Annotated in this window: 61 protein-coding genes (1 of these 61 running past the window's edge); 24 read left to right on the top strand and 37 right to left on the bottom strand. The window is 70.4% G+C overall.

Annotated features, from left to right (window positions below):
* The 12 genes from rimP to JUB11_RS02200 form a co-directional block, all read right to left on the bottom strand.
* Nucleotides 1-133 carry the beginning of a ribosome maturation factor RimP gene (gene rimP, locus JUB11_RS02255; RefSeq protein ID WP_207455816.1) on the bottom strand. 422 nt of this gene lie to the left of the window's left edge, so the window shows 133 of its 555 coding nt (coding positions 1-133); its start codon is at nt 131-133; the stop codon falls past the left edge of the window.
* A gap of 247 nt (nt 134-380) precedes the next feature.
* A complete protein-coding gene (locus tag JUB11_RS02250; RefSeq protein ID WP_207455813.1) occupies nt 381-1,166 on the bottom strand; it encodes a tRNA (guanine(46)-N(7))-methyltransferase TrmB in 786 nt (261 codons plus the stop codon).
* Nucleotides 1,167-1,275: 109 nt separating this feature from the next.
* Nucleotides 1,276-2,442: a methionine adenosyltransferase gene (gene metK / locus JUB11_RS02245; protein ID WP_207455812.1), complete on the bottom strand. Its 1,167-nt coding sequence runs from the start codon at nt 2,440-2,442 to the stop codon at nt 1,276-1,278.
* A gap of 263 nt (nt 2,443-2,705) precedes the next feature.
* Nucleotides 2,706-3,200, bottom strand: a complete 495-nt coding sequence (locus JUB11_RS02240; protein WP_207455811.1) for a helix-turn-helix domain-containing protein — start codon at nt 3,198-3,200, stop codon at nt 2,706-2,708.
* A gap of 110 nt (nt 3,201-3,310) precedes the next feature.
* Entirely contained in the window at nt 3,311-4,882 is a 1,572-nt protein-coding gene (lnt, locus tag JUB11_RS02235) for an apolipoprotein N-acyltransferase (protein ID WP_348771338.1), read from the bottom strand.
* 169 nt (nt 4,883-5,051) lie between these two features.
* Nucleotides 5,052-5,972 (bottom strand): hemolysin family protein, encoded by a 921-nt coding sequence (locus JUB11_RS02230; RefSeq protein ID WP_207455810.1) that lies wholly within the window; start codon nt 5,970-5,972, stop codon nt 5,052-5,054.
* Nucleotides 5,969-6,496 (bottom strand): rRNA maturation RNase YbeY, encoded by a 528-nt coding sequence (gene ybeY / locus JUB11_RS02225; protein ID WP_207456009.1) that lies wholly within the window; start codon nt 6,494-6,496, stop codon nt 5,969-5,971. The genes JUB11_RS02230 and ybeY overlap by 4 nt, the downstream gene beginning before the upstream one ends.
* On the bottom strand, nt 6,496-7,488 hold the full coding sequence (locus tag JUB11_RS02220) for a PhoH family protein (RefSeq protein ID WP_247886800.1): 993 nt from the start codon (nt 7,486-7,488) through the stop codon (nt 6,496-6,498). The genes ybeY and JUB11_RS02220 overlap by 1 nt, the downstream gene beginning before the upstream one ends.
* Before the next feature lie 56 nt (nt 7,489-7,544).
* Nucleotides 7,545-8,978: a tRNA (N6-isopentenyl adenosine(37)-C2)-methylthiotransferase MiaB gene (miaB, locus tag JUB11_RS02215; protein ID WP_282188984.1), complete on the bottom strand. Its 1,434-nt coding sequence runs from the start codon at nt 8,976-8,978 to the stop codon at nt 7,545-7,547.
* A 118-nt stretch (nt 8,979-9,096) separates the two neighbouring features.
* Nucleotides 9,097-10,074 (bottom strand): lysophospholipid acyltransferase family protein, encoded by a 978-nt coding sequence (locus JUB11_RS02210; protein ID WP_207455805.1) that lies wholly within the window; start codon nt 10,072-10,074, stop codon nt 9,097-9,099.
* A 14-nt stretch (nt 10,075-10,088) separates the two neighbouring features.
* A complete protein-coding gene (locus JUB11_RS02205; RefSeq protein WP_207455803.1) occupies nt 10,089-10,928 on the bottom strand; it encodes a GNAT family N-acyltransferase in 840 nt (279 codons plus the stop codon).
* 278 nt (nt 10,929-11,206) lie between these two features.
* Nucleotides 11,207-11,623 carry a MucR family transcriptional regulator gene (locus JUB11_RS02200; protein WP_207455801.1) on the bottom strand — a complete coding sequence of 139 codons (417 nt, stop codon included), beginning with the start codon at nt 11,621-11,623 and terminating at the stop codon, nt 11,207-11,209.
* Nucleotides 11,624-11,745: 122 nt separating this feature from the next.
* Here JUB11_RS02200 and JUB11_RS02195 point away from each other — a divergent pair, with 122 nt between their 5' ends.
* Nucleotides 11,746-11,970, top strand: coding sequence for a sulfurtransferase TusA family protein (locus JUB11_RS02195; protein WP_348771337.1), 225 nt, complete (start codon nt 11,746-11,748; stop codon nt 11,968-11,970).
* A 17-nt stretch (nt 11,971-11,987) separates the two neighbouring features.
* Here JUB11_RS02195 and JUB11_RS02190 read toward each other — a convergent pair whose 3' ends face one another.
* Nucleotides 11,988-12,497 carry a GNAT family N-acetyltransferase gene (locus tag JUB11_RS02190; RefSeq protein WP_247886783.1) on the bottom strand — a complete coding sequence of 170 codons (510 nt, stop codon included), beginning with the start codon at nt 12,495-12,497 and terminating at the stop codon, nt 11,988-11,990.
* An 11-nt stretch (nt 12,498-12,508) separates the two neighbouring features.
* Nucleotides 12,509-13,171, bottom strand: coding sequence for a tRNA (adenosine(37)-N6)-threonylcarbamoyltransferase complex dimerization subunit type 1 TsaB (gene tsaB / locus JUB11_RS02185; protein WP_207455795.1), 663 nt, complete (start codon nt 13,169-13,171; stop codon nt 12,509-12,511).
* A gap of 113 nt (nt 13,172-13,284) precedes the next feature.
* Between tsaB and ddpX the strand changes: the two genes are divergently transcribed.
* Nucleotides 13,285-13,836, top strand: a complete 552-nt coding sequence (gene ddpX, locus JUB11_RS02180; RefSeq protein ID WP_207455792.1) for a D-alanyl-D-alanine dipeptidase — start codon at nt 13,285-13,287, stop codon at nt 13,834-13,836.
* Nucleotides 13,837-13,997: 161 nt separating this feature from the next.
* On the top strand, nt 13,998-15,041 hold the full coding sequence (locus JUB11_RS02175) for a polysaccharide deacetylase family protein (RefSeq protein WP_207455790.1): 1,044 nt from the start codon (nt 13,998-14,000) through the stop codon (nt 15,039-15,041).
* Between the two features lie 76 nt (nt 15,042-15,117).
* Here the strand turns inward: JUB11_RS02175 and JUB11_RS02170 are convergent, their stop codons facing one another.
* Entirely contained in the window at nt 15,118-15,675 is a 558-nt protein-coding gene (locus JUB11_RS02170; protein WP_207455788.1) for a NifU family protein, read from the bottom strand.
* A gap of 272 nt (nt 15,676-15,947) precedes the next feature.
* Here JUB11_RS02170 and JUB11_RS02165 point away from each other — a divergent pair, with 272 nt between their 5' ends.
* Together JUB11_RS02165 and JUB11_RS02160 are read left to right on the top strand one after the other, a co-directional pair.
* Nucleotides 15,948-17,207, top strand: coding sequence for an adenylate/guanylate cyclase domain-containing protein (locus JUB11_RS02165; RefSeq protein ID WP_207455786.1), 1,260 nt, complete (start codon nt 15,948-15,950; stop codon nt 17,205-17,207).
* Between the two features lie 53 nt (nt 17,208-17,260).
* Nucleotides 17,261-18,712, top strand: a complete 1,452-nt coding sequence (locus JUB11_RS02160) for a fused MFS/spermidine synthase (RefSeq protein ID WP_207455784.1) — start codon at nt 17,261-17,263, stop codon at nt 18,710-18,712.
* Between the two features lie 224 nt (nt 18,713-18,936).
* Here the strand turns inward: JUB11_RS02160 and JUB11_RS02155 are convergent, their stop codons facing one another.
* The 4 genes from JUB11_RS02155 to JUB11_RS02140 form a co-directional block, all read right to left on the bottom strand.
* A complete protein-coding gene (locus tag JUB11_RS02155; protein ID WP_207455783.1) occupies nt 18,937-19,446 on the bottom strand; it encodes a universal stress protein in 510 nt (169 codons plus the stop codon).
* A gap of 1 nt (nt 19,447) precedes the next feature.
* Complete coding sequence (locus JUB11_RS02150) at nt 19,448-20,230, bottom strand: TIGR02186 family protein (RefSeq protein WP_207455782.1); 783 nt, start codon at nt 20,228-20,230, stop codon at nt 19,448-19,450.
* Nucleotides 20,230-21,147 (bottom strand): sulfite exporter TauE/SafE family protein, encoded by a 918-nt coding sequence (locus JUB11_RS02145; protein WP_207455781.1) that lies wholly within the window; start codon nt 21,145-21,147, stop codon nt 20,230-20,232. The genes JUB11_RS02150 and JUB11_RS02145 overlap by 1 nt, the downstream gene beginning before the upstream one ends.
* A 161-nt stretch (nt 21,148-21,308) precedes the next feature.
* A complete protein-coding gene (locus JUB11_RS02140; RefSeq protein WP_207455780.1) occupies nt 21,309-22,307 on the bottom strand; it encodes an adenosine kinase in 999 nt (332 codons plus the stop codon).
* 160 nt (nt 22,308-22,467) lie between these two features.
* On the opposite strand from JUB11_RS02140, the gene JUB11_RS02135 reads away from it, so the two are divergent.
* Both JUB11_RS02135 and JUB11_RS02130 read left to right on the top strand, forming a co-directional pair.
* Nucleotides 22,468-23,145, top strand: coding sequence for an EI24 domain-containing protein (locus JUB11_RS02135; protein ID WP_247886782.1), 678 nt, complete (start codon nt 22,468-22,470; stop codon nt 23,143-23,145).
* A gap of 274 nt (nt 23,146-23,419) precedes the next feature.
* On the top strand, nt 23,420-24,025 hold the full coding sequence (locus tag JUB11_RS02130) for a polymer-forming cytoskeletal protein (protein WP_247886781.1): 606 nt from the start codon (nt 23,420-23,422) through the stop codon (nt 24,023-24,025).
* Nucleotides 24,026-24,154: 129 nt separating this feature from the next.
* Here the strand turns inward: JUB11_RS02130 and nth are convergent, their stop codons facing one another.
* Nucleotides 24,155-24,808: an endonuclease III gene (gene nth / locus JUB11_RS02125; protein ID WP_207456005.1), complete on the bottom strand. Its 654-nt coding sequence runs from the start codon at nt 24,806-24,808 to the stop codon at nt 24,155-24,157.
* A gap of 104 nt (nt 24,809-24,912) precedes the next feature.
* Here nth and JUB11_RS02120 point away from each other — a divergent pair, with 104 nt between their 5' ends.
* On the top strand, nt 24,913-25,431 hold the full coding sequence (locus tag JUB11_RS02120; protein WP_207455776.1) for a DUF2244 domain-containing protein: 519 nt from the start codon (nt 24,913-24,915) through the stop codon (nt 25,429-25,431).
* Nucleotides 25,432-25,624: 193 nt separating this feature from the next.
* On the opposite strand, the gene JUB11_RS02115 is transcribed toward JUB11_RS02120, so the two are convergent.
* Entirely contained in the window at nt 25,625-25,786 is a 162-nt protein-coding gene (locus tag JUB11_RS02115) for a YqaE/Pmp3 family membrane protein (protein ID WP_207455774.1), read from the bottom strand.
* Nucleotides 25,787-26,226: 440 nt separating this feature from the next.
* Here JUB11_RS02115 and JUB11_RS02110 point away from each other — a divergent pair, with 440 nt between their 5' ends.
* Together JUB11_RS02110 and JUB11_RS02105 are read left to right on the top strand one after the other, a co-directional pair.
* Entirely contained in the window at nt 26,227-26,988 is a 762-nt protein-coding gene (locus tag JUB11_RS02110; protein WP_207455772.1) for a hypothetical protein, read from the top strand.
* A 170-nt stretch (nt 26,989-27,158) separates the two neighbouring features.
* Nucleotides 27,159-28,079 (top strand): methylated-DNA--[protein]-cysteine S-methyltransferase, encoded by a 921-nt coding sequence (locus JUB11_RS02105; RefSeq protein ID WP_207455771.1) that lies wholly within the window; start codon nt 27,159-27,161, stop codon nt 28,077-28,079.
* An 18-nt stretch (nt 28,080-28,097) separates the two neighbouring features.
* On the opposite strand, the gene JUB11_RS02100 is transcribed toward JUB11_RS02105, so the two are convergent.
* The 3 genes from JUB11_RS02100 to JUB11_RS02090 form a co-directional block, all read right to left on the bottom strand.
* Nucleotides 28,098-28,490 (bottom strand): MarR family transcriptional regulator, encoded by a 393-nt coding sequence (locus JUB11_RS02100; protein WP_207455770.1) that lies wholly within the window; start codon nt 28,488-28,490, stop codon nt 28,098-28,100.
* Between the two features lie 145 nt (nt 28,491-28,635).
* A complete protein-coding gene (gene dapB / locus JUB11_RS02095) occupies nt 28,636-29,433 on the bottom strand; it encodes a 4-hydroxy-tetrahydrodipicolinate reductase (protein ID WP_207455769.1) in 798 nt (265 codons plus the stop codon).
* A gap of 67 nt (nt 29,434-29,500) precedes the next feature.
* Entirely contained in the window at nt 29,501-30,574 is a 1,074-nt protein-coding gene (locus JUB11_RS02090) for a zinc ABC transporter substrate-binding protein (protein WP_207455768.1), read from the bottom strand.
* A 199-nt stretch (nt 30,575-30,773) separates the two neighbouring features.
* On the opposite strand from JUB11_RS02090, the gene JUB11_RS02085 reads away from it, so the two are divergent.
* The 4 genes from JUB11_RS02085 to JUB11_RS02070 all read left to right on the top strand — a co-directional run bounded on the left by JUB11_RS02085 (nt 30,774) and on the right by JUB11_RS02070 (nt 33,579).
* Complete coding sequence (locus JUB11_RS02085) at nt 30,774-31,496, top strand: ATP-binding cassette domain-containing protein (RefSeq protein ID WP_348771341.1); 723 nt, start codon at nt 30,774-30,776, stop codon at nt 31,494-31,496.
* On the top strand, nt 31,489-32,274 hold the full coding sequence (znuB, locus tag JUB11_RS02080; protein ID WP_207455765.1) for a zinc ABC transporter permease subunit ZnuB: 786 nt from the start codon (nt 31,489-31,491) through the stop codon (nt 32,272-32,274). The genes JUB11_RS02085 and znuB overlap by 8 nt, the downstream gene beginning before the upstream one ends.
* 336 nt (nt 32,275-32,610) lie before the next feature.
* On the top strand, nt 32,611-33,168 hold the full coding sequence (locus JUB11_RS02075; RefSeq protein WP_207455764.1) for a Smr/MutS family protein: 558 nt from the start codon (nt 32,611-32,613) through the stop codon (nt 33,166-33,168).
* Nucleotides 33,169-33,174: 6 nt separating this feature from the next.
* Nucleotides 33,175-33,579 (top strand): helix-turn-helix domain-containing protein, encoded by a 405-nt coding sequence (locus JUB11_RS02070; protein ID WP_207455763.1) that lies wholly within the window; start codon nt 33,175-33,177, stop codon nt 33,577-33,579.
* 37 nt (nt 33,580-33,616) lie between these two features.
* Here the strand turns inward: JUB11_RS02070 and JUB11_RS02065 are convergent, their stop codons facing one another.
* The 4 genes from JUB11_RS02065 to JUB11_RS02050 form a co-directional block, all read right to left on the bottom strand.
* Nucleotides 33,617-33,913: a nucleotidyltransferase domain-containing protein gene (locus JUB11_RS02065; RefSeq protein ID WP_207455762.1), complete on the bottom strand. Its 297-nt coding sequence runs from the start codon at nt 33,911-33,913 to the stop codon at nt 33,617-33,619.
* A 122-nt stretch (nt 33,914-34,035) separates the two neighbouring features.
* Nucleotides 34,036-35,358, bottom strand: a complete 1,323-nt coding sequence (gene hslU, locus JUB11_RS02060; RefSeq protein WP_207455761.1) for an ATP-dependent protease ATPase subunit HslU — start codon at nt 35,356-35,358, stop codon at nt 34,036-34,038.
* A gap of 10 nt (nt 35,359-35,368) precedes the next feature.
* Nucleotides 35,369-35,917: an ATP-dependent protease subunit HslV gene (gene hslV / locus JUB11_RS02055; protein WP_207455760.1), complete on the bottom strand. Its 549-nt coding sequence runs from the start codon at nt 35,915-35,917 to the stop codon at nt 35,369-35,371.
* 116 nt (nt 35,918-36,033) lie between these two features.
* Nucleotides 36,034-37,578 (bottom strand): S1C family serine protease, encoded by a 1,545-nt coding sequence (locus tag JUB11_RS02050; protein WP_207455759.1) that lies wholly within the window; start codon nt 37,576-37,578, stop codon nt 36,034-36,036.
* 137 nt (nt 37,579-37,715) lie between these two features.
* On the opposite strand from JUB11_RS02050, the gene hisB reads away from it, so the two are divergent.
* From hisB to JUB11_RS02015, 7 genes are read left to right on the top strand one after another with little or no spacing between them, the layout of a single operon-like run.
* A complete protein-coding gene (gene hisB / locus JUB11_RS02045) occupies nt 37,716-38,339 on the top strand; it encodes an imidazoleglycerol-phosphate dehydratase HisB (protein ID WP_207455758.1) in 624 nt (207 codons plus the stop codon).
* A gap of 58 nt (nt 38,340-38,397) precedes the next feature.
* A complete protein-coding gene (hisH, locus tag JUB11_RS02040) occupies nt 38,398-39,042 on the top strand; it encodes an imidazole glycerol phosphate synthase subunit HisH (protein ID WP_207455757.1) in 645 nt (214 codons plus the stop codon).
* A gap of 1 nt (nt 39,043) precedes the next feature.
* On the top strand, nt 39,044-39,592 hold the full coding sequence (locus tag JUB11_RS02035) for a GNAT family N-acetyltransferase (RefSeq protein WP_207455756.1): 549 nt from the start codon (nt 39,044-39,046) through the stop codon (nt 39,590-39,592).
* A complete protein-coding gene (hisA, locus tag JUB11_RS02030; protein WP_207455755.1) occupies nt 39,589-40,338 on the top strand; it encodes a 1-(5-phosphoribosyl)-5-[(5-phosphoribosylamino)methylideneamino]imidazole-4-carboxamide isomerase in 750 nt (249 codons plus the stop codon). The genes JUB11_RS02035 and hisA overlap by 4 nt, the downstream gene beginning before the upstream one ends.
* Entirely contained in the window at nt 40,338-41,126 is a 789-nt protein-coding gene (gene hisF / locus JUB11_RS02025) for an imidazole glycerol phosphate synthase subunit HisF (protein WP_207455754.1), read from the top strand. Before hisA ends, hisF begins: the two co-directional genes overlap by 1 nt.
* Nucleotides 41,127-41,136: 10 nt before the next feature.
* The gene (locus JUB11_RS02020) at nt 41,137-41,466 is read left to right on the top strand and encodes a phosphoribosyl-ATP diphosphatase (protein WP_207456003.1); all 330 of its coding nucleotides are present in this window, start codon (nt 41,137-41,139) and stop codon (nt 41,464-41,466) included.
* Nucleotides 41,467-41,503: 37 nt separating this feature from the next.
* The gene (locus JUB11_RS02015; RefSeq protein ID WP_207455752.1) at nt 41,504-41,872 is read left to right on the top strand and encodes a histidine triad nucleotide-binding protein; all 369 of its coding nucleotides are present in this window, start codon (nt 41,504-41,506) and stop codon (nt 41,870-41,872) included.
* Between the two features lie 31 nt (nt 41,873-41,903).
* Here the strand turns inward: JUB11_RS02015 and JUB11_RS02010 are convergent, their stop codons facing one another.
* The 4 genes from JUB11_RS02010 to JUB11_RS01995 form a co-directional block, all read right to left on the bottom strand.
* Nucleotides 41,904-42,248, bottom strand: coding sequence for an XRE family transcriptional regulator (locus JUB11_RS02010; RefSeq protein ID WP_207455750.1), 345 nt, complete (start codon nt 42,246-42,248; stop codon nt 41,904-41,906).
* Between the two features lie 68 nt (nt 42,249-42,316).
* Nucleotides 42,317-43,156, bottom strand: a complete 840-nt coding sequence (locus JUB11_RS02005) for a DUF1206 domain-containing protein (protein ID WP_207455748.1) — start codon at nt 43,154-43,156, stop codon at nt 42,317-42,319.
* A 70-nt stretch (nt 43,157-43,226) separates the two neighbouring features.
* The gene (locus JUB11_RS02000) at nt 43,227-44,432 is read right to left on the bottom strand and encodes a murein transglycosylase A (protein ID WP_207455746.1); all 1,206 of its coding nucleotides are present in this window, start codon (nt 44,430-44,432) and stop codon (nt 43,227-43,229) included.
* A 42-nt stretch (nt 44,433-44,474) separates the two neighbouring features.
* Nucleotides 44,475-45,146 carry a Tim44/TimA family putative adaptor protein gene (locus JUB11_RS01995; protein ID WP_207455744.1) on the bottom strand — a complete coding sequence of 224 codons (672 nt, stop codon included), beginning with the start codon at nt 45,144-45,146 and terminating at the stop codon, nt 44,475-44,477.
* A gap of 223 nt (nt 45,147-45,369) precedes the next feature.
* On the opposite strand from JUB11_RS01995, the gene JUB11_RS01990 reads away from it, so the two are divergent.
* Nucleotides 45,370-45,936: an FxsA family protein gene (locus JUB11_RS01990; RefSeq protein WP_207455743.1), complete on the top strand. Its 567-nt coding sequence runs from the start codon at nt 45,370-45,372 to the stop codon at nt 45,934-45,936.
* Between the two features lie 180 nt (nt 45,937-46,116).
* Nucleotides 46,117-46,626, top strand: coding sequence for a protein-export chaperone SecB (gene secB, locus JUB11_RS01985; protein ID WP_207455742.1), 510 nt, complete (start codon nt 46,117-46,119; stop codon nt 46,624-46,626).
* A 96-nt stretch (nt 46,627-46,722) separates the two neighbouring features.
* Here secB and JUB11_RS01980 read toward each other — a convergent pair whose 3' ends face one another.
* The gene (locus JUB11_RS01980) at nt 46,723-47,652 is read right to left on the bottom strand and encodes a LysR family transcriptional regulator (RefSeq protein ID WP_207455741.1); all 930 of its coding nucleotides are present in this window, start codon (nt 47,650-47,652) and stop codon (nt 46,723-46,725) included.
* Between the two features lie 139 nt (nt 47,653-47,791).
* Here JUB11_RS01980 and JUB11_RS01975 point away from each other — a divergent pair, with 139 nt between their 5' ends.
* Nucleotides 47,792-48,391 carry an NAD(P)-binding domain-containing protein gene (locus tag JUB11_RS01975; protein WP_207455740.1) on the top strand — a complete coding sequence of 200 codons (600 nt, stop codon included), beginning with the start codon at nt 47,792-47,794 and terminating at the stop codon, nt 48,389-48,391.
* A 101-nt stretch (nt 48,392-48,492) separates the two neighbouring features.
* Here JUB11_RS01975 and rho read toward each other — a convergent pair whose 3' ends face one another.
* From rho to hemE, 4 genes are all read right to left on the bottom strand, one after another.
* Complete coding sequence (rho, locus tag JUB11_RS01970) at nt 48,493-49,749, bottom strand: transcription termination factor Rho (protein ID WP_207455739.1); 1,257 nt, start codon at nt 49,747-49,749, stop codon at nt 48,493-48,495.
* A 278-nt stretch (nt 49,750-50,027) separates the two neighbouring features.
* Nucleotides 50,028-50,462: a protoporphyrinogen oxidase HemJ gene (hemJ, locus tag JUB11_RS01965; RefSeq protein WP_207455738.1), complete on the bottom strand. Its 435-nt coding sequence runs from the start codon at nt 50,460-50,462 to the stop codon at nt 50,028-50,030.
* A 70-nt stretch (nt 50,463-50,532) separates the two neighbouring features.
* On the bottom strand, nt 50,533-51,615 hold the full coding sequence (gene hemH / locus JUB11_RS01960; protein ID WP_207455736.1) for a ferrochelatase: 1,083 nt from the start codon (nt 51,613-51,615) through the stop codon (nt 50,533-50,535).
* Between the two features lie 82 nt (nt 51,616-51,697).
* Nucleotides 51,698-52,723: a uroporphyrinogen decarboxylase gene (hemE, locus tag JUB11_RS01955; RefSeq protein WP_207456001.1), complete on the bottom strand. Its 1,026-nt coding sequence runs from the start codon at nt 52,721-52,723 to the stop codon at nt 51,698-51,700.
* Between the last annotated feature and the right edge of the window lie 294 nt (nt 52,724-53,017).

Raw genomic sequence — 53,017 nt, 5'->3', positions numbered from 1 at the left:
CTCCGTCGGTGCGTTCCGCCATGACCTGGAGGCTCGCCCGCTGGCCACCGGACAGCTGCACACGCACGACCTCGTAGCCCATGGCCTCGACCGACGGCGTGATGATCTGCTCGATACGACCTGTTGCGTCCATTCCACCTGACCTGACCCTCGGCGCGGCGTTCCATTCCGGAGCCACGCCTTCGGGGATTCCACACGCTGATAAAAAAAATAGTGGGCCAAGGCCCACCCGCAAAGCGTCCCGCCGGCCCGGTTTCCCGAGCCGCCGATCCGTATGGGTTCACTGAGCGTGAATATAGCCATTCCGGGACGGGTCGCAAGCCTTTTCCCACCGCGCCGGGCAGACCTGCACGCGCGCGCTGGTCCCTGCCCCGGCGCCTTCAGCCGGCCGCGGCCTGCCCCGCCCGCGCCTTGCGCAGGAAGCGCAGGAAGACCGGCTTGCGCCCGGCGGCGATGGCCTTCTCCTCGTAGCGGGTCGGCGGCCAGTCGGCGGGGCGCTCGCGCCAGTCCGCCGGGCCGCGCGCGGTCCATTCGAAATCGGGATGCTTGACCGTGTGCTCCAGCATCCAGCGCACCAGCCCCATGTCGTCGCTGGCGAGCCGCAGCTCCGCCCCGTCCTTCAGAACGCGCGACAGGCGCGCGAGGTTGGCGGGGCCGATGAAGCGGCGCTCCCAGTGGCGCTTCTTCGGCCAGGGGTCGGCGAAGAGCACGAAAGCCCGGCCGATGGAGGCGTCGGGAAGGGCGTCCAGCAGCGGGCGCGCGTCGTCGGGCAGGACGCGGACGGTGTCCGCCACGCCCGCATCCTCGATCAGCGCCATCAGCGCGGCCACCCCGTTGAGGAAGGGCTCGGCGCCGATCAGCCCGACCGTCGGATTGTGCTGAGCCTGCCAGGCCAGGTGATGGCCGCTGCCGAACCCGACCTCCAGCCAGACATCCTCCACCGGGCGGGCGAACAGGCCGGCCGGCTCGATCCGGCTCCCCTCCTCGGGCGGCGCGATCTGGAGCGTCGGCAGCAACGTGTCGAGCAGCCCGCTCTTGCGCTTGCGCAGGGGGCGGCCCTTGCGGCGGCCGAACAGACGCTTGGCGGGATCCGGGAACTGGTCGGCGGAAGGGGCGTCGGCAGGATCGGCGTTCGGGTCGGCGGGATCGGTCTGGGGGTCGGTCATGACGGGCAACACGGGAGCAGGGTGCTGGGGTTTCCCGCAAGCGGGACCCCGAAAACGAACGCAGGGGCCATGAGGCCCCTGCGCGGCGGTCATCGGTGCGGAAGCCGGCTCAGAAGGCGGCGCGCAGCTGGTCCACCAGATCGGTGCGCTCCCAGGAGAAGCCGCCGTCGGCGTCCGGCTCGCGGCCGAAATGGCCGTAGGCGGCGGTGCGGGCGTAGATCGGCCGATTCAGCCCGAGATGCGTGCGGATGCCGCGCGGGCTGAGGTCGACCAGCTGCTGGAGGACGACCGACAGACGGTCCTCGTCGACCGTGCCGGTGCCGTAGGTGTCCACATAGACCGACAGCGGCTTGGACACGCCGATGGCGTAGGAGACCTGGATCGTGCAGCGGTCGGCCAGCCCGGCCGCCACCACGTTCTTGGCGAGGTAGCGCGCGGCGTAGGCGGCCGAGCGGTCCACCTTGGTCGGGTCCTTGCCCGAGAAGGCGCCGCCGCCGTGCGGGGCCGCCCCGCCGTAGGTGTCCACGATGATCTTGCGCCCGGTCAGGCCGGCGTCGCCGTCCGGGCCGCCGATCACGAAGCGGCCGGTCGGGTTGACGTAGAAGCTGTCCTCGCCGCACATCCAGCCTTCCGGCAGGATCTTCAGGATGTGCGGGCGCACCAGCTCGCGCACCTCCTCCTGCGACACGCCCTCGGCGTGCTGGGTGGAGACCACCACGGCGGTGGCGCGGACCGGCTTGCCGTTCTCGTACTGGAGGGTCACCTGGCTCTTGGCGTCGGGGCCGAGCCAGGGAGCCGCACCGGAGTGGCGCGCGTCGGCCAGCGACTTCAGGATGGCGTGGCTGTAGTGGATCGGGGCCGGCATCAGGGCCGGCGTCTCGCGGCAGGCGTAGCCGAACATGATGCCCTGGTCGCCGGCGCCCTCGTCCTTGTTGCCGGCGGCGTCCACGCCGACGGCGATGTCGGCCGACTGGGAGTGGACGAAGCACTTCACGTCCATGTTCTTCCAGTGGAAGCCGTCCTGCTCGTAGCCGATGCCCCTCACCGCCTCGCGCGCCACCTCGACCAGCCGGTCGGCGGTGATGGAGGCCGGGCCGCGCACCTCGCCGGCCAGAACCACCTGGTTGGTCGTGGCCATCGTCTCGACCGCGACGCGGGCGTAGGGATCCTGGGACAGGTACAGGTCGACGATGGCATCGGAAATGCGGTCGCAGACCTTGTCCGGATGACCTTCGGACACGGATTCGCTGGTGAAAACGTAATTGAGCTTAGCCACGGCTACCTCGGCTTTCTGAGAGGTGTGTTCTGCGTCATGAAGGCGTGATCGGTGCCCCTGTGACGGATAGCCGACCGGGGGTGGTATTAGACAATCACGTGATTGTGGGTCAAGCGTTCAACCACCTCGCTCGACGAAATGCCCCGGATAAGGCAAGGGACGGGAGCGCGGCCCTTCGGTCGCATTCCCGCCCCCACAAGAGCGTGGGACGGCCGTTTCCGGCCGCCCGCCACCAGTATTCGGCGGCCCTTGGTCGGCGTCCCTTACTCGGCGGCTTCGAGCACGCCGGCGTTGGCGACGGCCTTGGTCAGCTCGAACAGGCGCTTGCGAACGGACGGGTCGTTGATGCGGTAGTAGGCGCGCACCAGCTCCAGCGTCTCGCGCTTGGCCATGGGGTCGGGCTCGTAGCCGCCCGCCTTCTCCTCGGTCGCGGGCGCGTCGTCGTCGTCCACCGGCGCGTTGGCGGCGTCGGCCGGCATGTCGTCGAAGAAGAAGGACACCGGCACGTCGAGCACGCGGCTGAGGTCGAACAGGCGAGAGGCGCCGATGCGGTTTGCGCCGCGCTCGTACTTCTGCACCTGCTGGAAAGTCAGGCCGATGGCCTCGCCGAGCTTTTCCTGGCTCATGCCCAGGAGGGTGCGGCGCAGCCGGACGCGCGAGCCGACATGGACGTCGATCGGGTTCGGCTTGCCGGTCTTGGGGCGGCCGGCGGAAGCGCGACGGCCCCGCGGCGCTGCTGCTGCTGTCGTTGCTGGCATGGTTTTTTTCCTTTAGAGTTATGCAACCTTTTTACGGCATATCCGTGTATGCAGTCAAGGGCTGCATCGCTCCACGTGTGGCTGAGGGTTGTGAAAAAGTTTGGGTTGAGTCAGCCCCGTTGTCGAGCAACGAGTCCCAGTCCTAAAACACTAATTAGCATTAACCCGAACAACCAGTCACCAGCCCAGCCATAGAGGGTGGGGTCGGAGATGGGCTTCGGCAAGGGGGCATCCACGAATCCCCGCTCGCCGAGTCCGAGCAGGGCGGTGATGCGGCCATGCGCGTCGACCACGCCGGAGATCCCGCTGTTGGCGACGCGCACCAGCGGCAATCCCTCTTCCACCGCGCGCACGCGGGCGATGGCGAAATGCTGGTGCGGGCCGGCGGAGCGGCCGTACCAGGCGTCGTTCGTCAGGTTCAGCAGCCAGTTCGGCCGGTCCGCCGCGTCGGTCACCGCGCCGGGGAAGATGACCTCGTAGCAGATCAGAGGGCTGACCGGCGGCAGGCCCTTGAGCGGCAGCGTCACCGGGCCGCCGCCGGCCGAGAATTCGGCACCGTTGCCGGCGATGGCCCCGACCGGAACCCAGCGCCGCAAGGGCATGTATTCCCCGAAGGGCACGAGGTGGAACTTGTCGAAACGCGCCGTCACCGCTCCGGACCCGTCCACCGCCAGAAGGCTGTTGTAGTAGCGCCGGTCGCCGTCCGGGCCGAGCCCGGCGCGCGGCGCGCCGGTCACGACCAGCCCGCCCGGCGGCGTCACCGCGCCGAGCGCCTGGCGCACCTGGGCGTCCTGCTCCAGGAACAGGGGCACGGCGGTTTCCGCCCAGATGACGTGGGTCACCGGCTCGGCCGAGGGCGCCGCCGACAGGGCGAGCTGGGCCTGGATGTTGCGGTCGCGCTCCGCCGGGTCCCATTTCAGGGACTGTTCGATGGCCGGCTGGACCAGCCGCAGCCGCACCTCCGGCACGGTGCCGAGGCCCGGGCCGGCGAGCCGCGCCTCGCCCCACCCCCAGAAACCGGCGAAGAGCAGCAGCCCCGCCGCCAGCGCCGCACCGGCCCGGCGCGCGTCGGTGTCGGCGAAGGCCGCGGGCAGAGCCGCGACGAGCACGGTCAGCAGGCTCAGCCCATAGATCCCGAAGATCGAGACGGACTGGAGCACCGGCAGCACCCCGACCCAGCCGTAGCCCATGAGGTTCCAGGGGAAGCCGGTGAAGAGATAGCCGCGCAGCCACTCGAAGGCCGCCCAGGCCACGGCGAACAGCAGCGGACGCGCGAGGCCGGACGCGCGCAGCCGCCACAGCACCAGCGCCGTAAGCCCGGCATAGACCGACAGCACCACCGGCAGCCCCGCCGCCGAGAGCGGCAGCGCCCACCAGAAACGTTCAATGTCCGTGAAGAGCGCGAAGCTGATCCAGTAGAGCCCCAGCAGATGGTGCCCAAAGCCGAAGACCCAGCCGACGGCGAAGGCCTGGCGCCCCGTCCGCGCCCCGTCCAGGAGCCAGAGCAGCCCCGGAAAGGCCAGCAGCAGAACCGGCACGGCGTTGGCCGGCGGCAGGGCGAAGGCGGAAAGCCCGCCCAGCAGGAAGGCGGCGGCCAGACGGCGCCAGCCGGCCAGGGCGGCCATGCCGCGCGCGAGGCGCGCCGGCGCCCCCTCTTCGGTCAGAACATCGGTGGCGTGCACGGGCGGCTCTTCGCAGGGGACGGGGCAGGATCAAGCAGCTGATACGGAGTCGCAGATGGCCATGGGGCGGCGCGGATTCCACCCGCCTGGATGGAGAGTCGCCGCCCAAATGGCCATGCGGAAAATGCGCCCGCCTCCCCAACCCGGGGGAGGCGGGCGTGAAGCGCCCCTACTGCGCGGCGGCCAGCGCCCTGGCGGCGGCGGGCAGGTTGCGGATGAGCAGGCGCTTGATGCGGCGGGAGTCCGCCTCGATGATGGCGAACTCGACGCCCGAGGGATGGGTCACCGTCTCGCCCCGGCCCGGCACCCGGCCGGCGAGCGACACGGCGAGGCCGCCCAGCGTGTCGATCTCCTCCCGCTCGTCCTCGGTCAGCAGCGGGCCGACCCGGGCCTCGAACTCCTCCACCGAGACGCGCGCGTCGGCGACCAGCGATCCGTCCGCGCGGGCGACGAGGCGGGGTGCGGCGTCGAGGTCGTGCTCGTCCTCGATCTCGCCGACGATCTCCTCGACGAGGTCCTCGATGGTCACGAGCCCGTCAATGCCGCCGAACTCGTCCACGACGAGCGCCATGTGCTGGCGGGTCTGGCGCATCTGGAGCAGCAGGTCGAGCACCGGCATGGAGGGGGCGACGACCGACACCTCGCGCACGAGGTCCTTCAGCTCGCAGCTCCGCCCGTTGGCGATGCAGGCGAGCACGTCCTTGATGTGGACGAGGCCGGCGACGTCGTCCAGGGTCTCGCGGTAGACGGGAAGGCGGGAATGGGCCTCCTCCGACAGGCGCTTGACCAGCGCCGGCATGGGGGTCCCGATCTCGACCGCGACGATGTCGGCGCGGGGCACCATGACGTCGGCGACCGTGCGGTCGTGGACCTTCAGGATGTTCGAGAAGAGGGCGCGCTCGGCGGCCCCCATGGCCTGATCATCCTCGTCCGGCTGATCGGCGATCAGCTCCTTGATGGTGTGGCGCAAGGTGGTGTCGCCACGCCCTCCGACAACGGAGCGGACCCAGCCCTTGAAAAGGCGGCCCAGGGAATGGTGGTCTTCGGCCCCGTCCTCACGGGGCGCGCGACTGTCGGATGCTTCGGTCATCGTTCCGGCGGTTCGTCGTTGATCGGGTGCCCGCTGTCCGCCCGTCCGGCGGCATAGGGATCGGCGATGCCCAGCGTCTCGAGAAGGCGGGTTTCCAGACCCTCCATCTCCTCCGCCTCGGCGTCTTCTTCGTGATCATAGCCCAACAGATGCAGAACGCCATGGATCACAAGATGAGTCATGTGGTCGGACGGCGCCTTGTCCTGTTCGGCGGCCTCGCGCAGGACCGTTTCCCGCGCGAGGATCACGTCGCCCAGCATCATCGGCGCGCCCTCGCCCGCGTCCGGATCCTCGGCTTCCGTGAGCGCGAAGGAGAGGACGTTGGTGGGCTTGTCCTTGCCGCGGTACTCGCGGTTCAGCCGCTGGACCAGCGCGTCGTCGGCGAGCACGACCGACAGCTCGGCCGGCCCGTCGTCATCGTCGTAGGTCGCGGCCAGCGCCGCGAGCGCGGCCTTCTCGGCCAGCCACTCGGCATCCTCGGGCCAATCCCCGGCTTCGCGGGATACGCTGACGTCGACGGCCATCACGTGGACTGCTCCCCCCGCCCGGAATAACCCCTGGGCCGGGCGTTCGTTTCGGTGCCCGCCGTCTTTCCCTGGGCATCGGCCTTGTCGTAGGCGCGGATGATGCGGGCGACCAGCGGGTGGCGGACCACGTCGACGTCGGTGAAGCGGACGAAGCTGACGCCATCCACCCCGTCCAGCACCTCGATGGCCTCCTTCAGCCCGGACTTGGTGCCGGACGGCAGGTCGATCTGCGACACGTCGCCGGTCACCGCCATGCGGCCGCCCTCGCCCAGGCGGGTGAGGAACATCTTCATCTGCATCGGCGTGGTGTTCTGCGCCTCGTCGAGGATGACGAAGGCGTTGCCGAGCGTGCGGCCGCGCATGAAGGCCAGCGGCGCGATCTCGATCTCGCCGGACTCCAGCCGCCGCTTCACCTGCTCGGCCGGCAGCATGTCGTGCAGCGCGTCGTAGAGCGGGCGCAGGTAGGGGTCGATCTTCTCGCGCAGGTCGCCGGGCAGGAAGCCCAGCCGCTCGCCGGCCTCGACCGCCGGGCGCGACAGCACGATGCGGTCCACCTGCCCCGTGGTCAGCAGAGCCACGGCCTGCGCCACGGCGAGGTAGGTCTTGCCCGTGCCGGCGGGGCCGAGGCCGAAGACCAGCTCGTTCTCCGTCAGGGCCTGGAGGTAGGCCGCCTGGGTGGGCGAGCGCGGGGTGATGACGCCCTTGCGCCGGGTACGGACGGTGAAGTCCGGCCGGCTGAGCGAGGCGAGGTTCTGGTCGCGCGCGCCGTCGTCGCCGGCGGTCGCCATGCGGAGGGCGGCGTCCACCTCGCCGGGGCCGACGGTCATGTTGCGCTTCAGCCGCTCGTACAGGGCGTCCAGCGCCGAGCGCGCGGTCTCCACCGCGTCGGCCGGGCCGGCGATGGAAAGGCTGTTGCCCCGCGAGGTCAGCGAGACGCCGAGCTGGTTCTCGATGCGCGCGAGGTGGCGGTCATGTTCCCCGTACAACATCGGCAGGAGCCGGTTGTCGTCGAACTGCACGTCGATGCGCCGCTCCGGCGTTCCGTTCAAGCGAGTGCCTCCACTTCGATGCCCTGATTTCCCGTATGGGTGTTCCCGGAATGGGGGGCGCTTCCGGTATATGGTGCGCCCGAGGTCCATTCGCCCGTCACGACCGCACCCGTCAGGCTGTTGGAGTAGGCCGCGTCGATCCGGACCTCCACCATGCGGCCGAACAGCCGGTCGTTCCCCTGGACGTACACCGACTGCATCCAGGGGCTGCGGCCGAGAAGCTGGCCGTCCTGCTTGCCGCGGCGGTCGAACAGAACCGGCACGGTGCGCCCGACGAAGCCCTGGTTGAAGGCGATCTGCTGGGCCGCGATGAGCTGCTGCAAGGCCTCCAGCCGCGCGCCCTTCACCTCTTCGGAGAGCTGGCCGCCGTCCACCGAGGCCGGGGTGCCGGGGCGCGGGCTGTATTTGAACGTGTAAGCCTGGGCGTAGCCGACGTCGGTCACCAGCCGCAGGGTCTCGGCGAAGTCGGCGTCGGTCTCGCCGGGGAAGCCGACGATGAAATCGCCGGACAGGGCCAGGTCCGGCTTGGCCGCGCGCAGCCGGTCGATGACGCGGCGGTAGTCGTCGGCCGTGTGCTTGCGGTTCATGGCCGCGAGGATGCGGTCGGAGCCGGACTGCACCGGCAGGTGCAGGTAGGGCATGAGCTGCGGCACCTCGGCATGGGCGCGGATCAGGTCCTCGTCCATGTCGCGGGGGTGCGAGGTGGTGTAGCGGATGCGCGCCAGCCCGTCGATCTCCGCCAGCTCGCGGATCAGCCGTCCGAGCCCCCAGCTGGAGCCGTCGGGTCCGTCGCCGTGCCAGGCGTTGACGTTCTGGCCGAGCAGCGTGATCTCGGCCGTGCCGGCGGCGACCATGCGGCGCGCCTCGGCCAGCACCTGGGCCGCCGGGCGCGAGAACTCGGCGCCGCGCGTGTAGGGCACGACGCAGAAGGTGCAGAACTTGTCGCAGCCCTCCTGCACCGCGAGGAAGGCTGCCACACCCTGCGCGCCCTCCTCCTCCGGCAGGAAGTCGAACTTGGATTCGGCGGGGAAGTCGGTGTTCAGCACGCTGCCGGCGGCACGGGTGACGCGCGCCACCATCTCCGGGAGCGTGTGGTAGTTCTGCGGGCCGAAGACCATGTCCACGTGCGGCATGCGGGCGAGGATCTCCTCGCCTTCCGCCTGGGCGACGCAGCCGGCGACCGCGACGATCATGCGCCCGTCGCCCTCGGCGGCCTTCCGGTCCTTCAGGCCGCGCAGGCGGCCGAGGTCCGAGAACACCTTTTCCGACGCCTTCTCGCGGATGTGGCAGGTGTTGAGGATCACCATGTCGGCGCCCTCGGGCTCCTCCACCGGCCGGTAGCCCAGGGGTGCCAGGACATCCGCCATGCGGGCGGAGTCGTAGACATTCATCTGGCAGCCCCAGGTCTTGATGAAGAGCTTCTTACTCAACCCCGTCCCTTCCGCACCAAAGCAAAAAAGGCGCGCCAAACACTCCCGCTCGGCGCGCACCGGCCGGACCCGCGTCCGCCCTAACGCGCATATGGTATCACGAGGCCGCGGAATCGAGTCAACAGGCGGCGTCCGCTTCGGTTTCATGGCCCGACCGGTGGGCGGAGCGCGGCGCGGCGGATTCCACGCCCGCCTTTTCCTCCGCCCCGGCGGCCGGGGGCACCGCGCCGGCCTTTGCCGCAAGCGGTTGCGGGGCGGGTTGGGAGAGAGGCTGGGGCCGCCCGGTGACGGCGCGCGCGACGCCCGCCGCCACCGCTGCCCGGCAATGCTCGGCGAGCGCCTTGCGGCTGCCGACATCGTCGATGGTGACCGGCGGGTGGAACTCCACCTCCACCGTCATGCGGCCCTGCCGGAAGGCCTGCCAGAGGTGCGGGGCGAGGTCCATGTCGCCGTACCAGGCGTAGAAGGGGCGGAAGGCCACCCCCATCGGGATGCCGTCCAGCCGCGTCGCGGTGACGCTGACCGGCTGCACCGTCAGCGGCCGGTCCGCGATCCGCAGGCCGGCCGCGGCGAAGAGCGCCGTCTTGAAGGGCAGCGTGCGGTTGCCGTCCGACGAGGTGCCCTCCGGGAACAGGATCAGGCTGTCGCCGGCCTCCAGCCGCGCCTTCAGCTCGTCGCGCTGCCGGCCGACGGTGCCGCGCGCCTTGCGCTCGACGAAGACCGTGCGCTGCAGCTTGGCGAGCATCCCGAACAGGGGCCAGCCGGCCACCTCGCTCTTGGCGACGAAGGAGCCGGGAATGAGCGCCCCCAGCACCGTGATGTCGAGGTAGGAGGAATGGTTCGAGACGAACAGCACCGGCCCGCTTCCTGCGGGAGTGCCCCGCACCAGGATCTCGATGCCGACGAGGCGGGCGCAGACGCGGTGGTACAGAAGCGGCAGGCGGTCGCGCAAGGGCAGGCGCAAGGCGACGGCCAGCGCCTGGACGGGGATCAGCAGGAAGGTCCAGGCGAGATAGAGCGCGAGGCGCAGGCCCCCCAGCAGCGCGGATCCCGGCGGGAATGAACCGGGCGAGGATGATCTGGGCGGCGACGCCATGGCGCGGCCCGCGCTCACGCCGCCGGCGCGTCGCGGCCGCTCGACCGCTCGTAATGCCGGTAGTACTTGTCGGTGACCAGGTCGGTCTTCACCACGATGCAGACGTCGGTGGTGTTGAACTGGCTGTCGATCACCGCCCCGTCCCCGACGAAGCCGCCGAGCCGCAGATAGCCCTTGATGAGCGGCGGCAGCTCGACCAGCGCCCGCTTGGCGTCGACCTCGCCACGCGGCATCAGGTCCATGGAGACATGCCGCTCCGGCAGGGCCGTGGGCCGCAGCTCCGGCGGGGCGAGATGGTTGTGGTGCAGGTAGGAGAGCGGCTGCGCCAGCGCCCGCACGTCCGTGCCGGGCAGGCTGGCGCAGCCGAACATCAGCGCGATGTCATGCTGGAAGACGTAGGCCGCGATGCCGCGCCACAGCAGCTGCATGCTGCCGCGCGTGCGGTAGCCGGCATCGACGCAGGAGCGGCCCAGCTCCAGCACCTCGCCCGGAAAACGCTCCAGCGCGCCGATGTCGTACTCGTCGCTGGAATAGAAGCGCCCGACCCGCGCCGCCGCCGGGCGGCGGATCAGCCGGTAGGTGCCGACCACGCAGTCGGGGTTGAGCGCGCCCGAGCCGTCGGCGCGGGCGTGGTCGAGGACCAGCAGATGGTCGCACTCCGTGTCGTAGACGTCGAAGTCGCGGTGGCGCGCCGCCATCTCCGGCGTCGGGACCGCCGTCATCTCGTTGTAGAAGACGCGGTAGCGTAGCGCCTGGGCCCAATCGATCTCCGCGGCGCTCTCGGCCAGCCGCACCTCGAGGGACCCCATCCTCAGCTCGGGAAAGCCGACCTGGTCCATGCTCGTCTCAGCCATTCGCCTCAGCCATCTCGACGGTCGCCGGCGGTCTCCGCCCGGACCTGTTCACCACACCATCCTCCCGGCCGGACCACCCAGCCCCTTCAAGAAGGCCGGTCGCGCCCCGCAGGGGAACTTGCGCCAAGAGGGATAACACGAAGAGCCCGACGCCGGTCAACCGACTCGACGGCGCGGGGCTCCGGGAGTGTTTGAAACCGGCAAAGAAGAAGGGACGGCCGGTAGCGGCCGTCCCTTCCTCACAGTCGCTCGCGGACCCTGGGCGGGCCGGCCGGGCGTCACTCGCCGCCGCGGCGGGCGCGGGTGCCGAGCCCGATCTGCTTGGCGAGCGAGCTGCGCTGGCGCGCGTAGTTCGGGGCGACCATCGGATAATCGGCCGGCAGGCCCCAGCGGTCGCGGTATTCTTCCGGCGACATGTTGTAGGCCGTCTTGAGATGCCGCTTCAGCATCTTCAGCTTCTTGCCGTCTTCGAGGCAGATGATGAAGTCGGGCGTCACCGACTTCTTGATCGGAACGGCCGGCTGCGGGCGTTCCTCCACGACCACCGGCTCGACGCCGACGTTCGAGAGCGATTTGTAGACCTGCTCGATCAGCGTCGGAAGATCGCCGACGGGGACGGTATTATTCGAGACATGCGCCGCCACGATTTCCGTGGTCAGAGATAAGAGCGCGTTGGAAGGGGTCTCAGCGGTCATGTAAGCTTGCTCCGTCGCCTGGCGTTTCCTCTCCATATAAAGAGGTTTGTGGCGACACGCAATATCCATTCTCTTTCGGCAAAGAGGAAACCGTGTTGGACAGAAACTCCGTGGACTTGTTCTTGGACATCACCAGCGACCTGTGCCCGTTAACCTTCGTCAAGGCCAAATTGTCGGTGGAGAGAATGAAGGTCGGGCAGACCCTCGAAGTCCGGCTGAATGCGGGCGAACCCTTGGAGAATGTGCCCCGTTCCTTGGCCGAGCTGGGCCACAGCATTCTCGGGATCGAGCCCGAGAATGCGAGTCATCCGCAGGGCATCCACCGTCTTTGGGTGCGGAAATCTTAACAGATTAGGTTAAGCCTTTATTTGCATGCGAAAGAATAGCGCATGACCAGCGCAGCAATCCGTCCATCGGGCCTCTTGTAATATCCGGGACGCCGGCCAACGGAAAAAAAGCCGCAGCGCTTGTAGAGCGAACGCGCGGCGTCGTTGTCCTCGGCGACCTCCAGGAAAAGGGCGGTGGCGCCAAGCCCTCCGGCGCCCTCGATGGCCCCCTCGACGAGCAGACCCCCGGCCCCGCCCCGCCGCGCCTCCGGCAGCACGCCCAGGGCGATGATCTCGCCGTCCTCCGCCGCGACCCGCGCCAGGACGAATCCCGCGGGCTCCCCGCCGCGCAGGGCCAGCAGCGCGAAGGAGCCCGGCTGGCCCGCCAGCGTGGCGATGGAGTCCGCACTCCAGGGATCGTCGGGAAAGCAGGCCTGCTGGATCGCCGCGATCAGTTCGGAATCCAGCGGCCCCGCCGGCCTGAGTTCCATAGGGCCGGACCCCGCATTGCCGGGCGCTGCGGCGCCGTTCCCCTGCCCTTCGGTCATGGCCTTCTCCGTCAGCTTTTCGCCTTGGGCAGGGAGACGTCGGGCGGGCGTAGGTAGAAGGGCTGCGCCGGCAGCCCGGCCGCGCGCGCCGCCCCCAGCGCCGCCACCACGGCGGCGTCCGGCAGGCCGGGGCCGGTGGCGAAGGCGGTGTCCGGCCGCCCCTCCAGCAGGGGCCGCAGCGCCGCGGCACCGTCGCCCGCGACCAGGAGCGGGCCGGGGCTGAGCCAGCCGGGCACCGCCGCCGGCTCCAGCATCGCCGGCTCGCCCAACGGGGCGAGGTCCGGGCCGAACATCTGCAGGTAGGGCTCGGCGCGGCGGGAATCGACGGCGACCAGAAGGGCGCGCCCCGCGCGTTCGGCGGGATCGAGCCCGTGCGCCACGGCGTCGAAGGTGGTGATCCCGACGACCGGCAGCCCCGCCGCCACCGCGAAGCCGCGCGCCGCCGCCAGCGCGATGCGCAGCCCCGTGAAGGCGCCGGGCCCGACGGTCACGGCGATGCGGTCGAGCCGGTCGAAACCGATCCCGGCCTCGGCCAGCACGGCCTGCGCCATGGGGACCAGCCATTCGGCCTGGCCGCGCGCCATCGGCTCGGCGCGGCGGGCGACGACGCGGTCCCCGTCCCACAGGGCCACCGAGCAGCCCGCCGTCGCCGTATCCAGTCCCAGCACCCTCATCGATCCAAAACCCTCATTCCCTGAAAAACCACTGCCCCCGCACCCCGGCGCGCCCGTGCTACAAGGGCAGCCCGACGACCGTCCATTCCTTTTCCGCCCGCGGAACCCCGCCCATGCTGACCAGGATCCTTCCCCCGGCCTTCGACGTCGATGTCGAGCTGGTCTACGCCACCCCGCACAACCTGACCGGCGCGCCGATCTACCGGACGCAGGACTGCCTCCTGCATCCGGACGCCGCCGAGCGGCTGGAGCGCGCCATAGCGCTCGCCCGCGGCATCGGCCTGCGGCTGCGAGTCTACGATGCCTTCCGCCCGGTCGAGGCGCAATGGAGGCTTTGGGAGGCCCTGCCCGACCCGGACTATGTCGCCGATCCCCGCCAGGGCTCGAACCATTCGCGCGGCGTGGCGGTGGATCTGACGCTGGTCGGGGAGGACGGGCAGCCGCTCGACATGGGCACCGGCTTCGACGACATGACCGAGCGCTCGCACCACGGGCGCACGGACCTGTCCGCCGAGCAGCAGCGCAACCGCGCGCTCCTGCTCGGCATCATGGCCGGCGCCGGCTGGGACCATTACCGCACGGAATGGTGGCATTACCAGCTCCCCGAGGCCGGCCGCTACCCGATCCTGACGGACGCGGCACTCGGCCGCGTCCTGATGGGGTGAGCCGGCGGGGGCCGGCCGGCCCTGTTGCCGCGTTGCACCGCAGGGCGGGCGTGCCGTGGAAAAGCGGTGTTGCGGGCTTGCCGCCCGTGTTCCGGCTGTGTCACACCGACTCATTGCCCCACCGGCTTTCCCCCGTCGCCACCGGATCCATCCCGCGTCCCATGCTTCGCCGTGCCGCCGCCCTGCTCGCCTGGACCGCCGCGCTCTTCGCCGGTGCCGCACCGCATGGTGCCCGGGCGCTCGGCGCGGAAAGCGCGGTGGTCTTCGCCTACGGCCGCTTCGGCGAGGACGAGGCGCCGAACGTCAGCATCCGGCTCGACCAGTTCGAAGCGCATCTGGAGGAGCTGACGGACGGCGGCTACACGGTGATGCCCCTGCCCGCCATACTGGAGGCGCTTCGGGCCGGCCGGCCTCTGCCCGAAGGCGCGGTCGCGCTCACCATCGACGAGGCCAGCCGCTCCGCCTACCGGGAGGCCTGGCCGCGCCTGCGGGCGGCGGGGCTGCCGGTGACGCTTTTCGTGGCGCCCGACCCGGTGGACCGGGGATCGCCGTCGCACATGAGCTGGGACGAGATCCGCCGCATGGCGTCGGACCGCGGCGTCACCATCGGTGGGCTGGGCGCCTCCGGCCTGTCCCTGGCGCAGCGGCCGGAGGCGGAGGTCAGGGCGGAGCTGCGGCGGATGGAGGAGCGGATCCTCGCCGAGCTGGGCCGCCGCCCGGCGCTCCTGGCCTATCCCCAGGGAGAGCAGTCGCTCGCCCTGCACGAAATCGTTGAGGAACGGATGGAGTCCGGGGCCTTCGGCGGCGCCCTCGGCCAGCAGTCGGGCGTGCTGCACCGCGCCGCCGACCGGCGGTCCCTGCCCCGCTTCATGATGAACGAGGCCTTCGGCAGCGTGGAGCGCTTCCGCTTGGCTGCCGGCGCCCTGCCGCTGCCGGTGTCCGAACTGGCGCCGGAGGACCCCCTGCTGTCGGTCAACCCGCCGGCGCTCGGCTTCACCGTGTCGGAGGAGGTGGGCGACCTGTCCCGGCTGGCCTGCTTCGCCTCGGGCCAGGGGCGGGCCTCGCTGGAGCGGCTCGGCGAGCGGCGGATCGAGGTCCGGCTGCGCGACCCCTTCCCGCCCGGCCGCGCCCGCGTCAACTGCACGCTGCCGGCGGCGGACGGCCACTGGCGCTGGTTCGGCGTGCAGTTCGTGATCCCGGAATGAAAACGCCGCCCGTTCAGGGGCGGCGCTTCCTCAACAGCATACCGATAGCGGCGCCGCCCTCATAGCGGTGCCGCCCTCAGCGGGCGGCGCGCACCTCGACCACCTCGGGGACGTAATGGCGCAGCATGTTCTCGATGCCGGCCTTCAGAGTCGCGGTCGAGCTGGGGCAGCCGGAGCAGGCGCCCTTCATCGACAGGTAGACGACGCCCTTGTCGAAGCCGTGGAAGGTGATGTCGCCGCCGTCCTGGGCGACCATCGGGCGCACGCGGGTGTCCAGCAGCTCCTTGATCTGCGACACGACCTCGTCGTCGTCCTCGCTGTCCACATGGCCGCTGCCGGCCTCGGCGCCGTCCAGCAGGACCGGGCGGTTGGCCGTGAAATGCTCCATGATCACGCCGAGGATCGACGGCTTGAGGAGGAACCATTCCTTCGCGTCGGACTTGGTGATGGTCACGAAGTCGGAGCCCAGGAACACACCCTCCACGCCGTCCACGTCGAACAGGCGCTCGGCGAGCGGTGAACGGGCGGCCTCCTCGCGGCTGGGGAAATCGGCGGTGCCGGCGCCGAGCACGTCACGACCCGGCAGGAACTTGAGCGTGGCCGGGTTGGGCGTCTGCTCGGTCTGGATAAACATCTGGGAATCCTCCATTGACGCCGAAGAGCACTGGCGGCGTACCGGAAACTTGGGCAGAATCCCCGGTCAGATCAAGCACCGCGTCCACAGGTCTCCCCCGCGCGGCGGCGCACCCTGCGGGACCGCCCCCAAGGGCGGCCGCGCCGCCGCCCATGGCCCCGTCACCAGCGGATTCCCTCCTTTTGCCCCGGATCGCCAGCCAGCCCCCGACCGCCGAGTCCCCGCTTCCGCAGGACCTTCCCCCGCCGGCGACATCCGCCGCCGGACCAGCCATGCTCCGGGGGCATGACCGCGTCGCGGTCATCGACTGGCTGCTCCAGGAAGGGCGGCAGTCGATCAGCACGCAACGGCTTCTGGACGCCTTCTGCCGCCGGCTGATGGAGGCGGGTCTGCCGCTCTGGCGGGCGGTGTGCGGGTTGCAGCTGCTGCACCCGCAGATCCGCTCGACCAGCTATTTCTGGCGGCGCGACCGCGCGGCGGTGGAGATGCGCAACCGGCTGCACGGCAGCGAATCCGACCCCGGCGACCGGACCAGCCCCTTCGCCGTGCTGATGGAGGGCGGGGCCGACGGCATGCGCTACCGGCTGGAGCGGATGGAAGCGCCCTGGCCCTACTCGGTGCTGGGCGAGCTGCGCGCGGAGGGGGCCACCGACTATGTCGTCATGACCGTGCGCTTCGCCACCGGGCGCCGCAACGTGCTGAGCCTCGCCACCGACCGGCCCGGCGGATTCTCCACCGAGGATCTGGCGCTGGTCGATTCGGTGCTGCCGGCCTTCGGGACCGTGCTGGAGACGATGGCGTTGCGGCGGCTGTCGGCCACGGTGCTGGACACCTATGTCGGGCGGCGCACCGGCACGCGCATCCTGTCCGGCGACATCCGGCGCGGCACCGGCGCCAACGTCCGCGCCGTGCTGTGGTACTGCGACCTGCGCGGCTTCACCTCGCTCGCCGACCGGCTGCCGCGCGAGGAGCTGATCGCGCTGCTGAACGGCTATTTCGAGGCGATGGGCGGCGCGGTGGAGGAGCATGGCGGCGAAATCCTGAAATTCATCGGCGACGCCATGCTGACCCTGTTCCCGCTCGACCGCGAGGGCGAGGACGGCGAGGAGGAGGAGCCGGCGCCCGCCGGCCCGGGCGAGGCCGGCGCCGGGCGCGAGGCGCGGGCCTGCGCCAAGGCGCTGGAGGCGGCCATCGCCGCCATCTCCGCCATGGAGCGGCTGAACGCCGCGCGCGCCGCCTGGGGCCAGCCGACCCTGCGCTGCGGAATCGCCCTGCACATCGGAGACGTCATGTACGGCAACATCGGCTCCCCCACCCGGCTCGACTTCACCGTCATCGGCCCGGCCGTCAACCTGGTCAGCCGGATCGAGGGGCTCTGCGCCGAGTTGGACCGCACGGTGCTGACCTCGGCCGCCTTCGCCGCGGCCTTCGCCGACGCCTGCACCGGATGCGGCAGCCGGCTGGCCGCACTCGGCCGCCACCCGGTCAAGGGGCTGGCCGATCCGGTCGAAGTGTTCGAGCTGAAACGGTGACCCGGCCCGTGCCCCCCATCCCCTCCCCCGCCCCGCCCGCGCCGGATGCGGCCATGCCGGAAGGAACGAACCAGGCGCGCTTCCTCGCCCTGCATCTGGCCGCCTTCGCCGGCGGCTGGACGCTGATGATGCTGGAAATCCTCGGCGGACGGCTGATGGCGCCGCATTTCGGCTATTCGGTCTATCAATGGGGCGCGATCATCGGGGTGGTGATGGGCTTCATGGCCGCCGGCTACTGGCAGGGCGGGCGGCTCGGCGACGGGCCGCGCGCGGTTCCGGCCCTGCGCGGCGCGCTGCTCGCGGCGGCCCTGTCGGCGGCGCTCACCCCCTGGCTCGGCAGGCCGCTGCTGGCGGGTGCGGCCTTCGAGTTCGGCCCGGTGGACGGGTCGCTGTTCGGGGCGGCGGCGATCCTCGCCGTCCCTTCCTTCGCGCTCGCCATGGTGTCGCCGATCTGCGCGGGCTTGAGCGCGCGGTCCGGCACGGCCGCCGCCGCGGGCCGGGTCTACGCGGTGGGAACGCTCGGCAGCATCGGCGGAACCTTCTTCGCCTCCTTCTACGCGATCCCGGAGCTGGGGCTGTCCGCCGGCTACGCCATCGCCACCCTCGTGCCGGCCCTGGCGCTGCTGCTGGTGCCGGGCGGCCGCCCGCGGGGCGTCGCGGTGGCGCTGCTGGCGCCGCTCGCCTGGGCGGCGGCGCTGTGGGAGGGGCAGGGCTTCGCCGTCTACCGCGAGACGCCGCACAACACCATCATGGTCCGCGAGACGGCCGAGGAGATCACCCTCCACCTGAACACGCCCTGGATCACCCAGTCGCGCATCCGCAAGGACGGCTCGGCGACCGGCCTCTATTACGACCTGTTCGCCGCCGCCCCGGCCCTGGCGGAGGGGCGGCGCGTGCTGGTGCTGGGGCTGGCCGGCGGGGCGATCACCCGCGGCATCCGCGCCGCCTGGCCGGACTCCGACCTTCTGGGCGTGGAGCTGGACGCGGAAGTGGTGGAGGTCGCGCGCGAACGCTTCGGGCTCGAGGGCGTGCGCGTGGAGGTCGCCGACGCGCGCCGCCACGTCGAGACCTCCAGCGAACTGCACGACGTGATCATCGTCGATCTCTACTCGACCGCCGCCATCCCCTTCTTCACCGCGACCGCCGAATTCTTCCAGGCGGTGGAGCGGCGGCTCGCCCCCGGCGGCGTGCTGATGATGAACGTGGTGGCGCTGGAGGAGCGCGACCGGCTGCTGGGGCCGCTGGCGGCGACCCAGGCCACCGCCTTCCCCACGGTCTTCGCCGCCGACGCCCGCATCGGCAACCACATCCTCATCGCCACCAAGGAGCCGCGCGAGGCGGAGGACCTGCGCCGCCGCCTGGAGTCGGTCCCACCCGCCGCCGCCGAGGCCGCCGCGCGCCTCGCCGCGACGCTGGAGCGGATGGACACGGCCGGCTTCCCCGTCCTGACCGACGATCACAGCGACATCGACCTGCGCAGCCTCGCCGCCCTCTACGGGGAGTGAGCAGCCGCTGCCGGTTCCGGCCGGGAAGAAGGGGCCGGGATTCCCAGATCCTTCAGGAGTTCCGCTGGCGAGACGAAGCGCTTGCCCTCGCCCTTCTCCAGTTCAGCCATGGCCTTCCCGGTCTTTGCGGTCGGCGTGTGGACGGTCGGCATGCTTCCTCCGGTCATCCGGGATCACGGTGAGCCACATCCCGCCTTCAAGGAACGCGGAAGGGCGCCGGATTCTCACGTGATCGCGTCGAGCTGCTCGTCGCTCAGGCCGCCCGGGACGATGGTCAGGGGAATGCGCAGGTTGGAGATGCCGCGGCCGGTGAAGTGGGCGATCAGCGGGCCGGGACCCTCCTGTTCGGTGCCGGCGGCGAGCACGAGGATGGAGATGGTCGGCTCCTCGCTGATCAGCTCGGCGATCTGCTCGTTGCGCTTGCCCTCGCGCACGTACAGCACCGGCAGCGTGCCGGTGAGCTGGTTGACCTCGCGCGCGACCTTCTGGAGCTTCTGTTCGGCCTCGGTGCGCTGCTCCTCGCGCATGAGGGTCTCCAGCGCCAGGAAATGCTGCATGTCGCCGGGCTCGATGACGTAGAGCAGCGCCACCGTGCCGCCCGACTTGCGCGCGCGCAGGCAGGCGTAGCGCAGGGCCACCTTCACCTCGGGGCTGTCGTCCACGACGACGAGGAAGATGCGCACCGGCTTCCCGCCGGGTCCGGCGCCGGTCTCGGCCGGGATCGTGTCGCTCATGTCATATCCTCCGGAAGATGGCGCCGGCCAGCCAGCCGGCGGCGATCGCGCCGATCACGGCCGCGACGCCGTAGGCGACCGGCTCGTGGCGGGCGATCTCGTAGATCTCGGCGCTGAAGCCGACCTTGGACACCACCAGCGGCGTGGTCTGGGCGGTCACCACCTCGCCGTCGCGGATCAGCATCGCCTCCACCGTGTACATGCCGGTCGGCACGTTGGCGGGAAAGTAGATGTTGGTCCGGAACAGCCGCTCGCCGAGAAAGGCCACCTGCCCCAGCGTGATGCCGTACAGCCCCTCGCGCTGCTTGTTGCGGATCAGCGCGGCGCGGAAGGCCGCGAGGTCCTCGGCCGGCAGGACGCGGCCGGGGTCGAGCTGGAGGTGCGGCAGCCCGATCTGGTGACGCTCCAGCATCGGCCGGTCGACGACCTGGTCGAGCGGGCGGCTGGTCGCCACCGCGTAATAGGCCGGCACCTGCTCGAACCGGACGCTCTGGGTGTTCAGCCAGATGCCGGCGACCCGGTCCTTGCGGCGCACGGTCACGCTGCCGCGCGGGCCGGTCACCACGATGGCGACGTCCCCCTGCCCGTCGGTCGAGCCGAACAGCACGACGTCGGTGCCGGTGAAACCCGTGTTGATCGCGACGAGGTGGCTGGACAGGTCGGCGACGAGCTGCTGCCCCCAGACGTTGGCCGCCAGCGTCACCCCGGCGGCCAGCCCGGCGAGCCCGGCGGCGGCGCGGACGATCATGGCTTTGCCCGGCAGGCGCGTTCCCGGCAGGCGCATCAGGAGACCCCGGAGGTGATGCTGAACAGGTCGTCCGGGCGGACGACGAGGCCCCAGGCGAGCATCAGCGCCACCCCCACCACGAGGAGCGACAGCATCAGCCGCGCGTGCTCGCCGCGCAGCCGGGTCCCCGTCCGCGTGCCGAACTGCGCGCCGACCACACCGCCGACCAGCAGCAGGAAGGCCAGCATGACGTCCACCGTCTGGTTGGAGGCGGCCTGAAGCAGCGTCGCCACGGCGGTCGTGAAGATGATCTGGAAGAGCGAGGTGCCGGCCACCAGCCCCGTCGGCATATTCAGGATGTAGATCATGGCCGGCACCAGGATGAAGCCGCCGCCGATGCCCATGATCGCCACCAGCATGCCGCCGACCAGACCGATGCCGGCCGGCAGCAGCGCGGAGATGTAGAGCTTGGAGCGCTGGAACCGCATCTTCAGCGGCAGCCCGTGCAGCCAGCTGTGGCGGTGCAGCTTGCCGCGCCCGCCGCTGGGCGCGCGCCGCCGCAGCATCGCCCGGCTGCTCTCGACCAGCATCATGGCGCCGATGGTGCCGAGAAAGAACACGTAGGAGACCGTGATCGCGAAGTCGATCTGGCCCATGCGCTGGAGCAGGCCGAAGATCCACACCCCGATCGCCGTGCCGACGAAGCCGCCGGCCAGCATGACCACCCCCATCTTCACGTCGACGTTGTTGCGGCGCCAGTGCGCCAGCACGCCCGAGACGCTGGCAGCGACGAGCTGGTTGGCCTGAGTGCCGACCGCGATGGCCGGCGGCACGCCGATGAAGATCAGCAGCGGCGTCATCAGGAAACCGCCACCCACCCCGAACATGCCCGACAGGAAGCCGACCAGCCCGCCCATGACGAGCACGAGCAGGGCATTGACCGACATCTCGGCAATGGGGAGATAGACTTGCATCGGCGAGGTGGAACCCGGTGGACGGTCCGGAAGCGGTGGCGTGAGCTTATCCCCGGCGGCCCGCGGGATCCAAGGGGATTGCGGCAGGGATCCCACCGCCCGCGACGCGCCCGGCAGCACAGCGGCACAGGCGGGCGCGCTTCCGGCCGGCCGGGCCGTCCTTAGGCCGCGATGCCCTTGGCGCGCAGCAGCTCGGCCAGGTTCGCCTCTGGCCGCGCGCCGACATGGGCGATGATCTCCGCTGCGGCGATGGCGCCGAGACGGCCGCACAGCTCCGGCGCCCGGCCGCGGGTGAAGCCGAAGAGGAAGCCGGCGGCGTAGAGGTCGCCGGCGCCGGTGGTGTCGACCACCCGCTCGACCGGCTCCGCCGGCACCTCGACCACCGAGCCGCCGGACACGATCACCGAGCCCTTCTCGCTGCGGGTCAGGGCCGCCACCTTGCCGAGCCCTTTCACCGCCTCCAGCGCGTCCTCGAAACGATCCGTGCCGTAGAGCGCGCCGATCTCCGCCTCGTTGGCGAAGAGGATGTCCACGTGCCGCTCCACGAGGTCCAGGAACTCGGCGTGGTGGCGGTGAACGCAGAAGCTGTCCGACAGGGACAGCGACACCTTGCGGCCGGCGGCGTGCGCGATGTCGGCGGCCTTGCGGAAGGCCTCCTTCGCGCGGGGCGGATCCCAGAGATAGCCTTCCAGATAGGTCACCTGGCTGTCGCGGATGAGCGTCTCGTCGATGTCCTCCGGCCCCAGCTCCACGCAGGCGCCGAGGAAGGTGTTCATGGAGCGCTGGGCGTCCGGCGTCACCAGGATCAGGCAGCGGGCGGTCGGGGCGCCCTCCGACGAGGGCTGCGTCTCGAACCGCACCCCGGCGGCGCGGATGTCGTGGCGGAAGACGCCGCCGAGCTGGTCGTCGCGCACCTTGCCGATGTAGGCGCCGTGGCCGCCCAGCGCCGCCAGCCCGGCCATCGTGTTGCCGGCCGAGCCGCCGGAGATCTCGATCCCCGGCCCCATGCGCCCGTACAACTCCTCCGCGCGGGCGGCGTCGATCAGGGTCATGGCGCCCTTCTCAATGCCGTTCGCGGCGAGGAAGGCGTCGTCGGCGTGGGCGATGACGTCGACGATGGCGTTGCCGATGCCGGTGACATCGAAAGCGGCGCTGGGCATGAACGGTCCTTACGGGTGTGGATCGGGAAAAGGCGGAAAGCCGCCCTGGAGTTTGGAGGGCAGTATAGCGGCCCGCCCCGCCGTCACAAGCTTGCCGCCGCCGCGCGCCGCGCTTAGAACCGACGGGTTCGGCCTTCGGGCCACCAGGGAGACGCCGCCGATGATCCGCGCGCTGTTCCGCGCCTTCGCCCAGCTCTCCGATCCCGCGTCGCGCCGCGTGATCGGAATCTCGTTGCTCGCCGCCGCGACGCTCTACGCGCTGCTCGCCGCCGTGGTCTGGTGGGCGCTCTTCCACACGACGCTCACGGGCTACGAGTGGGTCGACTGGGCGCTCGACGCGGCGGGCGGGCTGGTGGTGCTCGTGCTGGCCTGGTTCCTGTTCCCGGCCACCGTCGGCATGGTGTCCGGCCTCCTGCTGGAGGACGTCGTCCAGGCGGCCGAAGCGCGCCATTACCCGCACTTGCCGCCGCCCCTGCATGTGAGCCTGTGGCAAGAATTGGGAACGGCCCTGCGCTTCTTCCTTCTAGTCGCCGTTGTAAACCTCCTGGCGCTTCCCTTGTATATCGCCACACCCGGCCTGAACATCATCCTGTTCTACGGCGTGAACGGCTATCTTCTGGGCCGTGAATATTTCGAGATGGTGGCCGTGCGGCGGCTGGGAAAGCGGGATGCGCGGCTTCTGCGGCGCAGCCACCCGCTGAAACCTTTTTCGGCTGGTGTCATAATCGCCTTTCTTTCGACAATTCCGTTCCTCAACCTGCTGGTGCCGGTGATCGCGAGCGCCTTCATGGTCCATGTCCTTCAGTCCATGAGAGCGCCCTTGCGGCCGGCCGGATGAGCGTGTTAACCCGCAAGGGACGGGCTTCCTGTCCTGGCCCCTCATCCGCAGCCGCCTTGACGCTTTGTTCTGATCTGAATTGATTTGGGGAACTAGGTTCATGCTGTTCGGACGAAAGAATCCGCCCGCCGGTGCGCCCAAGCCGGAAAGCGCCGCTCCCGCCGCCCAGCCCGTGGCGGCGCCGGCCTCGCGGCCCGCGCCTCCGTCGGCCCTGTCGGCAGCTCCGTCCGCGGCATCGACCCCGCTCCCGCCGACTTCCGACAAGGGACCCGAGATGAACACCAGCACTCCGAAGCCGCCCATGGGCCAGCCCGCCGCCGGCGCCATGCCGGCCTCCGCGCCTTCGGGCGCCAAGACCGACGTCCCGCGCCGCGTGGTCGACATGCCGGGCGCCCGCCCGGGCTTCGGCGCTCCGGCCGCGGCTCCCGCCCCCGCCACCCAGGCAGCACCGGCGCCGGCGCCCGCGGCCCCGCTGTCGAACGACCAGCGCCGCCTGATCGTCGGCCGCGACATCTCGCTCGCCGGCGAGATCGGCTCCTGCGACGTGCTGGTCGTCGAGGGCACCGTCGAGGCCAAGCTGCGCGAGGGCCGTTCCATCGAGATCGCCGAGACCGGCCTCTTCAAGGGCTCGGTCGAGATCGAGGAGGCCGACATCGCCGGCCGCTTCGAAGGCGACATCAGCGTTCGCGGCCGGCTGCGCGTCCGCTCGACCGGCAAGATCACCGGCTCGATCCGCTACGGCGAGCTGGCGGTCGAGGCCGGCGGCCAGCTGAGCGGCGACGTCCAGACGATCGGCGCCGCCAAGACCGCCCCGGCGGCACCCGCTCCGGCGGCCGCCCCGGCCCCTGTCCAGACGCAGTTCGCGTCGGCCGGCGAGTAAGGCGGCTCTCCAGGGCGGCTCCCCGAAGGAGAGCCTTTTCGACGGGAAAGCCCGGCCGCGGCCACCAGCCGCGCCGGGCTTTGTCGTTTCCGCGCCTCGGTATTCTCTCCGGCGGAGCCGGAAACGGGGTCAGGCCGGCAGGGCGGCGCCCGGCGGGGTCTTCTCCTTGAAGGCGCAGAGGTCGCGCACCGGGCAGGCCGGGCAATCGGGCTTGCGGGCCTTGCAGACGTAGCGGCCGTGCAGGATCAGCCAGTGGTGGGCGTGGCGGCGATAGTGGGCCGGAACGGCCTTCAGCAGCTTCTGCTCCACCGCGTCCGGCGTCTTGCCGGGCGCCAGGCCGGTGCGGTTGCCGACGCGGAAGATGTGGGTGTCCACCGCGATCGTCTCCTCCCCGAAGGCGACGTTGAGGACGACGTTGGCCGTCTTGCGCCCGACGCCCGGCAGCGTCTCCAGCGCCTCGCGGTCGCGCGGCACCTCGCCGCCATGCTCGGCGATCAGGATCTCCGACAGGCGGATGACGTTCTTGGCCTTGGTGTTGAAGAGGCCGATGGTCTTGATGTAGCCGCGCAGGCCCTCCTCGCCCAGCGCCACCATCGCTTCGGGCGTGGTGACGGTGCGGAACAGCGGACCCGTGGCCTTGTTGACACCGATGTCGGTCGCCTGAGCCGACAGCACCACGGCCACCAGCAGCGTGTAGGGGTTCACATACTCCAGCTCGCTCCGGGGCTCCGGGTTGGCGAGGCTGAGGCGGCGGAAGAATTCTTCGACGGCGGCGGGCTTCATGGGCGCGGACTTTAAACTCGGCTTGCGGGCCTGTCCAAGCGTCACGATCTTTCCCGGCGATGATTCCGCCCGCACATCGGCTACCCCCATCCGGAGCGCTTCGCATGGCCGCTGAGGACACATCCCGCACCGCGGACCAGCCGCCCGCCCCCGTCCTGTTCGACGCGGTGCTGCACCCGCACCGCAGCCTGAGCGCCAGGGGCTTCCGCATCCTGATGGGGGTGGTGATCCTCATCAATCTGATGGTCGGGGGCATCTTCCTGGCGCAGGGCGCCTGGCCGATCCTGGCCTTCTGCGGCATGGACATACTGGCGCTCTGGCTGGCCTTCCGCGTCAACTACCGCGCCGCCCGGCTGTACGAGCGGGTTCAGCTGACCGAGACGGAGCTGACGGTCCAGCGTGTCGCCTGGAAGCGTCCGGAACGGCGCTGGAGCTTCCAGCCCTTCTGGCTGCGCGTCTCCATGGACGAGCCGGCGCGCCACGAGAGCCAGGTCGTGCTGTCCTCGCACGGCCAGTCGCTGGTGGTCGGGTCCTTCCTGTCGCCGGACGAGCGGGCGGATTTCGCCAAGGCGCTGAAGGGCGCCCTCGCCGACTGGCGGGGCGGCCCCGGCGCGACGGCCTGAGAGGGTTTCTGGCCGGCCGGTAAACCGATGCGGAAAAAACCGATGCGGAAAAGGGGCGGCGCGCCCCTTCGCGTGCCGTCCGCCCATGCTGTCCGCCGTGCGCTGTTTCACGTGAAGCGCCGCATTTCGAAGCGGAACGGCCGGGCCGGACGCCGTCCGTCGGCGTGGTTTCACGCCCGGCGGCCTTCCGCGGTCAGCGGTACTTCACGATCACATACAGGGCATGGATGATGCCCGGTATATAGCCGAGGATCGTCAGGATCACGTTGATCCAGAACTGCGCGCCGAAGCCCACCTGCAGAAAGACGCCGACCGGTGGGAGGAGCAGCGCCAGGATGATGCGTATGATGTCCATGCCCCAAGAACAGGCGTGAACGCCGCCGGTTCCCCGGAGGAACGCCGGAAACGGCTTTTCCGGCTCCCGCGCCGGACGCTCCCCTACCCTTCCGAACCGCCGCCTCTATGACGTTGAGCAGGGGGCCTCCCGGCGCCTGTGCCGAGGTACAGCTCACCCCGACGGCCCCCGGCGCGCGCTCCCAAGGCCGGAAAGCCATGGTTTCCAAGGCGTCGGGCACGGCGGCCGGCCTCCATCCCAGGGGTGGTGGTACAAACCGGGGGGTTAATCCAGCTCCCGTAATCCGACCCATCGATAGCTCATCCTAGGGAGTAGCGCACCCCGACCGAGGCAAAGATCCGATTTCCTCCCTGGTGTAGAAGTGCCGCCGCCATACGGCTTGATTACCGCTAGGGAAGAAAATGGCCCAGACGATCACCGGTATCGATGATGAAATCCGCATGGAAGACTTCGTTGCGCACAACAACGTGTGGAACGCATGGAACATGCAGAACGGGGAGGATTACACGCAGTCGATCACGGTTCCGGATTTAAAGGACGTCTCCGGCACCACGATGAAATGGGACTTCCCGGATGGGGACCCGTCCAGCGAGAGGTGGTGGGAGAACCCGTGGGCCGAGTTCCCCGTGCTGTCCTACCCGACCCTCACGGCCGGCCGCGACACCTGGGAGGATTTCGACACCACGCACGAGGAATTCCCGGTCCAGGTCAAGGACGTGAAGGATCTGACGGTCGATTTCGACTTCGACCTCGGCGCGAACCCGGAAAGCCACAACGTCGCCTTCTCCCTCTGGACCAAGCCCGACCCCAACGCTGTCGGCCAGAACATCCAGGACGAGGTCATGGTGTGGGTCCATACGGGCTGGTTCGACCCGGACGGCGAGGTCGTCGGCACCCACAGCGACGATCTCGGTTCGGCCCGGATCTTCCATGAACCGGAGGAACGCAACAGCGTCGGCCGCGGCTGGGACTACACGGCGGTCCAATACGACGCGGACATCCACTCCGGCCAGCTGGACCTGGGCAGCATCGTGAATGAACTGGAATCCGCGGGCATCATCAACGGTGAGGACTGGATCTCGGGCGTCCAGCTCGGCGCCGAGATCACGCACGGCGCCAGCTCGCTCACTCTGGGCGAGCTTGCCGTGAACCTGTCCACGAACGGCATCTCCGACGCTCCGGTCGACACTTGGACCTGGTAGACAGCCGGACCTGGTAAGCCTCCGGATCCGGGCAGCCGCCAGCCGGTGAGTGCCGGCTTCCGCCGCTGCCCGGATCCGCAGGCCACGGCGGGGCGCAAGAATCGGGTTGGCCCCCGCCGCTTGGCACAGCATCCTCGGGGCCGGTTCCACGGTCAGCAGGACAGCCCGCCATGCCGTCCCCCATTCCCGCTACGGGCCTCGCCCTCGAAGCTCCGGCCGGCCCGTCCGGCGACGCGCAGCATCACCGCGCCATCGCCGCCGCCATCGACCATCTCGTGCGCAACTGGCAGGACCAGCCCTCGCTGGAGGAACTGGCGGAGATGGCCGGGCTCAGCCCCTTCCATTTCCAGCGCCTCTTCACCCGCTGGACCGGCATCAGCCCCAAGCGCTTCATCCAGTTCCTGACACTCGACACCGCCAAGCGGCTGCTCGCGGAAAGCCGCAGCGTGCTGGACGTGGCGCTCGACGTCGGCCTGTCCGGCCCGTCGCGGCTGCACGACCTGTTCGTCGCCTGCGAGGCCATGACCCCCGGCGCCTACAAGGCGGCGGGCGGCGGGATCACCATCCGCTGGGGCCTGCACGGCAGCCCCTTCGGCACGGCGCTGATCGGCGCCACCGGACGCGGCGTCTGCTGGCTGAGCTTCCTGGACGGTGACGAGGCGGAGGAGGCGAAGCGGGCCGCCGCGCTCGAAGAGATGGCACAGGCCTGGCCCGCCGCCCGGCTGGAGGAGGATCCCGCCGCGACCGGCGAGGCGGCGGCCCGCGCCTTCGGCTGGCGCAGCGGCGAGCCCGGGGAGCCGCTGCGCCTGTTCCTGAAGGGGACCAACTTCCAGATCAAGGTGTGGGAGGCGCTGATGCGCATCCCGCCGGGCGCCGTCGTCTCCTACGAGGACGTCGCGCGCGCCGTCGGGCAGCCGACCGCCTCGCGGGCGGTGGGGGCGGCGGTGGGGCGCAACCCGGTCTGCGTGCTGATCCCCTGCCACCGGGTCATCCAGAAATCGGGCATCATCCACAACTACCGCTACGGCGTGCCGCGCAAGCGCGCCCTGCTCGCCTGGGAACAGGGCCGCGCCCTGGGCGAGGAGGCGTAGGGCGGCCAGCTCCCCCGGTCAGAGCGCGATCCGCAGCTGGATGGCGTCATGCTCGACGCGCAGCCCGCCGTCCGCGCCGCGCGCGATCAGGCCGGCCTCCGCAAGCAGCCGCACGTCGGCGTGGACGTTGCTGTAGTCGCGGCCGAGCGCCGCCGCGAGCGCCCGCACGCTCGCCGCCGGATGGCGCCGCAGATGGCGGAGCAGGTCCAGCCGCCGCCCCGTCAGCGTCCGCGCCAGCGTGTCCCAATCGGCGATGGCCCGATCCGCGACGGCTATCGGGGATCCGGCTCCGACCGTCTCCTCCGGCTGGGGCACTGTCTCCCCCTGCAAGGCAGGGGGAGTGGGTCCCGTCTCCTCCTCCGGGGCGCCCTTCCCGACCGTGATCCGCAGCTCCTTCAAGCGGCTTTCCATCCGTATTTTCAATGGGTTGAGCGTTCACGCCCGGAGCGGCGCCACCCTTTGGCGGTACACGCCATATGGTGCACGGCGCCAGAGGCGGAAAACCGGAAGCTTCCGGAAAAGGAGTGGGTCGGCGGAGACGTCCCGGGCGCCGCCGTCACAGCCCCAGCACGTCGCGCATGCTGTAGAGGCCCGGCGTCTTGTCGCGGGCCCAAAGAGCGGCGCGCACGGCGCCCTTGGCGTAGATCCCGCGGCCCGACGCCTTGTGCGTCAGCTCGATCCGCTCGCCGTCGCCCGCGAACATCACGGTGTGGTCGCCGATCACGTCGCCGCCGCGCAGGGTGGCGAAGCCGATCTCGCCGGCCGGACGGGGGCCGGTGTGGCCGTCGCGGCTCTTGCGCCAGACATCCTCCAGCGCGACCCCACGGCCGGCCGCCGCGGCGTGGCCGAGGCCCAGCGCCGTGCCCGAAGGCGCGTCCACCTTGTGGCGGTGGTGCATCTCCAGCACGTCGATGTCGTAATCCTCGCCGAGCGTGCGGGCCACCTGCTCGACCAGCGCCATCAGCAGGTTCACGCCGACGGACATGTTGGGCGACTGGATGATCGGGGTGTGGGAGGCCGCCTGGACGAGAGAGGCCTGCTGCGCCGGGTTGAGGCCGGTGGTGCCGACGACCAGCACCGTCTGGGCCTGGGCGGCCAGCGCCGCGTGGCGCTCGGTCGCGGCCGGGCTGGTGAAGTCGATCACCGCGTCGGCCTCCGCGAAGAGGAGCGCCGGGTCGTCGATGGCCGTGACGCCGAGCGGGTCGAGCCCGGCCAGCTCGCCGATGTCGCGGCCGAGCGCCGGGCCGCCCACCCGCTCCGTGCCGCCGGCCAGCGTGCAGCCCGGCGTGGCGGCGATCTCGCGCACCAGCATCTGACCCATGCGCCCCGCGCACCCGACGACCCCGATCTTCATGGCTTGCTCCCCTGGAAATGCCGGATAGGGGTCTAGCACAGCCGGGCGCCGCGCTTAAGGGGCGAGCTTAGGAACCGAGACAGCCCTTCAGCGCGGTGGCGATGTTGCGCATCAGCGCCGGGTAGAGGTCCGGCCCATCGGGGATATCCGCACCTTCGGGGTCCAGCACGCCCTTCTTCGCCGGCGTGCCCTCGGCGATGGTGTTGACCAGCGCCGGCTCGAACTGCGGCTCCGCGAAGACGCAGGCGGCCCCCAGCTCGGTGATGCGCGCGCGGATCTCCGTCAGGCGCTTGGCCGAGGGGCGGCGCTCCGGGTTGACGGTGATCGCGCCCACCCCGTTCAGCGCGTAATGCGTCTCGTAATACTGGTAGGCGTCGTGGAAGACGATGAAGGGCTTCTTCGCGACGGGGGCGAGCAGCTCCTTCAGCTCCGCGTCGAGCGCCGTGATCCGCGCCTCGGCGGCGGCGGCGTTGGCGCGGTAGGCCGCGGCGTTGGCCGGGTCGGCGCCCGCCAGCGCCTCGGCGGCCACCGCCACGATGCGCTTGGCGTTGTCCGGGTCGAGCCAGATGTGGGTGTCCATCGCGTCATGGTCGTGATCGTCGTGCCCATGATCGTCGTGCCCATGATCGTCGTGCCCATGATCGTCGTGCCCATGATCGTCGTGGCCGTGGTTCCCATGAGCGTGTTCCTTGTGCGCGTGCTCCTTGTGCCCGTGCTCCTTGTGGGCATGGCCATGGCCATGATGCCCGTCGGCGTGATCATGCGGTTCCCAGGCGCCGCCCTTGCGGCCTTCGAGCAGCGTCATGCCCGGCTGGTCCAGAAGGGCGATGGCGCGCGCCTTCCCCGCGTTGGCCGCGAGCGGCTTTTCCAGGAAGCCCTCGAGCGTCGGCCCGACCCAGAAGACCAGGGCGGCGTTGCCCAACGCCCTCGCGTCGGACGGCTTCATCGAATAGGTGTGCGGGGATGCCGCGCCGCGCACCAGCAGCACCGGCTCCCCCACCCCTTTCATCACGGCGGACACGAGCGAGTGCACCGGCTTGATCGAGGTCACGACCCGCGGAGCCTCGGCGCGGGCGGCGGTTGACGCAACCGTCAACAGGGCGGCGGTGATCAGGCTCAGGCGGGCGGTGTTGCGGCGCATGGGTGGGTTCCGTTCTCTGCTGTCGGTCCGGCTGGACAGCCGCGCCGTTTGGGCGCATAGCTAAGCCGTTCCACCAAATGTCACGTTATAACATAACATGTCAATCCCGCTCTCCGGCACCTCCGCGTCCGCCTTGCCGGCCGCATCCTCTACGCCGCACCCCCATGGTCCCCTGCTCGAGGCGAAGGGCCTGTCGGTCATGCTGGGCGGCCGCTCGGTGCTGGACCGGGTCGATTTCGCGGTGCAGCCGGGCGAGATCGTCACCATCATCGGCCCGAATGGTGCCGGGAAGACCACGCTGGTCCGCGCCATGCTCGGGCTGGTCCGCCCCTCTTCGGGCAGCGTGAGCCGCCGCAAGGCGCTGCGCATCGGCTACATGCCGCAGCGGCTGAACATCGACGTGACCTTGCCGCTCACGGTCCGCCGCTTCCTCGGGCTGTGGCGCGCCGCACCCGGCGCTGGCATCGACGCCGCACTTGAGGAGGCCGGCGTCGCCCACACCGCCGGCACGCCGATCCAGTCGGTCTCCGGCGGGGAGCTCCAGCGCGTGCTGCTGGCCCGCGCCCTGATCGGCGACCCGGACCTGCTGGTGCTCGACGAGCCCGACCAGGCCGTGGACATGCACGGCCAGGCGGAGCTGTTCAACCGCATCGAGACGGTGCGGCGCCGGCGCGGCTGCGGCGTCATGCTGGTCAGCCACGACCTGCACACGGTGATGGCGCGCACCGACCGCGTGCTGTGCCTGAACCGCCATGTCTGCTGCTCCGGCCCGCCCCAGGACGTCAGCCGCCACCCGGAATACCATGCCCTGTTCGGCCGCCACGCCGCCGACCTCGCCGTCTATCTCCACCAGCACGACCACGCCCACGACCCGGACGGCAGCGTCGTGCGCCACGACCATGGAGACTGCTGCCATGGATGATTTCGTGCTGCGCGCGCTCGCCGCGGGCTGCGGCATCGCCCTGCTCGCCGGGCCGCTGGGCTCCTTCGTGGTGTGGCGTCGCATGGCCTATTTCGGCGACACGCTGGCCCATTCGGCGCTGCTCGGCGTGACGCTCGGCTTCCTGCTGGGCGTCAACCCGATGGTCGGGGTGGTGGGCGTCTGCGTGGCGCTCGCCTTCGCGCTTCTGGCGCTCCAGCGCCGCCGCGCGCTCGCCACCGACACGGTGCTCGGCATCCTGTCGCACTCGGCCCTGTCGCTGGGTCTCGTGTCCATGGCCTTCCTGGAAACCTTGCGCGTGGACCTGATCGCCTACCTGTTCGGCGACATCCTGTCCGTGACGCCCGCCGACCTCGCGGGCATCTACGGCGGTGGTGCGGTGGCGCTGCTGGGAGTCGTGCTGCTGTGGCGGCGTCTGCTGGCCGTGACGGTGGACGAGGATCTGGCGCGGGTGGAGGGCATGCCGGTGGAAGCTCTGCGGCTCGCCTTCATGCTGCTGATCGCGCTGGTGATCGCGGTTTCCATGAAGATCGTCGGCATCCTGCTGATCACCTCGCTGATGATCATCCCCGCCGCCAGCGCCCGCCGCTTCGCCCGCACACCGGAATCCATGGCGGTTCTGGCCGCCGTCTTCGGCATGGCCGCGGTGCTGGCCGGCCTGCTCGCCTCCCTCAACTGGGACCTCCCCGGCGGCCCCAGCGTCGTGGTCGCCGCGGCGGCCCTGTTCCTGGCGAGTTCGCTGGTGCCGGTCCGGAGGTGATCACGGAGTCTTAGCCTTATCCGCCCGAGGCGCCTGTTCGGGCCAAGGTTCCGCTCCCCCATCAGCGGTCGTGAAGACAATATAATCCATTGGATCAGGAAATTCGCGTTTCGCCGCGAAACGGCGGAAACGCCGCCCGCCCGTTGCCTTCCACCGCACCGCAACCTATTGTCGGGCCTCCTGGCACGGCGCCTACGAGGATGGAACGACAGCGGTCATGGCGGATTCCCGGATCATCGGCATACAGGTGAAGGCCTGGGACCGCTTGCGTGCGTCAAGTGCGGTTGCGTCAAGCGGCGCTCGGGCGCTTGACGCTCCCGTGGCGGAGGCCCGGCCATGAGACGCCGCCGTTCCGTTTCCGAGGGCGAGAAGCGGCTGTGGCGTCTTGCCATGCGCGACGCCGAGCCGCTGCCGGGCCGCGCCTTCGAGCCGGAGCCGTCTGAGCTGCCCCCACCCGCCGAACCGGAGCCCGAGCCGGTCAAGACCAGCCTCGCCCCGGCCCCCACCGGCCGGCCGGCGCCGCGCCCTTCCCTGCCGCCGCTGACGCCGGGCTCCACCGCCAACATCGACCGCCGCACCGCGGAGCGTTTCCGCCGGGGCGATCTGGTGCTGGACGGGCGCATCGACCTGCACGGGATGACGCAGGCCCAGGCCCACACGGCGCTCGCCTCCTTCGTGCTGCGCTCCTGGAACGAGGGGCGGCGCTGCATTCTGGTCATCACCGGCAAGGGCAGCTACAGCGCGCAGGGCGGCGTGTTGCGTCAAGCGGTGCCCCGCTGGCTCGCCGAGGCCCCCCTGCGCCCGATGGTGCTGGCGGTGCAGACCGCCCAGCTGCGCGACGGCGGCGACGGCGCGCTCTACGTCCTCATCAAGCGGCGGCGGGACCGCAAGTAGGCGGCCATGACCCCCTTCGGCGAACGGGTCCGCGCGCTGCGTGATGGCAAGGGCGTGACGCTCAAGCAGATGGCGGCGGACCTGCACATCTCCTCGGCCTACCTCTCCGCCCTGGAACATGGAAAGCGCGGCCAGCCCTCGGCCCAGCTCGTCCGTCAGATCTGCGCCTATTTCAGCATCATCTGGGACGAGGCGGAGGAGCTGGAACGGCTTGCCGAGATCTCCCACCCCCGCGTGACGGTGGACACCTCCGGCCTGTCGCCCAAGGCGACCGAACTCGCCAACCGCCTGTCCGAACGCATCCACGACCTGAACGACCCGGCGCTCGACCGGCTTCTGGCGCTCGTGGACGAACTGCTGGCCGACAGCACGCCCTCGCGCCGCCGGCGGACAGGGACGAAGAGGCGCTGAGGGTCACGGGAGCGCATTGACTACCCCCGCACTTGCGTCACAGCGGCACCCCGGTGTCGCGCGCGATCTCGGCGATGGGCGGCAGGGGCTGGCCGCGTTCCTGGAGGACGACGTCGATCCGCTGCTCGCCGATGCGGTCTTCCAGCAGAAGGCGGAACGCGCTCTCGCGCGTCCAGCCGGCGAGGCCCGCATCGACCTCCAGGTAGAGGTCGATGTCCCCGCCGCGGGCATCGTCGTCCACCCGCGAGCCGAAGAGGCGCACGGCCGCCGCTGGGCCGAAGATCTCGGCGGCGGTCGTCTTGATGGCGGCGATTTCCTCGGCGGTCAGGCGCATGGGCGGTCCTCCTGCGGGAAGGAACTCTACCGCAGGACGGGCGCTCGCGCATCGCCCCCGCCTTCCACGGGCATCACGGGGGAGGAAGCGCGACCGCGCCCCCTCCCCGCCTCCCCGGCGCCTTACAGGATGAAGCGCGACAGGTCGGCGTTCTTGGCGAGGCCGCTGACATGCTCGCGCACATAGGCCGCGTCGATGGTGACGGTCTGGCCGCCGCGGTCGCTGGCGTGGAAGCTGATCTCCTCCAGCAGCCGTTCCAGCACGGTGTGCAGGCGACGGGCGCCGATGTTCTCCACCGTGGCGTTGATCTCGGTGCTCAGCCGCGCCAGCTCGTCGATGGCGTCGTCGGTGAAGACGAGATCCACCTCCTCCGTCTTCATCAGCGCCTTGTACTGCTTGATGAGGCTCGCCTCCGGCTCCAGCAGGATGCGCTTGAAGTCGGCCTCCACCAGCGGCTTCAGCTCCACGCGGATCGGCAGGCGGCCCTGCAGCTCCGGCAGCAGGTCGGACGGCTTGGCGACGTGGAAGGCGCCCGAGGCGATGAACAGGATGTGGTCGGTCTTCACCGGCCCATGCTTGGTGCTGACGGTGGTGCCCTCGATCAGCGGCAGCAGGTCGCGCTGCACGCCCTCGCGGCTGACGTCGGCGCCGCGATTCTCGGACCGGGCGGAGATCTTGTCGATTTCGTCCAGGAAGACGATGCCGTTCTGCTCGACCGAGCGGATGGCCTCGGCCACCACCGTCTCCTGGTCCAGCAGCTTGTCGGATTCCTCGGTCAGCAGGATCTTGTGGCTGTCCGCGACCGTCATGCGCCGGGTCTTGGTGCGGCCGCCGAAGGCCTTGCCGAACATGTCGTTGAGGTTGAGCATGCCCATCTGCGCGCCGGGCATGCCGGGAACGTCGAAGGTCGGCAGGGCCGGGCCGCTGTCCGCGACCTGGATCTCGATCTCCTTGTCGTTGAGCGATCCCTCGCGCAGCATCTTGCGGAACTTCTGCCGCGTCTCGGGCGAGGCGTTCTCGCCGCACAGCGCGTCGAGCACGCGGTCCTCCGCGCGCAGCTCCGCCTTGGCGGCGACCTCCTTGCGCAGCCGCTCCTTGGTCAGGCCGATGGCGGCCTCCACAAGGTCGCGGACGATCTGCTCCACGTCGCGGCCGACATAGCCGACCTCCGTGAACTTGGTCGCCTCGATCTTCAGGAAGGGCGCCTGGGCCAGCTTGGCGAGGCGGCGCGCGATCTCCGTCTTGCCGACGCCGGTCGGGCCGATCATCAGGATGTTCTTGGGCAGGACCTCCTCGCGCAGGCCCTCGGGCAGCTGCTGGCGGCGCCAACGGTTGCGCAGCGCGATGGCGACGGCGCGCTTGGCGTCCTGCTGGCCGACGATGTAGCGGTCCAGTTCGGAGACGATCTCGCGGGGGCTGAAGGCGGCGGTGCTGGCGGCGGTCATGGCGGGTGCCTTAGAGCTTTTCGAGGGTGATGTTTTCGTTGGTGTAGACGCAGACCGAGGCCGCGATCCGCATCGCCTTGCGGGCGATGGCCTCCGCGTCCATGCCGTCCACGTCCACCAGTGCCCGCGCCGCGGACAGGGCGAAGGAGCCGCCGGACCCGATGGCGACCACCCCGTCCTCCGGCTCCAGCACGTCGCCGTTGCCGGTCAGCACGAGGCTGACGCTGCGGTCGGCGACGATCATCATCGCCTCCAGCCGGCGCAGATAGCGGTCGGTGCGCCAGTCCTTGGCCATCTCCACGCAGGCGCGGGTGAGCTGGCCGGGATGCTGCTCCAGCTTGGCTTCCAGCCGCTCGAACAGGGTCAGCGCGTCGGCGGTGGCGCCGGCGAAGCCCGCCATCACCGTGCCGCCGGCCAGCCAGCGCACCTTGCGCGCGTTCGCCTTCATGACCGTCTGGCCGACGGACACCTGGCCGTCGCCGGCGATCACCACCTGCCCGTCCTTGCGGACCGACAGGATGGTGGTGCCATGCCACTGGATGGGATCGTGCGCTGTCATCGAAGGACCGGCTGTCATGGAAGGGACCGTCAAGTGTGACGCCCTCCGCCGGCGGGCGGGGCCGCGCCCGGCGGGGGCAAAGGAGTGAGGTCTATGTGGGGGGACGCCCCTGCCCGTCAAGACCGTGACAGGTCCGCGCCCATGCGCCGCAGCAGCCCGGCGGCGGGCGCCACGTGCGTCAAGCCCTGCGCCGCCCCGTCGAGCGGGCGGGCTTCCGCGCCGGCCCCGACGGCGACGCCCAGGAGGTTGCCGGACTCGTCCAGCAGCGGATCGCCGGCCTCCGGCCCGGACGTCCCCTTCCCGTGCGCCTCCCCGCTCCCCTCCCCGTTCCCGGCGAGATCCGCCTGAATCAGCTCCAGGCCGGAGCGCGGGTCCGTCCGCACCGACGCGACGATGCCCGCCGCCTGGTCCCCGCCGCCGGCCAGGGCCAGAAGCACCATCTCGCTGACCCGTGCCGCGCGGCCGCGCACCGGCAGTGCCGGCAGCCGCGCCGGCACCCGGACCAGCGCGAGCCCGGTCGGGGCATCGCGCGCCTCCACCGTGCCGTCGAGCGACACGCCGGTCGCGGGCCGCACCTTGACGGTTGCGTCAACCCCCGCGGACGCCGTCAGGATCACCGACCCGCCGCCCGCCTCCCCGATCACCACGCCGCGCCCGTTGCCGACACGGACCAGCGCCGATGCCGCCCGTTCGACCGGGTCGAGCAGGGCTTCGCCGGAGGGCGGTGGGCTTTGGACGAGCAATGCTGCGCCGGAATGCCCCATCGCGGCGGAGGATCCGCCGGGCGCGACCGGCCCTGCGGGCGGATGCGCCGCCGGCAGGGGTGCGTCAACCCGCGAAACGGCGTCAACCGGCGCGTCCGGGTTGACGGCCGCAAGCGGGTTGACGCTCATGGCCCAGGATTCCGGGACGTGGAAGTCCATGGCCAGGGGGTCGGCGGCGTCCGGCCCGGCGGGGGCGTGACGCAACCCGCCGCCGCCGCGGGACAGGGCGGCGCGGAAGCCGGGATCGGCGGCCAGCGCTCCGGCCGCGGCGGCCACCGCCTCCTCCAGCAGCGCGATGTCGCCCTGCGCCACCCCGCCATCCAGCGCCGCGGTTCCGCGGGTCGAGAGCCGGTGGACCAGCCGCCCCTCGCCCGCCGTGAAGACCGACCAGTCCACCGCAACGGCGCCGGTGCCGGAAACGCCCTGGTCGCTGCCGGTCAGCCAGTGGCGGCGCCGGCACAGCTCCAACGCGACGTGACGCAACTCCCCCGTCACCTCGTACCGGGCGCGGCGGCGGTCCTGCGCGGGCGCCAGCGCGCCGCCGGGGGATCCCGCGACATGGAAGCCGGCGTCGGCCATCACCTCGCGGAACCGGCCCTCCACGCCCGATCCCTGCCGCAGGTTCCAGCCCGAGGTCCAGAAGACGCGCTCGTAGGGCGGCGCGCAGTCGATGTTCCAGTTGTAGCGCCCGATCTCCGCCCCGCGCCGCAGGGCGCCGAAGCCCAGCCCGCCGAAGCGCAGGGGTTCGGTTGCGTCACGCGCGACCGGCGGCGGTCCGGGCACGGCGGGCGAGGCACCGGGGCCGGACGCATCATGCGGCATCGGCAGCCATGTCCCGCAGGAGGCCAGGAGCAGTGCGGCGAGGGCGGAAAGCCTGGGGAGGAAGCGTGTCAGCATAAGGGGATATGCTCGCTATGCGTGTAAGAAACGATAGCGCATGCGTCCGAATGCCGCAACCGGGGGTCTGGGGCGCTGCCTATTTCCTTCGTCGGACCGCTGGCGCCCCCGCGGTCTTCCTGCTAGAAATCCCTTCCATGGACCAGAGCCTTGCGAACGGCGCCCGCCGCGCCACGATCGAGCGGAACACCAACGAAACCCGCATCCGGGTGGCGATCAACCTGGATGGAACCGGCGTCTACGACGTGCGGACGGGGGTCGGCTTCCTCGACCACATGCTGGAACAGCTGTCCCGGCACAGCCTGATGGACCTGACGGTGGTGGCCGAAGGCGACCTCCACATCGATTTCCATCACACGACCGAGGACAGCGGCATCGCCATCGGGCAGGCCCTGAACAAGGCGCTCGGCGACCGCAAGGGCATCCAGCGTTACGGCCACAGCTACCTGCCGATGGACGAGGCGCTGACGCGCGTGGCGCTCGACTTCTCCAACCGGCCCTTCCTGATCTGGAAGGTGGAGTTCACCCGCGACAAGATCGGCGACATGGACACCGAGCTGTTCCGGGAATGGTTCCAGGCCTTCGCGGTGGCGGCCGGCGTGACGCTGCACGTCGAAAACCTCTACGGCGAGAACAACCACCACATCGTGGAGAGCTGCTACAAGGCGCTCGCCCGCGCGGTGCGCGCGGCCATCGAGATCGACCCGCGCAAGCGCGACGCCATTCCCTCGACCAAGGGCACCCTCGGCGGTTCCCTCTGACGGGCGGCTTTCATGAGGGCGCCGCGTCCGTGCCGCCCTCCAGCAAGGTTTTGAGCTGATGTCTACCGTTGCTCTGATCGATTACGGTTCCGGCAACCTGCGCTCCGCCGCCAAGGCGGTGGAACGCGCGGCCGCCGACGGCGGGCTGGCCTGCACGGTGCTGGTCACCGACGACGCCGACGTCGTCCGCAAGGCCGACCGCGTGGTGCTGCCCGGCGTGGGTGCCTTCGCCGAGTGCAAGCGCGGCCTCTCCGCCGTCCCCGGCATGCTGGAAGCGCTGGACGAGGTGGTGCTGCGCAAGGGCCGTCCCTTCCTCGGCATCTGCGTCGGCATGCAGCTGATGGCCGAGCGCGGGCACGAACACGGCGTGCACGAGGGGCTGGGCTGGATGAAGGCGGAGGTCGTGCCGCTGGAGCCCGCCGATCCCTCCCTGAAGATCCCGCACATGGGCTGGAACGAGCTGGCCTTCAGCCGCGCGCACCCGGTGCTGGACGGCATCGAGCCGGGCGCCCACGCCTATTTCGTCCATTCCTACCGGATCGCCTGCGCGGATCCGCGCGACGTCATCGCGACGGCCGATTACGGCGGGGCCTTCACCGCGGTGATCGGGCGCGACAACCTCGTCGGCACGCAGTTCCACCCGGAAAAGAGCCAGGCGACCGGCCTCGCGCTGATCGCCAACTTCCTGAAATGGCGGGCCTGACATGGCCGCCATCTCCGTCGACCGCATCGAGACGCTGAAGGGCGCCGACCTGCACGACCTCTGCGACGCCGCCGACGACGCCATCAAGGCCGGCGGCGGCTTCGGCTGGGTCGAGCCGCCGCCGCGCGACGTGATGGAGCGCTACTGGAAGGGCGTCCTGATGGTGCCCGAGCGCATCCTGTTCGTCGGAAGGCTCGACGGGGTGATCTGCGCCTCGGCGCAGCTCGTCAAGCCGCCGCGCAACAACGAGGCGCAGGCCCACGCCGCCAGCCTCACCACCTCCTTCGTCGCCCCCTGGGCGCGCGGCCATGGGCTCGCCCGGCTGCTGACCCTGGCGGTGGAGAAGGAGGCGCTCGACGGCGGCTTCCGCATCCTGAACCTGGACGTCCGGGAAACCCAGGACGCCGCCATCACGCTCTATGAATCGCTGGGCTTCAAGCGCTGGGGAAGCCATCCCTTCTACGCGCTGGTGAACGGCCGCCGGCTGGCCGGATACTTCTACGCCAAGCACCTGACGCAAGACACGCCATTGGACGAGACGCCGCAATGATCCTCTACCCTGCCATCGACCTGAAGGACGGTGCCTGCGTGCGCCTGCTGCGCGGCGAAATGAGCCAGGCGACCGTCTTCAACACCGACCCCGGCGAACAGGCCCGCCAGTTCCAGGACCAGGGCTTCGAGTGGCTGCACCTGGTGGACCTGAACGGCGCCTTCGAGGGCCGCCCGGTCAACGCCGAGGCGGTGGACCGCATCCTCGCCTCGGTCTCCATGCCGGTCCAGCTCGGCGGCGGCATCCGCGACCTGAAGACCATCGGCATGTGGCTGGAGCGCGGCGTGCGCCGCGTCATTCTCGGCACCATCGCGCTGCGCGACCCGGCCCTGGTAAAGGACGCCTGCCGCGCCTTCCCCGGCAAGGTCGCCGTCGGCATCGACGCGCGCGAGGGCTTCGTCGCCGTGTCCGGCTGGGCCGAGACCTCCAACATCAAGGCGCTAGACCTCGCGCTGAAGTTCGAGGATTCGGGCGTGGCCGCGATCATCTACACCGACATCAACCGCGATGGCGCCATGGCCGGCGTGAACGTCGAGGCGACCTCGGACCTTGCCTTCCACCTGACCACCCCGGTGATCGCGTCGGGCGGCGTCTCCTCCATCGACGACCTGCGGGCGCTGAAGACGGAAGAGCACACCGGCATCGAGGGCGTCATCTGCGGCCGCGCGCTCTACGATGGCCGCATCGACCCGGCCGAAGCCCTGGCGCTGCTGTCGGCCCCCGCCGTGCCCAGCGAGGCCAAGTGATGCTGAAGACGCGCGTCATCCCCTGCCTGGACGTCAAGGACGGCCGGGTCGTCAAGGGGGTCAACTTCGTGGATCTGGTCGACGCCGGTGATCCGGTCGAGCAGGCCCGCATCTATGACCGCGAGGGTGCCGACGAGCTGACCTTCCTCGACATCACGGCCAGCTCCGAGAACCGCGACACCATCTACGACGTGGTGCGCCGCACGGCCGAGCAGGTCTTCATGCCGCTCACCGTCGGCGGCGGCGTCCGCCAGGTCGAGGACATCCGCAAGCTGCTGCTGGCCGGCGCCGACAAGGTGTCGATCAACACCGCCGCCGTGCACCGGCCGGAGTTCGTGCGCGAGGGTGCCGAGAAGTTCGGCGCGCAGTGCATCGTCGTCGCCATCGACGCCAAGCGCACCGCTCCCGGCAAATGGGAGGTCTTCACCCATGGCGGCCGCAACGCCACGGGGCTGGACGCCGTCGAATGGGCGCAGCGCCTCGCCTCCTATGGCGCGGGCGAGATCCTGCTGACCTCCATGGACCGCGACGGCACCAAGAGCGGCTTCGACCTGGAGCTGACCCGCGCGGTCGCCGATGCGGTCCCGGTGCCGGTCATCGCGTCCGGCGGCGTCGGCACGCTGGACCATCTGGTCGAGGGGATCCGCGAGGGCCACGCCAGCGCGGTGCTCGCCGCCTCGATCTTTCATTTCGGCACCTACACCATCGGCGAGGCGAAGGCCGCCCTGGCGAAGGGCGCCATTCCCGTCCGCCCGACCATCGCGGCCAAGGCGCCGGTCCATGGCTGAGGGCGCGAAGGTGAAACACAACGCCGAGGTGCTGGACCGTCTCTACGCGACCGTCCGGTCGCGCAAGGGCGCCGATCCCGACAGCTCCTACACCGCCAAGCTGTTCGGGCGCGGCACCGCCAAGATCGCCCAGAAGGTCGGCGAGGAGGCGGTCGAGACCGTCATCGAGGCGATGCGCGGCGACAAGGACAAGCTCGCCGCGGAATCCGCCGACCTGCTCTATCATCTGACGGTGCTGTGGGCCGACGCCGGGCTGGAGCCGGCCCAGGTCTGGGAACTGCTGGCCGGACGGGAGGGCACGAGCGGCATCGACGAGAAGAAGGCGCGCAAGGCCAAGTAAGGGCCGGCGCGGGGCGACCAAGACCAAGAGGGACGACATGGCCAGGACCTACGACCAGAACAACGTCTTCGCCCGCATCCTGCGCGGCGAGATCCCCTGCAAGAAGGTGCTGGAGACGGCGCACTCCCTGGCCTTCAACGACATCACCCCGCAGGCCCCGACCCATGTGCTGGTCGTGCCCAAGGGTGCCTACATCGACATGGACGACTTCACCGCCCGCGCCACCGACGCCGAGATCGCCGACTTCATGCGCGCCGTGGGCGAGGTCGCGCGCATGGCCGGCGTGGTGGAGAGCGGCTACCGCGCCCTGAGCAACTGCGGCCCCGCCGCCCACCAGGAAGTCCCCCACCTGCACGTCCACGTCGTGGGCGGCCGCGACCTGGGCCGGATGCTGAAGACGGCGTGAGCGCCGGCGCCGCTCCGGTCCCGGCTCGGACTCAAGCGGCGGCCGACACGCGGATCTCCAGCACCAAGCCGGCGGCCGAGGCGAGGTTCACCAGGGCGTCCAGGGAAAACTTGTGGAGCTTGCCCTGCATCAGGTCGTTGAGGCGGGGACGTGTGATTCCCAGGCGCGCCGCCGCTTCGCCTTGAGGCAGGTCCCAGGACTTCACGCGCTCGATCACATGCGCGAGCAAATCGGCGCGGACCTTCAAGTTCGCGGCTTCCGCCGGCTCCTTGCCCGCCTGAAATTCGCGAAGCTGGAAACCGGCTGTTGAACGCGCATCATCCGGAAAATCCCGGACGCAATCGAGACTGTCTCCCAGAAAGGTGATCCGCTTCATGCTGAGCTGTATCAGGATCGATACAGTTCAGCAAAGACGCCTCACGAGCGTGACAGGCACAATTTTCTCTACGCCATCGCCCGCAGCCGGCGCGCCACGCTCTGCCCGTCGATGCGGCGGTAGGCGGCTTCGACGAAGCTGTAGACACCGAAGGCGAGCAGGCCGAGGGCCAGCAGCGCCAGGAGCCAAGGGCCGTAGGGCTGTTCCTGCAGCGTGCGCAGCGCCTTCACCAGGCCGCCGGACTCCGAGGAGTCCGTCTGCCAGGCGGCGATGACGAAGAACCAGCCGACCATCGTGAAGACGACGCCCTTGGCGGTCAGCCCGACGCGGCCGATGGGTTCGATGAAGCGCATCCGGTCCTCGTCCGCGGCGAGGCGGCGGCAAAAGCTCGCCGTCCAGGCCCGCACGAAATGCGCGATGGCCGCGCCGAAGACGGCGAGGCCGACGGCGGCGACCAGCAGGCGCCCGAGCGGCACGTCGAGAAGCCATTCGGTCCAGTCCTGGGCCGACGCCTCCCCGCCGCTGCCGGCCCCGCGCCCCGCGAGCAGCCGCACCGCCGTCGCGGCAAGGCCCGCATGGATGATGCCGGTGACGAAGAGCGCGGCGCGGACGACAAGCCCCTTGGGCGAGGTGCCATGATCGTCGACGTCCAGCACGGCCTGGACGAAGCGCCAGAGCGCGTATCCCGCCAGCCCGAGCGCCGTGACCGCCAGCAGCACCGAGCCGAACGGCCCGAGCATCAGCTTCACGAGCGCGCCCTGCGTGTCGGTGAGGCTGCCGCCGTCCTGGGACGCGGTCAGGGCGATCCATCCGACGATCAGGTAGACGAGGCCGCGCGCTGCATAGCCCAGCCGCGCCAGCCCCTCGATCTCGTTCAGCGTGTCGTGAAGCGCTCTGGTCCGGTTCATGGCATCCTCCCCCACCCGCACAACCCGGGGTGACGGGGAGCGTTCCGGCGCGGGCGGCGGCTCTCCCGGCTTACGACGCCGGGGGTGCCGGGGGTGCCGGCGGGGTCACGCCACGCGGAAGCAGGATATGATAGGCGCCGGGGCTCTTCATGACGCCGGCCCGCAGCTCGGCGTCGGCGCCATGGCCCCAGAAGACGTCGCCGCGCACGGGGCCGCGGATCGCGCCGCCGGTGTCCTGGGCGACCATCAGCCGGCGCAGCCGCGCGTCCTTGTCCAGGGGATCCTCGGCGTCGAGCCAGACCGGCACGCCGTAGGGCAGGAACTTGGAGTCGACCGCGAGGCTGCGGCCCGGCGTCAGCGCGACGTTCTGCGCGCCGACGGGTCCCTCGCCCTTCAGTTCCTGGAAGAAGACGTAGGAGGGGTTCTTGTTCATCAGGGCGGCGGCCTGGTCCGGATGGGCGCGCAGCCAGTCGCGGATGGTCTGGAGCGAGACCTCCTCGCGCTTCAGCTCGCCCCGGTCGATCAGCTCGCGGCCGATGGCGACGTATTTGTGCCCGTTCTGCGCGGCGTAGCCGACGCGCATCTCCGTCCCGTCCGGCAGCCGGACGCGGCCGGACCCTTGGATGTGAAGGAAGAAGGTGGCGATGGGGTCCTTGAGCCAGACCAGCTCCGGCACCTTGCCACGGAGCGCGCCGGCCTCGATCGCCGCCCGGTCCTCGTAGGGCTTCAGCCGGCCGTCCAGCACGCGGCCCGCCGTGCGCTCGCCCTTCCAGCGATCGGAGAATTCGCCCAGATCGACCATCACCAGATCGGCGGGCCGGCTGTAGAGCGGCACCGGATAGGCCGGGCCAGCCGTGCGGCTGCCCTCCAGCTCGACCTCGTAATAGCCGGTGAACAGCCCCTCGCGCTTGCCGTTGTTGCCGGCGGCGTAGGGGATGAATTCGGTTTCGAAGAAGGCGCGGGCGGCGGCCTCGTCGCCGGGCGGCAAGGCGGCGAGCCGCGCGCAGACGGCCTGCCAGTCGGCGGCCCGCCCGCCGATGCCGCCGGGTCCCACGGGACGGTCGGGCGGAACGGCCTTGAAGCGGGCGCAGGAACGTTGGAAGGCCGGCACGGCCTCGGCGACGCGGTCGGCGTTCCAGCCCGGCAGGTCGGCGAAGGCCACCGGAGCCAGGGTGAGCGCCTCGGGCGGTGGCTTGGCCTCCTCTTCCTTTCCGGCGCAGCCGGCCATGAGGATGGTGGCGGCCAGCGCGGCGAACCGGAAGGGACGAAGAGGCATGAGGGTGTGATTACCGGTCGGAAGGGATCGGGCGGAGGGCGGTCAGGCGGCGGCTCCGGTCCCGACGAGCGCCCAGTTGGGGTCGCGGGCGCGGGTGTCGCGGGCGAAGGTCCAGACGTCCGTGACCTCCTCCACCTCCTTCGGGTCGCCCTCCACCAGCGCGCCGGCGGCGTCGCGCACGACCGTGTTCTGGGTGGAGAGGAACTGCACCGTGACATAGACGGTGCGGCCTTCGAAGCGGGCGGCGGTGACGTCGGCGTCCCGGACTTCGAGGACGCGGGTCTCCCAGACCTCGCCGGCGGCCTGACGCTGGCGGATGACGGCGGCGAAGCGCTCGTACACCTCGTCCGACAGCAGCGGGCGCAGGGTGGCGGTGTCGCCGGCGGCGAAAGCCTCGACGATCATCTGGAAGGCGCCGCGGGCACCCTGGAGGAAGTGCTTCTCCTCGAAGCTCGGATCCATCGTGCGCAGGCGGTCCAGCGCCATGCCCAGCGACATGGGCTCGTCGGCGGCCGGCGGCTCGCCCGCGGCGCGGGCGCGCTCGGGCATCGGCACGACGTTGTCGGGCCGCACCTGTTCGGACGGCGTGAAGGGATTGGGGCGCTGCCGCTCCTCGCCGGTGCGGCGGCCGAGCACATTGCGCAGGCGATAGACGAGAAACGCCGCGATCATCGCGAAAATGACGATCTCGATGAGAACGAAGCTATCGTCCATCACTCAGTCCTTCCGGGATTTCCCCTCTGCCGGGCTGATCGGGCAGCCGGTCGTTATTGATCCGCATCGATGCGCCTCTGGACCCCCCGGCCGGCCGGCATTAACTGTACGCTTCGGAAGGCGCCGTGACGGCGCACCGGAGAGACCGCTCAAAGCCACGCGACCGGGCGGGATCGCATCCAAGTCTAGATAGGGGCTTGGCACCCAAAGAGCAAGGACGCCCATGAAACCGCTTCTGCTGTTCCTCCTGTTGCCGATCGCGGAAATCGCGGCCTTCGCCCAGGTCGGCGACTGGATCGGCGCCCTGCCGACCGTCGGGCTGGTGCTTCTGTCCATCGTGGCCGGGTCGCTGCTGCTGCGCCGCCAGGGCCTGTCCGTCCTGCGCCGCGCGCAGGAGGCCGCCGCGCGCGGCGAGGACCCCGTGGGCGCCGTCTTCGAGGGCTTCTGCATCGTCGTGGCCGCCTTCCTGCTGATCGTGCCCGGCTTCCTGACGGACATCGTCGGCCTGCTGCTGTTCGTGCGCCCGGTCCGCAACGCGCTCGGGTTGTGGCTTCTGAAGCGGATGGCGAGCGGCGGGACCATGCGGATGTGGACCGCCGGCACGGCACCGGGCGCCTCCTGGCCGCGGGACGGGGGCGCCCGGCGGCCTCCCCATCAGCCCGCCCATCAGCCCGGCGTCATCGAGGGCGAGTTCCAGGAGGTGGATCCGGACGGGACCGCCGGCGTTCCCAGGCTGGAGGAGTCGCGCTGGGGCGGGCCGGGCGGCGGGAACGGTGGCGGCCGACCCTGACCCCCGGCCCTGATCCACGGCCTGCGGGCGCATGTCCCGCGCGGGAACCCGTCCCGCGCCCATTGTCGGGCCGGCGGATCCATGCTAGCCAGCGGGTCCCATCAGCGCGCCGGCCGCAGCCACGCGGCCGGCATCCCGACACCCTTTCAGACGGGCCGCGACGCGGCCAGGAGTTCGCCCATGTCCGATACCCAGAGCAACGGCCAGGACCAGGCTGGCCCGACCTCCCTGCCGATGAACGTGCTGGCCCAGTACGTCAAGGACCTCTCCTTCGAGAATCCGAACGCGCCGCAGAGCCTGATGCCGAACCAGGCCCAGCCGCAGGTCAACATCGGGGTGGACGTGCAGGTCCGGCCGGTCGGCGAGGACGTCTACGAGGTGGTGCTGCAGCTCCGCGCCGAAGCCAAGCAGGGCGAGTCCGTGGCCTTCCTGGCCGAGCTGGCCTACGCCGGCCTGTTCCAGCTTCCGGGCCTGCCGCAGGAGCATCACCGCCCGGTCCTGATGATCGAGGCGCCGCGCATGCTGTTCCCCTTCGCCCGCGCCATCATCTCCGACGCGACGCGCGATGGCGGCTTCCCGCCGCTGATGATCAACCCGATCGACTTCGCCGACCTGTTCCGCCGCCAGATGGCCGCCCAGGCGCAGCAGAACCAGGGGGGCCAGGCCCCGCAGGGCCAGCCGCCCTTCTGATTCCCGGCATCAAGGGAACGGCGACCGAGAACAAAGGCGGGCGGGCCCAGGGCTCCCCGCCTTTATTATTTTTGCGGGATCCCTCCCCCGCAGGCTTCAGCCGAGGCTGCCGGCGAAGCGCTCGGCCAGCCGCTCCCGCCGGAAAGCCTCGGCCACGAAATCGACGAAGACGCGCGTCTTGGCCGGCAGCAGCGTGCGGCTGGCGTAGTAGAGGGAGATCGGTCCGGCATCCGCGTACCAGTGCGGAACGAGCCGGACCAGATCGCCGCTCTCCAGGTGCGGCAGCGCGTCCGGCACCGCGACCAGCGCCACGCCGAGGCCGAGCAGCGCCGCCCGGCACATGGCCGCCGGGTCGTTGACCACGACCGTCTCGGCGAGCGTCACGGGCATCTCGGCACCCATGGCGTCGCGCATCGTCCAGTGCCGCACCCGGCCGGTGCGCGCCGACCGCATCAGGATGCCGTCGAACCCCGCCAGCCCGGCGGGATCCAGCGGCTTCACGCGCCCCTCCAGATAGGCGGGCGAGGCAACCGCGACGATGTGCGCCGGCGCCAGCACCCGCGACACCACGCCCGGCGCCAGCTCGAAGCCGCCACCGACCGCCGCGTCGTAACCCTCCGCGATGAGATCCACCGGCCGGTTCTCGAAATGCCATTCCGGACGGATCCCCGGATAGCGCGCGAGGAAGCCGGGCAGCAGCGGCAGGATATAGCCCAGCCCCAGCGTCGGGCTCATGCTGACCTTCAGCAGGCCGGCCGGCTCGCCCCCGTCTCCCGCCATGCCGGAGATGGCCGCCTGCAGCCCTTCCAGATGGCCGCACACCCCGAGCAGGAAGCGCTCCCCCGCCTCGGTCAGGGTCAGCCGGCGCGTGCTGCGCTGGAACAGCCGGACGCCGAGGTTCCGCTCCAGCATCGCCACGTTGCGGCTGACCGCGGCCGGCGTCAGGGCGAGCCGGCGCGCCGCACCCGAGAAGCTGCCGCTCTCGGCACTGCGCACGAAGGACTCCAGGTTGGCCAGCGTCTCCATGCGTCCACCTTCAACGGTCGCTTGCAAGTGATCCAACCCATTACCGGCTAATCACGGGGCAATCAAGCGGGCAAGATCCAATCCATCGGAACGGGCGGCGCATCGCCGGCCCGACGCACCCTGAGAAGGATTGAAGATCATGACCATCGGCATCATCGGTTCCGGCGCCATCGGCGCGGCCTTCGCCCGCAACATCGTCCGGGCCGGGCTGGAGGCGACCATCGCCAACAGCCGCGGCCCCGCCTCGCTGGAAGCGCTCGTCCGCGATCTCGGACCCGGCATCAAGGCGGGAACGCGGGAAGAGGCCGCGGCGGCGGACATCGTCTTCGTGGCGGTGAACTGGACGAAGCTGCCCGAGGCCATGGCGGGGCTGCCGGACTGGAACGGCCGCATCGTCATCGACGCGAACAACGCCATCGAATCCCCGCTCTTCCGGCCCGTGGAACTGCACGGCCGCGCCTCGAGCGAGGTCTTCGCCGAGCTGGTGCCCGGCGCCCGGGTCGTGAAGGCCTTCAACCACCTCCAGGCCCAGACGCTCGCCGGCGACCCGCGGTCGGAAGGCGGGCGGCGCGTCCTCTTCTACTCCGGCGACGACGCCCCGGCGAAGGCGGAGGTGGCGGCGCTGATCGAACGGCTCGGCTTCTTCGGCATCGATTTGGGAAGCCTGGCCGGCGGCGGCCGCCTCGCCCAGTTCCCCGGCGGCGCCCTGCCCGTCCACAACCTCGTGAAGTTCGGCTGAGGCGCGGACCGGCCGGCGTGCAGACATCAGAAGGGCGGCCACCCCCTGGGGATGGCCGCCCTTTTCCATTCGCCGCGTTTACGGCCTACCGGTTCGCCTGCTTACTGATTCATCGAGTCGAAGAAATCGTTGTTCGACTTGGTGTGCTTCAGCTTGTCGACCAGGAAGTCGACCGCGTCGGTCACGCCCATCGGCATCAGGATGCGGCGCAGGATCCACATCTTCGACATGGTGCCCTTGTCGACCAGCATCTCTTCCTTGCGGGTGCCCGACTTGGAGATGTCGATGGCCGGGAAGGTGCGCTTGTCGGAGAGCTTGCGGTCGAGGATGATCTCGGAGTTGCCGGTGCCCTTGAACTCCTCGAAGATCACCTCGTCCATGCGGCTGCCGGTGTCGATCAGCGCGGTCGCGATGATGGTCAGCGAGCCGCCCTCCTCGATGTTGCGGGCCGCACCGAAGAAGCGCTTGGGCCGCTGCAGCGCGTTGGCGTCCACACCACCGGTCAGCACCTTGCCGGAGCTGGGCACGACCGTGTTGTAGGCGCGCGCCAGACGGGTGATGGAGTCCAGCAGGATGACCACGTCGCGCTTGTGCTCGACCAGCCTTTTCGCCTTCTCGATCACCATTTCCGCGACCTGGACGTGGCGCGTCGCCGGCTCGTCGAAGGTGGAGCTGATGACCTCGCCGCGGACCGAGCGCGCCATGTCCGTCACCTCTTCCGGCCGCTCGTCGATGAGCAGCACGATGAGGTAGGCCTCGGGATGGTTGGTCGCGATGGAATGGGCGATGTTCTGCAGCATCACCGTCTTGCCGGTGCGCGGCGGGGCGACGATCAGCCCGCGCTGACCCTTGCCGAGCGGAGCCACCAGGTCGATGATGCGGCCGGTGTAGTTCTTCTTGGTCGGATCCTCGACCTCCATGCGCAGCCGCTCATCCGGGTAGAGCGGAGTCAGGTTGTCGAAGTTGATGCGGTGGCGGACCTTGTCCGGCGCATCGAAATTGATCGTGTTGACCTTCAGCAGCGCGAAGTAGCGCTCGCCGTCCTTGGGCGAGCGGATCTGCCCCTCGACCGTGTCGCCGGTGCGCAGGCCGAAGCGGCGCACCTGGCTCGGGCTGACGTAGATGTCGTCGGGACCCGGCAGGTAGTTGGATTCCGGCGAGCGCAGGAAGCCGAACCCGTCCTGAAGCACCTCCAGCACGCCGTCGCCATAGATCGGAACATCGTCGTCGGCCAGCCGCTTCAGGATGGCGAACATCATGTCCTGCTTGCGCAGCGTGCTGGCGTTCTCGATCTGCAGCTCCTCCGCGAACGCCAGCAGTTCGGCGGGGCTCTTGCACTTCAGGTCTTGGAGATGCATGGGGAATAACCTAAGGGATCGTCATGCGGGGGAGTGCCAGGTCCGGAGCCGACAGCGGGAGCGTCGGAAGGGCGCGGGGCGACCAGGCCGGCGTGATGCGCCCGGCGGTCGCCGCGCCCGGCTCAAATGAGAAGGGACGGAACGGCAGGTAGGGGGATGGAGCCACGGGCCTTGCGGACCCGTGGTGAGGAGATGGTTAGCGGATCGCGCCCCGCAAGTCAAACGAAAGCGATCCGTCCGGTGACAGGCTTTGGAGGTATTCCCTGGCCCGTTTCGCGTCAGAACGGGCGCACGATCACGAAAATCACGATGCCGGCCATCAGCACCGCGGGCACTTCGTTCATCACGCGGTAATAGCGCTGCGAGTGGCGGTTGCGCCCGGCCTCGAAGTCACGGCGCCAACGGGCGGACATCATGTGGATCCCCGTCAGCAGCAGCACGAACAGGATCTTGGCGTGCAGCCAGCCCTCCTGCATCAGCGCGGGATTGATCGCGATCATGGTGATGCCGAACAGGTAGGCCGCGATCATGGCCGGGTTCATGATGCCGCGCAGGAGCCGGCGCTCCATGACCTTGAAGGTCTCCGAGGCCTCCGAGCCCGGCGCCACTCCGCAATGGTAGACGAACAGCCGCGGCAGATAGAGGAGCCCGGCCATCCAGGCGATGATGCTCATCACATGCAGCGCCTTGACCCAGGGGTACAGCTCAAACATCGGGGATCCTTGCCATTCTTCTCGGGTGGTGGATGTTCTGGTGGATTTTCCAAGGCGAGCGGGCGTCGCGTCACCGGGAACGCTGCTGCGGGCAGCCGGCGAGACCGTCGGGGCAGATCCGCCCGCCATTCTGCGCGCAGACCGGCAGTCCGGATTCGATGGCCCTGCGCACCAGCCGCGCCAGCCCGGCCACATGGGCGGGGTCGGCGCCGGGCGCCGGCACGCGGACAAAGTGCGGCACGCCGGCCTCCTCCGCAAGCCGCCGTTGTCCGGACTCGATCTCCACCAGCGTCTCGATGCGCTCCGACGGGAAGGATATCGGCACGACCAGGACCGGAACGCGGTCGCGGCCGGCGCGGCGGATCTCCTCCTCCGTGGACGGGCCGAGCCAGGCCGGCTCCCTGCCCGCCCCGTGCTGGCAGAGAACCCAGTCCGGATCGTCGATGCCCAGCGCCGCGATCAGCGATTCCGCCGTACGCTCGCACTGCCAGGGAAAGGGATCCCCCTGCTTGGCGAGCCGCGCCCGCAGCCCCTGGCCGGAGAGGAGCAGCCGCGGCCGGCCGTGGCGCAGCGCCCGGTCGTAGCGCGGCCGGATCGCCGCGGCCAGGGCGTCGATGAAGCCCGCCTGCGTCGGGTGGCAGCAGAGCAGCCGCGTGTCCGCCTCCAGCCCGACCGTCTGCGCCGCCTCGCGCCAGGCGCGGACCGAGCCGCCGGTGGTCGCGGCGGAATGCTGCGGGTGGAGCGGCAGCAGAACGACCAGTTCCGGGCCGTAGTCGCGCACCCGCGCGGCGGTGTCCGGCGGTAGGGGATGCCAGTGGCGCATGGCGATGAAAACCCGCAGCTCGCGGGGCGGGGATCCCTGCCCCGCGCCGAACCCCTCCTCCAGGGCTGCTTCAAGCGCCGCGGCCAGCAGTTCGGTGCTCTCGAGGAGCGGCGAACGGCCGCCGAGCTGCGCCTGCACGGCCCTGGCCGCCTTGGCGCGCCGTCCGGACAGGACGCTCGCCAGCATCGTGCGGATGGGATCCGGCAGGCGGGATCCCGCGGGATCCGCGAGCCGGTTGAACAGCACCGGCCGCACCGCCTCCTCGCCGTCGGGCTCGCCGAGGCCAAGGAGCACGACCGCGGTCCGGGCGGGAGGGGTCTTGATCGGCATGGAGCGGTAAACTGGAGCGTGGGGGTTGCCCTGTCCAGTGCCCGTCGGGATCCCCTCCCCGCCTTCCGGCGGCTCTTTCGCGTCAGCCCCGCTCAGGCCATTGCTTGATCAGCCGCGCCAACTCCGCCACATGATCCGGCGGGGTGGTCTGGATGACGCCGTGGCCGAGGTTGAAGACGAAGGGTCCGCCGGCGAGATCGGCAAGGATCCCCGTCGCGGCCGTCCGCAGGGCGTCGCCACCGGCCGCCAGCATGATCGGGTCGAGGTTCCCCTGCACCGGAAGCCGCGTCTGCAGCTCGCGCGCCGCCCAGTCGGTCGGCAGCGTCGTGTCGAGCCCGACGGCGGTCACGCCGGTCTTTTCCACATACTCGACGTAGAACAGCCCGGCGCCGCGCGGGAAGCCGATGACCGGCACCCCCGGATGCCTGGCGCGCAGCCGCTCCACGATGCGGCGGGTCGGCTCGATGACCCAGCGGCGGAAGGGATCCGCCGGCAGCACGCCCGCCCAGCTGTCGAAGACCTGCACGGCCTCCGCACCCGCCTCGATCTGCGCGGACAGGTAATCGACCGTCGCGTCGACCAGCAGGTCGATCAGCGCTTGGAAGCCTTGCGGATCCCCGTAGGCCCAGCGCTTGACGTGGGCGAACTCCTTGGTCCCGCCGCCCTCGACCATGTAGCAGGCGACGGTCCAGGGCGCGCCCGCGAAGCCGATCAGCGTCGTGTCCTCCGGCAGCTCCCGCGTCAGGCGGCGCACCGTCTCGTAGACCGGCGCCAGACGCTCGTGCAGCTCGGCCGCCGACAGGCGGGAGAGGCCTTCGGCGTTGCGGACGGGATCCAGCTTCGGCCCCTCGCCCTCGACATAGTCCAGCGGCTGGCCCAGCGCGTGGGGCACCACCAGGATGTCGGAGAACAGGATCGCCGCGTCCATGCCGTAGCGGCGGAGCGGCTGGAGCGTCACCTCGGTCGCGAAGGCCGGGTTGTAGCAGAGATCGAGGAAGCTGCCGGCCTTGGCCCGCAGCTCCCGGTATTCCGGCAGGTAACGGCCCGCCTGCCTCATGAGCCAGAAGGGCGGACGCTGGCGGGTTTCACCGGCGAGGGCTGCCAGCATCGGCTTGCGGGGCTTGGACACCGTATCGGACACCGTGGGACGCTTCCTTGATCGATTGCGCGGTGGGTCGGAACGCGCCTTGGGACGCCTTCGTTCCGCGGACAGGATTTCAGGGCCGGGAATGGGCCTTTCACCCATCATCTTCACTAGTCTTTTTAAATTAGGAAAGGAAGAAGGTGATGTGGATCCCTGTGGATATCAGGGATCCCCGCTGGGCCGCGATTCATCCACAGGCTTCGGGATCCCCCGGCGGACCCCTGGGAAAAGCTGTGGACGACTCCAGAGGCTACCGCG

Origin of the sequence: Azospirillum sp. SYSU D00513 (assembly GCF_017356015.1) — a bacterium.
In the GTDB taxonomy this organism is placed as follows: domain Bacteria; phylum Pseudomonadota; class Alphaproteobacteria; order Azospirillales; family Azospirillaceae; genus Azospirillum.
The sequence above is the reverse complement of the archived record's forward strand: the minus strand, read 5'-3'. Positions and strand labels throughout refer to the sequence as shown.

Excerpts from the sequence above, each read along its gene's own strand:
- JUB11_RS02000 (WP_207455746.1), bottom strand. The coding sequence starts at position 44,432 with ATGCCTCTTCGTCCCTTCCGGTTCGCCGCGCTGGCCGCCACCATCCTC.
- JUB11_RS02085 (WP_348771341.1), top strand. The coding sequence starts at position 30,774 with ATGCTGGGCGGCCGCTCGGTGCTGGACCGGGTCGATTTCGCGGTGCAG.
- hemE (WP_207456001.1), bottom strand. The coding sequence starts at position 52,723 with ATGCTGGCAGCCCTCGCCGGTGAAACCCGCCAGCGTCCGCCCTTCTGG.
- JUB11_RS02065 (WP_207455762.1), bottom strand. The coding sequence starts at position 33,913 with ATGCGCCTGACCGCCGAGGAAATCGCCGCCATCAAGACGACCGCCGCC.
- JUB11_RS02190 (WP_247886783.1), bottom strand. The coding sequence starts at position 12,497 with ATGACCGAAGGGCAGGGGAACGGCGCCGCAGCGCCCGGCAATGCGGGG.
- JUB11_RS02075 (WP_207455764.1), top strand. The coding sequence starts at position 32,611 with ATGAGACGCCGCCGTTCCGTTTCCGAGGGCGAGAAGCGGCTGTGGCGT.
- JUB11_RS01995 (WP_207455744.1), bottom strand. The coding sequence starts at position 45,146 with ATGGACGATAGCTTCGTTCTCATCGAGATCGTCATTTTCGCGATGATC.
- ybeY (WP_207456009.1), bottom strand. The coding sequence starts at position 6,496 with ATGGCCGTCGACGTCAGCGTATCCCGCGAAGCCGGGGATTGGCCCGAG.
- JUB11_RS02105 (WP_207455771.1), top strand. The coding sequence starts at position 27,159 with ATGCCGTCCCCCATTCCCGCTACGGGCCTCGCCCTCGAAGCTCCGGCC.
- hisA (WP_207455755.1), top strand. The coding sequence starts at position 39,589 with ATGATCCTCTACCCTGCCATCGACCTGAAGGACGGTGCCTGCGTGCGC.
- JUB11_RS02070 (WP_207455763.1), top strand. The coding sequence starts at position 33,175 with ATGACCCCCTTCGGCGAACGGGTCCGCGCGCTGCGTGATGGCAAGGGC.
- znuB (WP_207455765.1), top strand. The coding sequence starts at position 31,489 with ATGGATGATTTCGTGCTGCGCGCGCTCGCCGCGGGCTGCGGCATCGCC.
- JUB11_RS01975 (WP_207455740.1), top strand. The coding sequence starts at position 47,792 with ATGACCATCGGCATCATCGGTTCCGGCGCCATCGGCGCGGCCTTCGCC.
- JUB11_RS02200 (WP_207455801.1), bottom strand. The coding sequence starts at position 11,623 with ATGACCGCTGAGACCCCTTCCAACGCGCTCTTATCTCTGACCACGGAA.
- JUB11_RS02135 (WP_247886782.1), top strand. The coding sequence starts at position 22,468 with ATGATCCGCGCGCTGTTCCGCGCCTTCGCCCAGCTCTCCGATCCCGCG.
- hslU (WP_207455761.1), bottom strand. The coding sequence starts at position 35,358 with ATGACCGCCGCCAGCACCGCCGCCTTCAGCCCCCGCGAGATCGTCTCC.
- JUB11_RS02210 (WP_207455805.1), bottom strand. The coding sequence starts at position 10,074 with ATGGCGTCGCCGCCCAGATCATCCTCGCCCGGTTCATTCCCGCCGGGA.
- JUB11_RS02170 (WP_207455788.1), bottom strand. The coding sequence starts at position 15,675 with ATGTTTATCCAGACCGAGCAGACGCCCAACCCGGCCACGCTCAAGTTC.
- JUB11_RS02205 (WP_207455803.1), bottom strand. The coding sequence starts at position 10,928 with ATGGCTGAGACGAGCATGGACCAGGTCGGCTTTCCCGAGCTGAGGATG.
- JUB11_RS02160 (WP_207455784.1), top strand. The coding sequence starts at position 17,261 with ATGCCGGAAGGAACGAACCAGGCGCGCTTCCTCGCCCTGCATCTGGCC.
- JUB11_RS02035 (WP_207455756.1), top strand. The coding sequence starts at position 39,044 with ATGGCCGCCATCTCCGTCGACCGCATCGAGACGCTGAAGGGCGCCGAC.
- JUB11_RS02090 (WP_207455768.1), bottom strand. The coding sequence starts at position 30,574 with ATGCGCCGCAACACCGCCCGCCTGAGCCTGATCACCGCCGCCCTGTTG.
- hisF (WP_207455754.1), top strand. The coding sequence starts at position 40,338 with ATGCTGAAGACGCGCGTCATCCCCTGCCTGGACGTCAAGGACGGCCGG.
- JUB11_RS02120 (WP_207455776.1), top strand. The coding sequence starts at position 24,913 with ATGGCCGCTGAGGACACATCCCGCACCGCGGACCAGCCGCCCGCCCCC.
- hslV (WP_207455760.1), bottom strand. The coding sequence starts at position 35,917 with ATGACAGCGCACGATCCCATCCAGTGGCATGGCACCACCATCCTGTCG.
- JUB11_RS02005 (WP_207455748.1), bottom strand. The coding sequence starts at position 43,156 with ATGAACCGGACCAGAGCGCTTCACGACACGCTGAACGAGATCGAGGGG.
- JUB11_RS02010 (WP_207455750.1), bottom strand. The coding sequence starts at position 42,248 with ATGAAGCGGATCACCTTTCTGGGAGACAGTCTCGATTGCGTCCGGGAT.
- JUB11_RS02220 (WP_247886800.1), bottom strand. The coding sequence starts at position 7,488 with ATGTTGTACGGGGAACATGACCGCCACCTCGCGCGCATCGAGAACCAG.
- JUB11_RS02150 (WP_207455782.1), bottom strand. The coding sequence starts at position 20,230 with ATGCGCCTGCCGGGAACGCGCCTGCCGGGCAAAGCCATGATCGTCCGC.
- JUB11_RS02115 (WP_207455774.1), bottom strand. The coding sequence starts at position 25,786 with ATGGACATCATACGCATCATCCTGGCGCTGCTCCTCCCACCGGTCGGC.
- ddpX (WP_207455792.1), top strand. The coding sequence starts at position 13,285 with ATGCTGACCAGGATCCTTCCCCCGGCCTTCGACGTCGATGTCGAGCTG.
- hisH (WP_207455757.1), top strand. The coding sequence starts at position 38,398 with ATGTCTACCGTTGCTCTGATCGATTACGGTTCCGGCAACCTGCGCTCC.
- JUB11_RS02015 (WP_207455752.1), top strand. The coding sequence starts at position 41,504 with ATGGCCAGGACCTACGACCAGAACAACGTCTTCGCCCGCATCCTGCGC.
- JUB11_RS02140 (WP_207455780.1), bottom strand. The coding sequence starts at position 22,307 with ATGCCCAGCGCCGCTTTCGATGTCACCGGCATCGGCAACGCCATCGTC.
- JUB11_RS02155 (WP_207455783.1), bottom strand. The coding sequence starts at position 19,446 with ATGAGCGACACGATCCCGGCCGAGACCGGCGCCGGACCCGGCGGGAAG.
- JUB11_RS01990 (WP_207455743.1), top strand. The coding sequence starts at position 45,370 with ATGAAACCGCTTCTGCTGTTCCTCCTGTTGCCGATCGCGGAAATCGCG.
- JUB11_RS02145 (WP_207455781.1), bottom strand. The coding sequence starts at position 21,147 with ATGCAAGTCTATCTCCCCATTGCCGAGATGTCGGTCAATGCCCTGCTC.
- rho (WP_207455739.1), bottom strand. The coding sequence starts at position 49,749 with ATGCATCTCCAAGACCTGAAGTGCAAGAGCCCCGCCGAACTGCTGGCG.
- dapB (WP_207455769.1), bottom strand. The coding sequence starts at position 29,433 with ATGAAGATCGGGGTCGTCGGGTGCGCGGGGCGCATGGGTCAGATGCTG.
- JUB11_RS02250 (WP_207455813.1), bottom strand. The coding sequence starts at position 1,166 with ATGACCGACCCCCAGACCGATCCCGCCGACCCGAACGCCGATCCTGCC.
- JUB11_RS02100 (WP_207455770.1), bottom strand. The coding sequence starts at position 28,490 with ATGGAAAGCCGCTTGAAGGAGCTGCGGATCACGGTCGGGAAGGGCGCC.
- hemH (WP_207455736.1), bottom strand. The coding sequence starts at position 51,615 with ATGCCGATCAAGACCCCTCCCGCCCGGACCGCGGTCGTGCTCCTTGGC.
- JUB11_RS02165 (WP_207455786.1), top strand. The coding sequence starts at position 15,948 with ATGCTCCGGGGGCATGACCGCGTCGCGGTCATCGACTGGCTGCTCCAG.
- JUB11_RS01980 (WP_207455741.1), bottom strand. The coding sequence starts at position 47,652 with ATGGAGACGCTGGCCAACCTGGAGTCCTTCGTGCGCAGTGCCGAGAGC.
- secB (WP_207455742.1), top strand. The coding sequence starts at position 46,117 with ATGTCCGATACCCAGAGCAACGGCCAGGACCAGGCTGGCCCGACCTCC.
- JUB11_RS02050 (WP_207455759.1), bottom strand. The coding sequence starts at position 37,578 with ATGCTGACACGCTTCCTCCCCAGGCTTTCCGCCCTCGCCGCACTGCTC.
- nth (WP_207456005.1), bottom strand. The coding sequence starts at position 24,808 with ATGAAGCCCGCCGCCGTCGAAGAATTCTTCCGCCGCCTCAGCCTCGCC.
- JUB11_RS02240 (WP_207455811.1), bottom strand. The coding sequence starts at position 3,200 with ATGCCAGCAACGACAGCAGCAGCAGCGCCGCGGGGCCGTCGCGCTTCC.
- JUB11_RS02175 (WP_207455790.1), top strand. The coding sequence starts at position 13,998 with ATGCTTCGCCGTGCCGCCGCCCTGCTCGCCTGGACCGCCGCGCTCTTC.
- JUB11_RS02110 (WP_207455772.1), top strand. The coding sequence starts at position 26,227 with ATGGAAGACTTCGTTGCGCACAACAACGTGTGGAACGCATGGAACATG.
- JUB11_RS02130 (WP_247886781.1), top strand. The coding sequence starts at position 23,420 with ATGAACACCAGCACTCCGAAGCCGCCCATGGGCCAGCCCGCCGCCGGC.
- hisB (WP_207455758.1), top strand. The coding sequence starts at position 37,716 with ATGGACCAGAGCCTTGCGAACGGCGCCCGCCGCGCCACGATCGAGCGG.
- JUB11_RS02230 (WP_207455810.1), bottom strand. The coding sequence starts at position 5,972 with ATGACCGAAGCATCCGACAGTCGCGCGCCCCGTGAGGACGGGGCCGAA.
- hemJ (WP_207455738.1), bottom strand. The coding sequence starts at position 50,462 with ATGTTTGAGCTGTACCCCTGGGTCAAGGCGCTGCATGTGATGAGCATC.
- tsaB (WP_207455795.1), bottom strand. The coding sequence starts at position 13,171 with ATGAGGGTGCTGGGACTGGATACGGCGACGGCGGGCTGCTCGGTGGCC.